This window comes from Acetatifactor muris (genome assembly GCF_024623325.1).
Taxonomy (GTDB): domain Bacteria; phylum Bacillota; class Clostridia; order Lachnospirales; family Lachnospiraceae; genus Acetatifactor; species Acetatifactor muris.
In genome coordinates, this window is record NZ_JANJZD010000033.1 from 1 (window position 1) to 49,775 (window position 49,775).

The window sequence follows — 49,775 nt, forward strand, 5'->3', positions numbered from 1 at the left end:
TTCGCAGAATTCAAGCCAGCATAAGCTGTCTTGCCGCCACTGCGCGGCGCATTATACCGGCACCCCATGGCTTGAAAATCAAATGTCTCCTTCGGAGCCGCTTGATTTTCTGCGCACATGGTATAATATGCACATACTCGTGGCAGAAAACGGCCGAATGGCCATCCATACCATGATTGAACTATAATCATGGTATAATGATTCTGCATTCGCAGAATTCAAGCCAGCATAAGCTGTCTTGCCGCCACTGTGTGGCGCATTATACCGGCACCCCATGGCTTGAAAATCAAATGTCTCCTTCGGAGCCGCTTGATTTTCTGCGCACATGGTATAATGATTCTGCCAAGCCATTAAATTCGTCGGCGGGAGTTTGAAAATGAAAAAATATAATAATTTTGATCTTCATTTTGTTTTTGATTTAAAAAATAAAAACATTCAATTTTTGCATGCGGAGTATATACACCCTCTGAAACAGGACCTGGTCCAGGAACTCCAGAAGGATTTTCTGAGAGATAAAAATGTAAAGGCGGCTATTGCGTTTGGCAGCGGCGTGGAATTTCGCTGTAACAGTTACAGCGATCTTGATTTATGCCTTGAACGGTATGATTCGGAGAAAGCGTTTCACTATGAAGCGGGAGGGGAAGATTCTGTCATAGATGTGCTCTATGCGGATCAAATCGGGGAGAGGCTGAAAAAAGAAATCGAGGAAAAGGGTATTGTAGTATATGACAGGGAGGGAAGGTATGTGTGATATCAGATTTTTCAGGCGGGCATATCTGGATTACCGGGCTGCTGTGAATTTATGGAATGTCCCTGAAAATGACGAAGCCTATATGAATGCGGTGGCGTATCATCTTCAACAGGCTGTGGAGAAGACTTTGAAAGCATTTCTGGAATGTATCGGTGAGACGGTTCCCAATACGCATGATATAGATAAGCTGGTCCGCATGTCAAAAAACAATGGCTCTCAGGTATTTCTCACCGAATGGATAGAGGAGAAAGCGGATATGCTGACTCGCTGGGAGACGGATACTCGTTATGATGTAGACTATTGCGTGGAACGTGCAAAGGTACAGATCGGGATTTTGGAAGTAAAGCGTTTTCTGGAGATAAACGGACTGAAAGAGGATTTGCGGGAAGAATTGAAATCTGATGAGGTGAGAAGTAAGCTGCTTTCGTTTTTCCCGAAAAAATATCGGCCTGAAAATGATTTTGAATGGAACTGTCTGTATCAGATATATCACAGAAAATTGGCCAGTGACGGGGAAATCATTTAGAATAAAGGCCCCCATATAGCAGAACTTCAAGGACAGGACATAAAATAAATATGAGGAGGATGAAAGAAAATGAAATGTGCAGCATGTGGAACAGAACTGCCGGCAGGGGCATCCATGTGTCCTCAGTGTGGCAGACCAGTGGAGGCAGTGAAACTGAGATGTATGTCATGTGGCGCGGAATTGCCGGAAGGGGCTTTGCTTTGTCCTCAGTGCGGCAGAGTAGTGGAGACAGCGGATGTAGTCAGGCAGCAGGCGGCGTCCAGACAGCTGACCAAAAAGGAGTTCTATGAACTTCCCGGTATGAAGGCCTGCAGGAACAATATCAAGTCCTGCGCGGTTATTCTTTATGTGTGTGCTGCCATTACCACATTAGCGGCATTGTTCTGGGATGAGATTCCGCTGCTTTCGGTTGTGGACGGAGTTTCGTTGTTGCTGCTGGGATTGTGGCTGCAGCTGGGAAAGAGCAGGGTGGCCGCAATTTTGATAACGGTTTACGGGGGATACAATATGTTCGTGAGTTCGCTGAGTACGGGCACTCTCCGGGGCTGGTGGATTCCGCTGGCGGGTGTATGGGCCATTACCTATACGTTTAAATTTTATAAGCTGTGGAACAAGTATCGGAAGAGCGGAGCGCTTCCCCGGGATGCCATTTCCGAGTAAAGGCTGACGGAATCTATGTTTTGGGATAGGGTAACGTAAATCAGTATGTTTTTTCTGAATTATGAATACCTGGAACACTGGGTGAACGATGAGAGAATTCATGTGCTGTGGTGCGCCGGGCTGCTTCCCTGGCCGCTGACTCGGGAAGCGCTGGATGCATTCCTGGAGCGGGATGCGCGGGAATGGGGCGGCTTTGCCTATGTGGCCACGGAGGACGACGGAAAGCCGATAGGATTCTTCCTCTATTCCGCCAATGTGAAAGAGAATTCCGGTTTTCTGAAATTTATAGTGCTGGATCCGGAACTGCGGGGCAGAGGATACGGCGTGCGGATGATAAAGCTGGCCCTGAAATATGCCTTTGAGATTACGGGGGTGACGTCCGTGCAGCTGAATGTGTTCCAGGTCAATGCGGCAGCTATGCGATGTTATGAAAAGGCAGGGTTGAAGGTGCGTGCCGTGGAGGAAAATGCTTTTCGGTACCGGGAGGAGATATGGGCCAGATGTAATATGGTGATTGTGCGGTCATAGACAGTATGTTTAATTATATATTTGAAGGTCAGACTTTTGAAGGTCTGGCCTTTTTATTTGCACAAGGGCATCCAAATGAAGAAAGTCAGCGGATAAAGGACAGGCGTTATATTTGACAGAAAAGTTATTTTGTGACAGTTTACGCGGCAATTCCGGTTTGCTATGATGATGGGAATATCAGCGGTCAGAATCGGCTTACACATTGGACATGCCGGAATGCGCGGTAAGCTTTCTACGGGTGCTGGAAAGGAGATTCCTATGACTTTTGAAGATATGGACAGGATTGTCTTTGCAGGGGATTCTGTGACAGACATGGGGAGTGACCAACCGGTGGGAGAGGGATTATTTGACAGTCTGGGCACAGTTTAACTGTCCGGCCATACCGAAATTCCAGGTGCTGCCTGAGGAATACGAGGAGAATGTAAAGGGTATTTTTCTACTGTCGCCCTATTTTATAGAGCCAAACCGTCAGGAAAAAATGCGTGCCAGGATGGATGAATATGTAGATATTTGCAGGAGGCATTGCGGCAGAATTGTAGCTGAAAGTGAAGATAAAGTATCAGCAGAAGCTGAAAATACGTAAAAATGCACAAGTGATATCTGACGGAAAGCAGGATTTGTGACAGTTTACACACAGATTTCCCTTTGCTATGATGTGTGTATAAACAGCGCGACAGTCAGCGTGTGATGCAAAGCTTTAAAGGGGAGTGCGAAAGGAGGAGAACAGGTGAGAGCAAAGAAGGAAAGGAAGGTTTCCATTTGGAAACTGATATGGAAGCAGAGGCAGATTCAGGCATTTGTCTGGGCAGGTCTGCTGTTTCTTCTGATTTTCAATTATATTCCCGTGTTTAACTTGAAAAGAGCCTCCTCTGCCGTCTCTTTGCTTTAAACTTGCCTTGCTGCCGTAACTTGGACATTATTGGCAGGCACCACCCGGTAAGTCCTTGCAGGAATCCGGCTTTTGGCCTGCAAATCAGATAATATTGCGAGGAGATATGAGGTATACTTGATTTTGAGATAGCACAATAATATAAGCAGGAATTATGCGATATATAATATTTATTGATTTTACTTATGAGATACAATATAGTATAATAAACAGGCTGAGAAAGGCAGCATTTATGCTGCTTCTGAAATCGGCACATGTTCAGAGGGAATTCCAGGAGAAGTCCTGGCACTGTCCGGGCATGTATGGAATTAAAAAAAGCTCTGTCGCAGACCGGCAGAGGAATGGAGGAAATAATGGTAAAAGCAATCGTAGGGGCCAACTGGGGTGACGAGGGAAAAGGTAAGATTACCGACATGATGGCACAGGAAGCAGATATTGTCGTAAGGTTTCAGGGAGGCGCAAACGCCGGACATACTATTGTAAATGATTATGGAAAATTTGCACTGCACACACTTCCTTCCGGTGTGTTTTACAGTCATATTACGAATATCATCGGTAATGGAGTGGCATTGAATATTCCGCTGCTGTTCGGGGAGATTCAGTCCATTGTGGACAGAAATGTGCCGGCACCGAAGCTTCTGGTGTCGGACCGGGCACAGATTGTCATGCCCTATCATATTCTGTTTGATCAGTATGAGGAGGAGAGACTGGGCGGAAAGTCCTTTGGCTCCACAAAGTCTGGCATCGCGCCCTTTTATTCCGATAAATACGCGAAGATCGGCTTCCAGGTCAGCGAGCTTTTTGACGAGGAGCTGCTGGAAGAGAAGACGGTGCGTATCTGTGAGATGAAGAATGTGCTGCTGGAGCATCTTTATCATAAACCTGTGATTGACCCGAAGGAGCTGCTGAACACGCTGCATGAGTATAGAGATATGGTGGCGCCCTATGTATGCGATGTGTCGGCTTTCCTGGCCAGGGCGTTAAAGGAGGGACAGACAGTACTGCTGGAAGGACAGCTGGGGACTTTGAAGGACCCGGACCACGGTATATATCCCATGGTGACTTCGTCTTCCACACTGGCCGCATTCGGCGCCATAGGCGCGGGGCTGCCGCCCTATGAGATCAGAGAGATTGTGACAGTCTGCAAGGCATATTCTTCCGCGGTGGGGGCAGGTGCCTTTGTGTCCGAGCTGTTCGGAGACGCGGCGGAGGAGCTGCGCCGTCGGGGCGGTGACGGCGGAGAGTACGGCGCGACCACAGGACGTCCCAGACGTGTGGGTTGGTTTGACTGTGTGGCATCGAAATACGGCTGCCGCCTGCAGGGAGCCACGGATGTGGCCTTTACTGTTCTGGATGTATTGGGATATCTGGATGAGATTCCGGTGTGCGTGGGCTATGAAATCGACGGCGAAGTCACCACAGATTTTCCGGTGACCAGCAGACTGGAGAGGGCAAAACCGGTGCTGAAGACACTGCCGGGATGGAAGTGTGATATCAGAGGTATTAGAAAATACGAGGATTTGCCGGAAAACTGTCGGAATTATATCGAGTTTATTGAGAGTCAGATTGAATATCCCATTACAATGGTCAGCAATGGACCCGGGCGGGATGATATCATTTACAGAGAGTCTGCTCTGAAGAATTAACATGATTGGAAATCTGGAATATTTTAAAGTATTTTATTATACTGCCAGGCTGGGAAGCGTTACGGGAGCCGCAGGCGTGCTGTCGCTGTCCCAGCCTGCGGTGAGCCAGTCGCTGAAGGCGCTGGAGAGGAATCTGGGGGTGTCTTTGTTTCAGCGGGAAGCCAGAGGAGTCAGGCTGACCGCGGAGGGGCAGCTTCTGTATTCTTATGTGGAAAAAGGATATGAACAGATCGAGTGTGGAGTGGAGAAAGTGACTGCCATGCTGAATCTGGAGCTGGGAGAGGTGCATATCGGCGCCAGCGATATGACGCTGCGCTTCTATCTGCTGCCTTTTCTGGAGAAATTTCATGAACGTTTCCCGGGCATCAAGGTGATTGTGGCCAACGCGCCCACACCGGAGACACTGAGGCTTCTGCGGGCGGGGAAAATCGATTTCGGCGTGGTGAGCACTCCTTTTGAGCAGGGAACGGACATTCAGGGAGACCCGGTGCGGGAGATTGAAGATATCTTTGTGGCGGGAAGGCGCTTTATTTCTTATAAGAATAAAATGCTGGACCTGCAGGAACTGGAAGACCTGCCCATGATTTTCCTGGAGGGAAATACCAGTACACGAAGCTATATGAACACCTATTTATCAGGGAATGGTATTGTGCTGCAGCCGGAATTTGAACTGTCCACCAGCGATATGATTGTCCAGTTTGCACTGCGGAATCTGGGAATCGGCTGTGTGGTGAGAGATTTCGCACAGGAGGCATTGGAAGCGGGACTGCTTTTTGAGCTTCGCTTTAATAAAATGATACCCAAAAGGGAATTCTGCGTAGTGACAGGCCGCAGAACGCCGCTTTCCGCGGCGGCGGGGAAGCTGCTTCAGATAATGAGAGAGGATGAGAAGAATGATTCGTAATATTATATTTGATATCGGTAATGTACTGACGGATTTTCGTTGGAAGGAATTTCTGGAGGATAAAGGATTTGACGAAGAAATGGTGGGGCGTATTGCCCGGGCATCTGTGCTGAATCCACTCTGGAACGAGATTGACAGAGGGGTGTGGGAGGAAGAAAAGTTATTGCGGGAATTCGTCAAAATGGATCCGGAGATTGAAGCGGAGATTCGCAGGGCTTACGGCAATGTCAACGGTATGGTGACAAAGAGAGAGTATGCTGTTCCATGGATAAAGGAACTGAAGGCCAAAGGGTACAGAGTCTATTATTTGTCCAACTTTTCTTACAAGGCTTATGTGGAGTGCCGGGATGCTTTGGATTTTCTGCCATATACGGACGGAGGGATTCTGTCTTATCAGGAGAAAGTGGTTAAGCCGGATCCGGAGATTTACAGGCGTCTGCTTTACAGATATTCTCTGAAGGCGGAAGAGAGTGTATTTATTGACGATACGAAGGTGAATGTGGAAGCGGCCGAAGGGCTGGGACTGCATGGCATCTGTTTTCAGACCAGAGAGCAGGCACTGAAAGAGCTGCAGGCGCTGGGAGTGCAGAGCTGAATGGATACCTGGCAGGTGCCTTATCAATTCCGGCCATTGGTCCGGATGACAGTGAGCACAGAGGATACGATCAGGAAGAGCAGGAGGAATGGTTATGAATTCCCGGATTACGATTCGCGAAGCAATTACGGAATCTGAGACTGCCGTCTTCTGGAAGCGGCTTTACGATTATTTCACGGAAGATATTTTCAGGGATCCGGAGGATGAAGACAGAGAATACTTTTTCGGTGAAGAGTATCACAGGCAGATACAGAATCTTCATGACAGGCCGCGGAATCGGTGTCATTACCTGTTCTTTCATCGAGACGGACAGGACATCGGATTTGCCATGCCTGTCATTTATACCGAGGAGGATGGTAAGTGCTTCATCATGGAATTCTGTGTCTATCCGGAGTTTCGGGGCGATGGAACCGGCAGGAAATGCGTCACAGCGCTTCTGGAATGGGTGGAGGAAAATGGCGGGCTCTATGCGGAGCTGAACTATGGCGGCGACTGCCGTCGTCGTCATTTCTGGGAAGGTGTCGGTTTTCTGGAAAACGGTGTGGACGAGTGGGGAGAACCACTTATGCTTCTGCCTCCGAAAGCGGAGGTCCCCATAACAGTCGAGGTCCTTGCCGACCCGGAGGACTGGCAGCTCAAAAAGCTGGAAAATGGATTTTTGAGAGAAATCGGCGAACCGACATTGACAGAGGAGAGACAGTGGCAGCTGGCGCAGGCCATCCGGGAAGGGAAAATCACTTTTTTCGTGGCAAAGCGCGGCTGTCGCGCCGTGGGAATGTGCAGTGTGGCAAAATGCTTTTCCACATTCACCTGTTCCGAGGTGGCTGTGTTTGAGGATTTTTATATCGAGCCGGTGTTCCGCGGGAAAGGCGCGGCGCGGCAGCTGACCCGGTCCGCCCGGGAATGGTGCCGGGAGAACGGGATAGCGAGTATCACTGTCTGCTGCGCGCCCTGTGACGAGGAAATGTATCAAGCCCTTGGCTTTGACACCCCTCTGGGTATTACGCTGGCACATTTATGCTGATCCGCAGAAGTTCAGACAGTTCCGTCTCAGTTAAAATCCCCGTTCCATACAGGCATATTTGTGAGATATTCTGCCAAAACGGCGGGAACATAATAAGCGCCGTAATCCTTCAGACCGTCTTCCTGCTCCTGTTCGGGCAGCTCTACATAAAAGCGATAGTAAGGCATAAAGTATTCCTCATATTTTCCGCTTCGATATACAAGATCCACTCCGGCGATATATTCCTGACCGGGCATGCTGCAGGGAACCGTGGTGATGTAATTCCCGTTCAGCAGCAGGTCTGTCGCTTCTTCTGCGGAGATAATGGGGTAATCCCCCACTTTATCGGACAGATTGGGCCGGAAGACTCTGGCCATATAAAATTTCCCCTCATCATTACAATAAAAGGCCACCCGATTGAAATGATAGTTGAGAATCTGCTCTGTGAGACTTCCCTCCGTCTCGAAAAACGTAATGTGATACATTTGCTGACGGTAGATATTGTAATCGCCGCCGTAAATGTTCATCTGAGGCTTTTCCATGGCAATCAGATCAGGATACGTTTCCAGCAGATATCCGGCCACGGCCAGGATGTCATCATAGGAGGAGTCATGGGTAAAGCGGCAGCCTTCCGGCAGTGAGATGGCAGGTTCAAAGGTGATGGTGGCAGTCATGGATACATCCACTTCGATTTTGATACCGTTTTGTTCTGCGATAATTGCTGTGGGATTGAAATACCCCTCCGGCACCTTCCCCTCAAACTTCTCCGTGATAATGGCCTGCTCCCCGGCATCAGGAGTATTGTCTGTGATTTCCAGTGTGTCCGTATTCATGGAAAGCCGGGTGGCAATTTCCAGCAGAAAGCTTTCCATGGCGTCAAAATCTGTACCGGATACAAGAAAGTCTGTATCATGGGACAGGGCGTTCCGATAGACAGGAAGAGAGGACAATTCCGTGTCTTCATTCCAGGGATTGGCGTCAGTCAGATCGGATATATCATAGGCCATATAGCCTTCATAGCCCATGGATTCGCTGGTGCTCTCAGAGACAGTGAGCATGGGGAGGTCGGATGGAGTGTCAGTACCACTTTCCACAGGATGGATATACCGTATTCCGGCCCAAACAGCCAAAACGGCACATGCCGCCAATGCGCCCCATCTGAACCATGGAGTTCTGCCGCCAGCGCCTTTTGAAGGCGCGGCTTCTGCAATGTACTTTTCGTCGGCTTCTCCCAGCGCAAGTAAAATGCGTTCTTCTTTTAACATGCCTTTCTTTTTTGAAATCTGGTTTTCTTCTGAAATCTGCTTTTCTTTTAAAATCTGCTCTTCCTTCATAAGACAATACCTTCCTTCTCCAAAAGGGTTCTCAGCTCATTCCGCGTTCGAAACAGCGTCATCTTTACTTTGCTCTCACTGACATGGAGATCAGCCGCAATTTCTCTGACGGAACACAGATACCAGTAGCGCTGCATAAAGATTTTCCGCGTTTCTGACTTAAGAGAAGCAAGAAAGCGGTTGAGGATATCCGTCAGCACCAGACCATCCACAATCTGCTCCACAGAATCGGCAGCGGGAATGCAGTCCTGCAGTTCCTCCAGAGCAAGTATGGTCTGGCCGCGGCCTCTCTTCCTGGCAGTATGGTGCTGATACCTGCTCAGAGACAGATTGCGGGTGATTTTGCCGAGAAAGGCGGATAAGCGTTCCGGACGATGGGGCGGTATGCTGTTCCATGCCTTCAGCCAGGTTTCACTGACACATTCTTCGCTGTCTTCGGCGTTGCGCAGTATGTTGTATGCGATAAAATGACAGTATTTTCCATATTTTTTCGTGGTTTCCGAGATGGCACTTTCCGAGCGCGCCCAATATAAATCCAGAATCTGTTTATCGTCCATGGGTTTCTCCTTTCCGCAGGGCAGCAGGACTTTTACAGGAAATGAGGGGTTCTACTATAATACACGGCAAATGGCCTCTTCCGGTCACAGTTTTTCCTGATATCTGTGAAAAATTTCAACGGCCGGCCGAAGTGCTGCTCAACAGACAGATAAGTCATTTCATATAGGCAGCTTTGAATGCCTTTATAGTAATAATACCGCAGTGAGGCGGGAATTTCCAGGGCTGTGAAGGATGCCGTTAAGAATTGTTTAGATTTAACGGTATATTTTTTTAGAATCGGGCGTTATCTTTATAGGAAGCAAACTGTGAGAGGAGGTTTCTGAATGATATTACGGAAACGAGGTATTTTGCTGGCAGGCCTTCTGGCGTTGGGGATGACGGCCTGCGGCAGTAAAACAGAGGGAGAGGATCGTCTGGCGTCGGATAAGGTTTATATTCCTCAGTTTATTGATTTTAAACTGGATGCAGATTCTCTGGCGGCCGGGTGTGCGGACGGACAGAATCTGTATGTGGCAGCGGAAAAGAATGAGACTGTGCCTGTGGAGGGAGCAAGGAACAGAGATGAGAAGGTAATTCCGGACAAGGGCCTTTACCGTATTCCATTAAACGGCAAAGATGCGGTAAGACTGGAACAATATCAGCCGATTTCCCTTCCTGAAGGCATGGAGGGCTATATAAATATACAGGAGCTTTCCGCAGGAGAGAATGGTACTCTTTGGGTGACGGAAAATATGTACACATATACTTTTCAGCTTCCTGAGGGGTTCAATGAAGAGACAGATGACAAATGGCAATACCAGAGTGAAATTCAGGAAACCACAGTCCGGCGGCAGCTGGATTCTTCGGGAAAAGAACTGAAGCGGGTGGATATCAGTGGACTGGCACAGAAGCTGAATGTGGATTCCGTGAACAGTACAACATTTGACAGAGAGGGAAATATCTATGCTGTTACGGAAAAGCAGATATTTGCTTTGTCTCCGGAATTGCAGGTGCTCTTTACTGTGGAAGGTGAAAATCTGTATAACAGGCTGATCCTTCTGGGGGATGGAAATATGGGTTTGATCTCATCTTCCTATGATGAAACAACACAGACTTCCAATAATGTAATGCGAACCATTGATGGAAAGACTAAGAACTGGGGAAAGGAGTACCCGATGCCTCTTAATGTGTATGATGTCTGGTCAGGCAGCGGAGAATATCTGTTTTATTTTCAGAACGGAGACTCTGTATACGGTTATAAAGCCGGTAACGCAGAAGGTGAAAAACTGTTTTCCTGGGTGGATTCAGACATCGACAGAGATGAAATCAACTTCTGGTTTCCGATGGCGGATAGTCGGATAGCGGCAGTGAGTAGGAAATGGGATAATGATAAGGCAAAATATGAACTGATTCTGCTGACTGCCACAGACAGGACTACTCTGCCGGAGAAAACTATTCTTACCTATGCCACGATGGGACTGGACTGGAATATGAGAAAGAGAATTATTGCGTTTAACAAGTCCAGTGAAAAATATCGTATTGAAATCAGAGAATACGGCCAGATGAATACCGGAGCCGATAATTCTGCAGGACTTACAAAGCTGAATATGGATTTGTCCACAGGAAATGCGCCTGATCTGCTGGATATGGGAGCTTTGCCCATACGGCAGTACAGCGCGAAGGGACTTTTGGAAGATTTATGGCCCTATATTGAAAAGGACCGGGAAATTGGCAGAGAGCGGCTGATGGAAAAGGTGTTCCAGGCGGCGGAACAAGATGGAAAGCTATACCAGATATTTGAGACCTTTGCCATTCAGACCGTGGCAGGAGCGAAGGATGTTGTGGGAGATCGAAAAAGCTGGACGCTGGCGGAACTCCAGGCAGCAAAAGCTCAAATGCCGGAGGGCTGTGCGGTTTTCGGACAGTATGATACAAAAGAGAGTATGCTCCAGACGGTTCTGCTCCAGAATATGAATCATTTTGTGGACTGGAATAATGGAAAATGCAGTTTTGACAGTGACAGTTTTAAAGCATTGCTGGAATTCTGCAACAGTTTTCCCGGGAACAAGGAGATACAGCAGGTTCAGGATGAGGATTATGAAAGCGAAGCTTCTCGCATTATAAATAAGAAACAGATGCTGGCACAGTTTACTCTGTACGATTTAGGCTGGACATATCAGGAGTATAAAGCGGCATTTGGAGGAGATTTCTCTCTGGTGGGTTATCCAAGGGAGGATGGCAGTGTGGGCAGCAGCTTTATTCACAGCAGCGGTCTGGCTATGTCCTCCGGATGTAAGGATAAAGAGGGGGCGTGGTCCTTTATGCGTCAGTTGCTGCTGCCCGGACTGAATGATGAGAATAACTATGCCGGCATGTTCCGTACGAATAAAACGGATTTTGAGTACCAGATCAAAAACGCTATGACTCCTGAATATCAGGTGGATGAAAATGGGAACCAGGTTCTGGACGAGAACGGAAAGCCGATTCCTCTGCCATTGGGAAGTATGTGGATTTCGGATGATCAGGAAATTAAGCTTCCACGACCTTCGCAGGATGATTATGACAGATTTATGGAATTATATAATGCCATAGATTCTGAAAATTACAGCGATGAGAATATTACTAAAATAATTACGGAAGAGACCGCAGCTTATTTTGCGGGAGACAGGAGTCTGGATGATATTGTCAGGCAGATTCAGAGCAGAGTAAGCCTGTATGTGAGCGAGAACAGATAACGAGGCGAGGCAGTGCCGGTCTGTAAACAGGATGAAGCCGGTGAAAAAGAAAAGGAGAGGAACATGAATAGTATAGGGTTGGAATCTGTATCAGAGAACAGAGTGAATATGGACAGAACAGTAAATAAAATAAAACCTGGAAGCGGCTGGGAAAAGGCGGGAAAAACATATGTGTGTGAGGCAAAAAGTCAGGAAAAGCGAGAGAAATTTATGTCGAAAAACGGAGATACACTGGAGCTAAGTGCAGTCGGGAAAAAAATATCAGATTCTGTTTTAATGGGATATTCAAAAGTTAAGCTGAAACAGCTATATAGTAATCAGAAGATCTCAAAACAGCAGTATGATCGTATTATTAAAAGACAGGATATACAAGAATGAATAGCAGAGACGATTTTAGGTTTGTTTAAATGTTGTTCAGGATTCATTAAGGTTCCTCTGAGATAATGAATATATCAAAGGAAATTGCTTTGAATTCGAAGAGGAAGGAGGAAAAGAGGTTGGCAGGTGCCTTTATTACCTGTTCAGATACATGAAAAAATGGAAGGAGAAAAACATATGAAACAGAATAAAAAAATGAAAGCAATTGTAAAGAAGGGAACAATATTGTGCATAGCAGGTGCAATGGCCTTATCCATAACAGCCTGCGGAGGTGGAAGAAGAGCAACCTCTCAGAACAATAAGCCGGGAATAACTCAGTCCGTTGGAAAAGATGCAGAGGATAAAAAAGCTGGAAATCTGGGCGCCAACAGGAAGCCGGAGACAGGAAACGATCAGAAACAGCCGGAGACAGGCGCCAACAGGAAGCCGGAGACAGGAAACGATCAGAAACAGCCGGAGACAGGCGCCGACAGGAAGCCGGAGACAGGAAACGACCAGAAACAGCCGGAGACAGGAATCGATAAGGAACAGAATATCGAAGGAAAGGAAAAAGAAGAGAAGAAGGACGACAAGAGCGCATCAGGAAAGCGGGACAAAAAGGATAAGAAAAGCACTGCGAAAGATACGGCTGGAACTAGGTTGGCGGATAAGAAAGGCGCCACAGGAAAGAAAAACGGCTGATGTAAGGGGCGGACTGTTTTCCTGTGGACAGTCCGCTTTTTACCTGGACAGAAACGACCTTATTTGTTATGCTTTCAGTGTGGGGAACGGGGCTGTTGATCTTATTTAAAAATATTTGAACTGGGAACGGGGGACTGATATATGAGCAAAGAATGTGTATTGATTGTTGAAGATGATGTGGATATCCGGGAGGGGGTGCGTATTCTTCTGGAGAGTGAGGATTACGTAGTGGAAGAGGCAGAAAACGGGAAACAAGGGTTGGAACTGCTGAAGGAAGAGACGGATCTGGTGATTCTGGATGTGATGATGCCTGGAATGTCGGGACTCAGGACTTGTGAGGAGATCAGGAAGGTTTCCAATGTTCCTGTGCTTTTTCTGACGGCGAAGGCACAGGAGTCTGATAAGCTGATCGGACTGATGGCAGGAGGAGACGATTATCTGCCAAAGCCGTTTTCCTATGCGGAGCTTCTGGGAAGGGTAAAGGCGCTGCTTCGTCGGTATAATATATACATGGGCAGGAATCTTCCACAGAGTGAGAGCAGGGAAATGTACCTGGAAAAGAGCGGTATTCGGATACACGAAACATTTAATGAGGTTTTTGTCAATGGTGTGGAAAAAGAAGTATCAGATATCGAGTACCATATTTTGCTTCTGATGATGCAGCATCCCGGAAAAATATTCTCGGCGCAGAATCTGTATGAAAGTGTCTGGGAAGAACCGTATTTCTATTCCTGTAATGCCACGGTTATGGTTCACATCAGAAAGCTTCGGGTGAAGATAGAAAAAGATCCGCAAAACCCCAGATACATCAGGACAGTGTGGGGAAAGGGGTATAAATTTGAACCGGATACGAAGTAAAATAAATTCTATGTATTTTCTTCTGCTCAGACTGCTGACAGGAGCGGCAGCGGCAGCGTTTCTCTTTTTCTGGGGATTAAATAATATCGGGACATATATTGTTGACAGGTTTTATGATTCAAATTATGTCACTCGAAGAGAACTGGCCTATGTTGAAAAACTTCAGCGCTATATTGATGAGAAAGAACTGGATTCCAGAAATGCAGGAGCATTGAATTCCTGGGTTAAAAAGCAGAAAATGATTTCTGTCCAGATTTATAAAGACGACATTCTGATTTTTGATTCAGAATATCCGGAACAGGTATTATGGGACGAAGATATTGCCTTGAATGAGTATGTATGGGAAAATTATTATACTGTTACTTTTTCTGACGGGTCGGCGAGGGTAAGCATCTGGGGAACCTATGCCTATCAGCTTTATAACTATGTCTTACTGGCAGCGGTGGCAGTTTCCTTTTTGCTTTTTCTGGCGTTAGTGCTTTTGGGCATACGTACAAAAATGAATTATATACTGCTCTTAAATGACGAGATCAAGATATTGGAAAGCGGGAGTCTGGATTATAAAATTACGGTAAAAGGTAAGGATGAACTTGCAGCGTTGGCAGAAGGCCTGGATTGTATGCGTGAGTCATTCCGTAATCTGATTGACAGTGAAGCGAAGATCATGAATGAGAACCGGAAAATTATAACTGAAATGTCCCATGATCTGCGTACACCTGTGACCTCCATTATGCTGTATACGGAAATTCTGAAAAAGGGAAAGTACAAAAGCGAGGAGCAGCTGACGGAATATCTTGAGAAAATAGACAGGAAAGCCTGCCGAATGAAGCAGCTGACAGATCATCTTTTTGAGTATTCCCTGGTGACAGGAGAAACGGAGATTGTTCTGGAGGAAGCGGAAACCTTTGAGGTGCTGTTTTATGATCTGATTTCGGAGAGCTGCAGTTATCTGCAGCAGAAGGGTTTTCGGACGGAAGTGACGGTGGAATGGATCGGAAGGAAGACAATTGTCTGCACAGACTACATTATCAGGATGATGGACAATATTGTTTCTAATATTATAAAATATGCCGATATGGAAGTACCGGTAGTCGTCTGTTCTGTTTGCGAGGGAAACATGGCTGGTTTTGCATTTGAAAATGCTGTGCGGAAAGACGGTGATAAGGCAGAGAGCACCTGTGTGGGAATACAGAGTATAAAAAGTATGATGGTGAAAATGAACGGAAGCTGCAGGGTACGGCAGGGGCAGGAACAGTTTAGGATAGAACTTCTTTTTCCTCTGCTTTAAAAATATTGGATTACTTCTATCGGTGGGAGATTTACTGTTTCGTCGGCGATGGTGTATCGGACATGCCCTGTATGAGCGATGAATATCCTGCGGATGAAGTGAAAGCAGAACTTCAGTCTTCCTGCTGAGAAGCCGTTGTCTCACTCTTCGCCGGGTCTCCCGGTGCTGCTTTGCCGGTGAGCCTGCCATACACCCAGCTGTAAATCCAGATGAGCAGGGGAATGATAAAGGTACCTGCCAGACAGACGCGGAACCACTGTGCCGAAGCGGAGTTGTCCACAATGGCGGCGATCAGGGTAATGACATAGAGAAGGGCCAGCAAAACCACGCCCACAATGGCCACAAGCTGTCGGGAAGTCATTTTCTTTTTCACTGATTTTTCGGTCTGCTTCATAGGAAACCTCACTTTTATTCTGTATTTTGGATATGTCTGGCCAAAAGGCAGCACACTTTTTTAAAATTTTTCGTATCTATCATTGCATATTCTCCGGTGAAAGTCAATAACTATGCCGGGGATGCATTGCTAAAGAACAGAGATTTTAAAGGATATGCGGCGGGGGCGCTGGAACTGTTGCTGAAGCATGCGTTTGAGGATATGGGAGCGGAGGCGGTTCACAATTATTTTGAGGCGGAGCGCAGTGCCGCGGTCAGGGCACATCTGAAGGCCGGTTTTACCATTTACCAACGGGAGAACGGAATAATCAGGCTGTTGATTTCCAGAGAGCAGTACATCAAATGATTGCAGATGTTTTTCGAATTGTGATATAATAAAACCAGTATCTGGCGGCTGATTCAGGAAATCGGGATATCTTAATTGAATGGCCGGTGCCCCACTGCAGGTGGGGTGCTTTCGGAAATGATACATGGCATATTTTGAGAAAGAGAGCGAACATTTTCAGGATGAAAGGAGTAAGTCATGTCGGATAGAGAGCAAAAGGATTTTGAGGAAGATGACAGAGAGGTCACAGAAACGGATGTGTTTGCAGCAGAACTGATACTGAACGGGACGGACCGGATCAGGAAGATGGCGGAAGCCGGAGATGCACAGGCACAGGATAAGCTGGGCGACTGCTATAAGCGCGGCTATGGGGTGAAACAGGATTGGACGAAAGCTGTGGAATGGTACAAAAAGTCCGCCGCCCAGGGAAATGCCGCCGCGCAGCGAAGCCTGGGCTATTGCTATGATTACGGAGAAGGGATAGAGCAGGATAAGGAAAAAGCCTTTTACTGGTATGAGAAAGCCGCGGAGGGCGGCGATGTGGACGCTGTTCGGAACCTTGGAAATTGCTACTACTTTGCCCAGGGCGTGGAACAGGATTTTGACAAAGCTGCTTATTGGTACGAGAAGGCGGCGAAGGAGGGACACCCGGATGCGGAGAACAGCCTGGGATTCTGTTATCAGCTGGGAAGAGGTGTCCCGCAGGATTTCATGAAAGCTGTAGAGTGGTACCGGAAAGCCGCTGACCATGGAGATGCGGTGGCTTTGTATAACCTGGGGCTCTGCTATTCCGGCGGAAAGGGAGTGGAGCAAAGCTACGAGAAGTCGGTGGAATATTTCCGGAAGGCAGCGATAAAAGGCTGGGGCAATGCTCAGTACAATCTGGGTGTGTGCTATGAGCTCGGCGAGGGAATAGAGCAGGACTATGACCAGGCGATTTACTGGTACAAAGAGGCTGCCAGCCAGAACTATTCCAATGCTCAAAATGCAATCGGGAACTGTTATGCCGATGGCATGGGTGTCCAACAGGATTTCGTGAAAGCCGTGGAATGGTACCGGAAGGCTGCCAGCCAGGGCGATGCCGACGGTCAGTCCAATCTCGGGCTCTGCTATCATGAAGGCAAGGGTGTGAAGCAGGACTACGCTCAGGCCATAGAATGGTTTCGGAAGGCGGCAGAACAGGAGGATGCCAACGCCCAGTACAATCTGGGCTGTCACTATGAGAACGGCCTTGGGGTGGAGAAGGATGACGCAAAAGCCATAGCCTGGTATCTGAAGGCCGGTGAGCAGGGACACTGCCTGGCCCAGTATAGTCTGGGCTTTGCCTATGAACACGGTCAGGGTGTGAAAAAGAGTTTTGCAAAAGCGGCGGAATGGTATCTGAAAGCTGCGCAACAGGGAGATACAGATTCTCAGTACAGCCTGGGCTGGTGCTATGAAATGGGCAAGGGTGTGGAGCAGGATTATGCTCAGGCTGCAGAATGGTTCCGGAAGGCTGCGGAAAAGGAACAGAAGGATGCGTTATATCATCTGGGAAAATTTTATGAGAATGGCCAGGGTGTGGATAAGGACTATGATAAAACGGCGGAATATTTTGAGAGGGCTGCTCTGCAGGGGCATGCTACAGCGCAGTTCAGCCTGGGCTATTATTACGAGGCCGGCAGAGGTGTGGAACAGAGCTATGAAAAAGCCATGGAATGGTATCTGAAAGCAGCGGAACAGGGGGAAGTGGATGCACAGTATAACCTGGCTGTTTTATATAAAAACGGTACAGGAGTAAAGCAGGATTTCCGTATGGCAGCCATGTGGTACGGAAAGGCAGCGGAACAGGAGGATGATCAGGCGCAGTACATGCTGGGACTTCTTTATGAAAGGGGGCTTGGCGTAGAACAGGATGACGAAAAAGCGGCGGAATGGTACCGGAAATCTGCAGAGCAGGGCAATGCCAACGGACAGTACAATCTGGGCCGTTGTTACAGCGTAGGTATGGGGACAGATCAGGATTCCGGGCAGATGGCAGCGTGGTATCTGAAGGCGGCAGAGAACGGTCATGCGGACGCGCAGAATCTGATAGGCCGTTGTTACTTCAGGGGAGAAGTGCTGGAAAAGGATGGCACAAAAGCGGCAGAGTGGTTTCTGAAATCCGCGAAACAGGGTAACACAGAGGCCCAGACCAACCTTGGTCTCTGCTATGCTTACGGACTGGGTGTGGAGAAGGACGAGAAACAGGCGGTTAAATGGTACACAAAAGCGGCAGAACAGGGAGATATGGCAGCACAGTTTAATTTGGGTGTTTTCTGCGAGATGGGCTTCGGTGTGAGACAGAGCGCCAACAAGGCCGTCAGCTGGTACTCCAAAGCTGCCGCGCAGGGCCATGAGAAGGCGCAGGCCGCTCTGATGCGTCTGGGCTGTCAGTGAGCCTGTATTACAGGGATACATAGAGAAGCATAGAATTCCGGTGCAGATTTCTTCGGCTCGGATATAAAAACAGGAATAAAGGAGTGTGTACAAATGTTTCATTTATTTGGAAAAAAGGGAGGATCTTCGGAGGAGCAGCTGGCAGAATGCTGTCGGAAGAGAGACTGGGCAGGGCTGGTAAAGGTTTATTATCGAATGGGTGTGGAGGCTATGGAAGCCGGGAACCCATATCAGGCGCAGCTGTGGCTGAGCCGGGCGGATACCATTTACAGTGCTGATGATTCGATTTACAAGAAGGTCGGTGAGAAGCTGATGGACGACTGCTCCGACCGCATCGGGCAGCTGGAGGATATATCTACGCTGTACAATGATTTACCTGCGCAGATAGAAGGCATGGCAGCGAACCTGAACGATGTAAAGATTCGGATTTGGGGTCTGCTGTCCCTGGCCAGGCTTGTGAAGCTGGGAGAACGGCTGGCTTCTCTTCCCGGCTGTGAGGTTTTTGGAAAGCTGGGCTGGGCGGTGGATATGGTACTGAAGTCTTTTCAGGAACCGCTTTCGGAAGAAACATTCAGGGGATTGCAGGATTTGTGCGGAGAGCTTTATGAGTTGGGTGACAGCCCGGCGTTCTGGGGAGAAGGGAATGAGATTGCCGTCCCTGGCCAGGCACCATTCCAGGTTTTTGACTTTAATGGAATGATGGGAGTACATCTGGAGATTGATGCCTATCTGGACAGCCATCTGAAAATGATGAGTGCACTGGGACAGGGAGAGGAACCGGGTGCGCCTCAGACAGGAATCATCGTGGGAGCACTGCTGCCGGATTATTATGTGAGGACAGGGGCGGACATTCTGACAGATGTTCCCGGAATAAAAGCCGAGCTGGATCGCATTTGGGGCGATTATGAATTTATCGTAGGCGCAGACATTTCATGGGAACTGGTGAGCCGGAAGGTTGCGGAATATAAGGAAACAGAGGTTCCGGTATAAAAATACCAGGAAGATTCTGACGACGGAGAGGGGCCGGTTCCATCACGAGAGAAAGCTCTGCGGAACCCGTCAAATTACCTCCAGCTCATAAAGGGCCATGGACCTGCCGTTGGGATAATCTATAATGTCGACGATTTTAAAGCCTGTCTTCAGATAGATTTTCCTGACGGCCTGCTCATCCAATGCAGTATCCAGACGAATGTAACGAATTTCCCGCTCCCGGCATTTCGCTCTGACGGCATCCACCACAAGCCTGGTCATACCCATGCCTGCGAAAGCGCGGCGTACGCACAGCTTGTGCAGATAGGCTGCTTCGAATGCCGGCGCATCCGGCCAGTATTCCGAATCCTTCCACTGCAGAAGAAACGCACAGGCAGTTTCGCCTTCGACGGTACCAATGCAGAAGTTTTCCGGAAGAACATCTTCTGTCAGCAGCTCTTCCGGTGTCAGCCACTCTTCAGGCCACACACGGTAGCCTTTCCGACGTCCCCAGAGGGCTACTTCCCGCATGACAGAAATCGCTTCCGGCATTTTGTTAGTTTGAATTTCCAGCTTCATGGGTTGCTCCTTTGCTGCGTTACACTGTTTTGCTCAGAGGGGTATTGAGAGATACCTGGTCCTGACACTACAGGTTGATGGTGACTTTATATTCATCATCAATAAGAATATAATTTGCATTATTTTTCTGAGCAAGTTCCAGCACTCTTGCATTCTCTTCCAACACGCGGTCCAAAGTGCAGTACTCGTCATCTAAACGATCTTCAATGATACTCGCATATTTTTTAATCTCACTGAAATGCGTTTGAATATATCTCTCACTCATAACAAGACAATAATACCTGATATCAGCCAGATACGCTTTCTCAAAATCCTTTTCCCAGTCAAATGGAATATAGCATCCTTCCACAATAAGATTCTGTCTGTTCTCTATGGCAGTCTTAATCATTTCACGGACAACAGGCCATAAATACTCCGTTAAATCACTGTCTTCACTCAAAGGCGTAAGGTCTGTTCTTCCACTGCGAATCAGACCCATTTTCAAATGGTCTATTGATAAATACGGATATTTATACTTTTCGAGCAGCTTCTGAGCAAGAACTGTCTTGCCGGTATGTGATGCACCTGTTATTAAAACAATCATTTTGAAATCCTTTCCTTTCTCTGAAATGTGCGGGAGGGCGCCTGTCCTTCCTGCTGTGGCCTGTGGTTCCTTATTTTTGGGATTTGGGCCTGTGCCTGGCAAGAAGATCGAACTGTGGTGTGAAAGGCTTTGGGCAGCCTTTAGATTGAAAACAGATTTCTCTGGCTGAGAACAGGTTAACATAATTCTGGCAGGATTGCAACAGATTTTTGATGGAGGGGCCTGCCGCCAGAGTCCGGGATTTCTGCAAGGACGAACGAGGGCCCTTACCCTAAAGCAGAGGGACGGCGGAGAAGGGGTGGGAGGCTCTTTCCTCGGCAGGGGTAACGCGCCGATGAACTAACTGCCAACAGAAACTAAGGAGCGAAAGCACCGCTCCTAAGTTTCAGTAGGCAGTGGATTTCATCTCTGCTAAGGTCACCCCTTTGGCGCTGTCGAAAAGAGCCACCCACCCCTTCTCCGCCTGTCTTTCCGCATGGTTTCGTGGGGTAATAGCGCAGACCAACTTATGGCTGCAGAAGCCTGGAATTGGACGGCAGAGAAGGGGTGGGAGGTTCTTTCCTCGGCAGGGGTAACGCGCCGATGAACTAACTGCCAACAGAAACTAAGGAGCGAAAGCACCGCTCCCAAGTTTCAGTAGGCAGTGGATTTCATCTCTGCTAAGGTCACCCCTTTGGTGCTGTCGAAAAGAGCCACCCACCCCTTCTCCGCCTGTCTTTCCGCAGGTTTTAGGAGGAAGTACCGCAGATTGACTCATGTTGGCAGATGGCTGGAATTGGACGGCAGAGAAGGGGCGGGAGGCTCTTTCCTCGGCAGGGGTAACGCGCCGATGAACTAACTGCCAACAGAAACTAAGGAGCGAAAGCACCGCTCCTAAGTTTCAGTAGGCAGTGGATTTCATCTCTGCTAAGGTCACCCCTTTGGTGCTGTCGGAAAGAGCTACCCACCCCTTCTCCGCCTGTCTTTCCGCATGGTTTCGTGGGGTAATAGCGCAGACCAACTTATGGCTGCAGAAGCCTGGAACTTTACAAACCATGCCAGTCCAGAACGCTTACTCCATATCTGTCCCAGGCCAGTGTAACCTGCAGAGAAACAGGCAGAGGAGGCCGGGGGCTCTTTCCGAAAGCACCAAGGGGTGCCCTTAGCAGAGGTAAAATCCAGCCTCTACGCAGACTTAAGCGCGGTACTTTCGCGCTTTAGTCGAAGTTGAGGATTAGTTTACCGGCGCGTTACCCCGCCGAGGAAAGAGCCCCCGGCCTCCTCTGCCGTCCCTTTGCTTTAAACTTGCCTCGCCGCAGTAACCTGGACTTAGCGGCAGTCCCCTGTCAGTCCTTGCAGGAATCCCGGAAATCCAAAGCAGTCCCGGAAAATTCCTTGACTATATTCTACAAGTAGAATATAGTAAGTAATGCAGACAGCAAATAGAGAGGAGCCCCCCAAATGCTGAAACACGGAATTTTAGGTCTTTTAAATTATCAGAACATGACAGGCTATGAAATCAATACCGTTTTCCGGGATTCCCTGTGCTACTTCTGGAATGCCAGAACCAGCCAGATTTATCGTGAACTGCAGACTCTGGAGCAGAAGGAATGGGTCACGAAAACCTGTGTGCCACAGCAGGGAAAGCCGGATAAAAATATCTTCACCATTACAAAGGCAGGACGTGAGGAGCTGCTGAGATGGCTTTCGGAGGACAGTCCGGATATGGCACAGAGAATTCCGATACTGATGAAAGTATTTTTTATGGGAGAACGGAACAGAGAGGAAAATATCCGTTACTTTAAAAATCTGAAAGCCTGCTGTGAACTGTTTTTACACAGCCTTGAGGCCGTGCCGAAGCATATAGAAGATTACAGCAATTATTTGGATAACAGAGAAAAGGCACAGTACTGGCATATGACTGTGGACTATGGACGGCGAAATCTGCGGATGCATATGGAGTGGGCGGAGAGCTGTATTGAAAAGCTGGAAAGGGATGGGGAGAGATGAAGGTTCTGGTGATCAACGGAAGCCCGAAGGGGAGAAAGAGCAATACCTGGAAGCTGACGGAGCAGTTTCTGGAAGGAATGCGGGAGAGTGTGAAGGGGCGTACAGAAGCCCGGTTAACAAAGGCGCAGACGGGAGAGAAGGAGATTCCGGAGACGGCAGAGAGAGACGCAGGGGAAGCGTCATTTGAAATAGAAGAAATACAGGTAACCCAATTGGAGATACATCCCTGTCTGGGCTGTTTTTCCTGCTGGAACCGGACACCTGGAAGATGCTGCATCCAGGACGATATGCAGGAAGTCATTGGGAAGCTGCTCTGGGCAGACGTGATTATATGGAGCTTTCCGCTCTACTATTTTACAGTGCCGGGCGGCCTGAAGAATCTCATAGACCGTCAACTGCCCATGGTGCTTCCTTTTATGGAGGAAAATACAGGGAAAAGGGGCAACGGCAGTCATCCGTCCCGGTATGATATGAGCGACAAGAAGACGGTCCTCATCTCTACCTGCGGATTTTATACCGCGGAAGGAAATTATGACGGGGTGTACAGCCTGTTTGACCATATCTGCGCAGACAGGGCTTATACGACTGTTTTCTGTGGGCAGGGAGAACTGTTCCGAGTGCCGGAGCTGTCCCGGAGGACAGGAGAATACCTGGACTATGTGCGGAAAGCAGGGAGAGAATACATGCAGGGAGGGATTCAGCCGCAGACGGAGGAGGCGCTGAAGCAGCTATTGTATCCGAAGGAGATATTCGAGAATATGGCGGATGCCAGCTGGGGGATTGACAGACAGACCGGAGAACGGGAATCGGATGCCCTGGTTTTCACCAGGCAGATGGCAGGGCTTTATCGGAAAGAAAATTATCCCGGCAGAGAGCTGATTCTGGAAATGTACTATACGGATTTGGATGAATGCTATCAGGTGGTATTGGGAGAAAATGGAAGTCAGGTGGTCACGGACAGCTCCCGGACAGCCACTACGAGAATTGAGACGCCGATTACGGTGTGGCGTTCTATCGCAGCCGGAGAGATAAGAGGAGATGCGGCATTGATGCAGCATTTGTACCGGGTGACGGGAGATTTCTCCATGATGCTGAACTGGGATAAATATTTTGGCGGCAGCGGCGGCAAAGGAAAGAACGAAAAAAGCGGTGAAATAGAAAGTAGAAAAGGAAATGTGGCGGAAGCGGCAGACACAGGCCGGAAAAATGGTAAGAAGAATCCGGGAGGGAGCCGGGGACAGGACAGAGAGACGAATATGATGAATCTGCTGATTCCCTGGATTGTTTTCTGGGTGGCGGTGTCCTTTGACGGATATTGGGGCTGCTTTCCGCCTCTGGCAGCCTGTGTTCTGGTACCGTTTATCCTGCGGAGGAATCAGAAGACCATTTATGATTCTCTGTCAGGTGTGCTGGTGACAGCCTTTTCCATGGCCTCTCTGCTGCGTGTTCCGGGTCAGATTGTGCTTCCGCTGTCTTACTTTGCCTTTGGCGTTATGTGGACGGCAAGCTGCCTCTGCAGAATTCCGCTGACGGCATATTATTCCATGAATCAGTACAATGGGGAGGAGGCTCTGGCAAATCCCATTTTTATGCGGACGAACCGGATCCTGACGCTGCTCTGGGGAATATTATATCTGGTGACGCCTGTGTGGACATATTTTCTCATAGGAAGTGGGATGGGCGTATGGACGGGGGCGGTGAATTCTGCTTTGCCGGCGCTGATGGGGATTTTTACACAGTGGTTCCAGAAATGGTATCCGGCAAGGGTTGCCGCCATGAGGAAATGAGTCGGCTGCCCGGCGGCGGAACGAAACTGCTGCGGAATGACAGTTTACAACAAAAACCATCAGGTACCTTGACATTTGCGGAGAACTTCGCTACAATAGCAAGGTACCAAATATTTTGGAGGAAGTGTTATGAAACTGATTCTGCAATACATACGGAAACATTTGGGTATTTTTCTGCTGTCAACTTTTTTCCTGACAATGGAGGCAATGGCAGATTTGCTGCAGCCTACCTTTATGTCCTATATTGTGGACGAAGGCGTGAAAAATGCTGATGTCAGACGGATTCTTTTCTATGGACTGATTATGCTGGGCATTGCCGGGGCCGGCGCATTCTCTGCTGTCATGCGCAACCAGTTTGCCAGCCGGACTTCTCAGACAATCGGCAGAGAGCTCCGCAGGGATATGTATCATAATGTGCAGCGGCTTTCCATGGAAAATATAGACCGCCTGCAGCCGGCGTCCATCATTACGCGGATTACCAATGATGTGACGCAGATACAGGAATTTGTGAATGGAATCATGCGTATCATGGTAAAGGCGCCCATTACCTGTATCGGCGCCATTGTGCTGATTATGTTCCAGACGCCCGGACAGGCGCCGGTTATGGCCGTTATCATCTTCGTGGTCTCTCTGCTGGTCTGGGGGAATATGCGGATCGGTTATCCGCGGTTTGGCACAGTGCAGAAGAAACTGGATGGCCTCAACGGTGTGACAAGGGAATTCCTTTCTTCCGTTCGTGTGGTGAAAGCTTTTCACGCGGAGGAAGAGGAGACAGATAAATTTCAGGAGTCTTCTCAGGCGCTTGCGGCGGCCAATGTCTCAGCACTTCGGGCCATGGCGATTTTTTCGCCGCTGATTAACCTGACGGTCAATTTCGGTATTGTGCTGCTGCTGTGGCTTTCCAGGAATCAGAGAAGCGCCGAAATCGGCAGACTGATGGCTTCTGTCAACTATATGACCCAGGTTCTTTTCTCTGTGATGATGATTTCCAATGCACTGAATACCGCGGTTCGCGCCGCAGCCTCCGCCGGACGGATTCGGGAGGTGCTGGACGAGGAACCGGCCCAGCATTTGCCGGAGAATCCGCTGACACCTGAGATAAAAGGAGATATCCGCTTTGAACATGTTTCCTTTGCCTATGCGGGAGCGGGAAGGGAATCTCTGCTTAATATAAATCTTCATATCAATCCCGGAGAAACGGTGGGAATCATCGGCTCTACCGGTTCGGGGAAGACCACGCTTGTCAATCTGATTCCCAGATTCTATGATGCCGGGAAAGGAAAGGTCCTGCTGGACGGCTGCGATGTGACCCGGATGGATACGAAACAGCTGCGGAATGCCATCGCGGTAGTCCCTCAGAAGGCGTTGCTTTTCAGCGGAACAATCCGGGATAATCTGCGCTGGGGCCGTGCCGACGCCTCTGAGGAGGAGCTGAAAGCGGCGGCGGAAACCGCCTGTGCAGATGAATTTATCGGGCAGAGCAGTCAGGGATACGATACTCTGCTGGGGCAGGGGGGAGTGAATCTGTCCGGCGGGCAGAAGCAGCGGCTTTCCATAGCGAGAGCGCTTGTGCGCTGCCCCCGGGTCCTGATTCTTGACGACTGTACCAGCGCGCTGGATGCCCGGACGGAAGCGGCCGTGCTGAACGGTCTGAGGAAGACGGCCAGTCAGGTTACCGTACTGCTGATCAGCCAGCGCATTTCCACTGTCATGCGCGCGGACCATATTCTGTGCCTGGACAACGGGCAGGTGGAAGGCTACGGGACACATGAGGAGCTGATGGCTTCCTGCGGAATCTATCAGGCAATCTATGACTCTCAGATTGGAGGTGGGCTGAATGGCTGAGAATAAAGAGTATGTGCCGCCCAGAAATCCCGGCGGGATATCCCGTCCCGGACGGGGCGGTGTCGTGGTGAAGCCGAAAAATATGAAAGGGACTTTGGGGAGACTGTGGCAGCTGACCAAAGGCCACAGGAAAGGACTGGGGTGGATTTTCCTGCTGTCGGGACTGGCTTCCGGAGCCTCTGTTCTGTCACCCTATGTGACGGGAAAGGCTGTGACGGCTATCAGCGGAGGGGATGCGCTCACCTGGATTCTGGTCTGTCTGACGGGGCTGTATGTCTGTGACTGGCTGATTCGATTTCTGCAGGCCTTTTTTATGGCTTCCATCGGACAGAATGTGATTCATCACATCCGGAGGGTACTGTTCGATCAGATTAAGACGCTGCCTCTGGCCTTTTTCGACAGGCACAGGCACGGTGAGCTGATGAGCCGTCTGACCAACGACGTGGATAATATCAGCATCACCATTTCCAGTTCCCTGACGCTTCTTCTGACTTATGCGTTTACCATCGGCGGTGTCTTTGTGATGATGGTGACTTTGAGCCCGCTTCTGACACTGGTGGCGATTGTGGGGGTGGTATTGATTTTCACTCTGACGAAAATCGTGACAAAGCGGACCAGAAAGCTTTTCCTGGAGCGTCAGAAGGTGTTGGGTGCGCTGAACGGGCAGGTGGAGGAAAGTATCTCCGGACTTTCCATCGTCAGGGCATTCTGCCGGGAAGAGGAGATGGAGCGGGAATTTGAAGAGAAAAATACCAGACTCTGCCGGGTGTCCATTCGCGCTCTGATATGGTCCGGCTATCTGATGCCGCTGATGAATGTGATTAATAATCTCTGTTATGTGGCCATTGCAGTGTTCAGCGGGGTGTTGTTTGTGAATGGCAGTATCGGAGACATCGGCCTGATTACCAGTTTTCTGCTCTATGTGCGCCAGTTTACCCGGCCTTTTGTGGAAATCGCAAATATTTACAATAATTTTCAGACTGCCGTAGCCGGTGCGGAGCGTGTGTTTGAGATTCTGGACGAAGAGCCGGAGCCGGCGGACAAAGAGGGGGCCCTGCACCTGACGGCGCCCAGGGGAAATATCGAGCTTCGGCATGTAAGCTTCGGATATAATCCTGATAAGCCGGTGCTGAGAGATGTGTCCGTGAAGATCCCGGCGGGAACACAGACTGCCATTGTAGGCGCCACAGGATCCGGCAAGACCACGATAATCAATCTGCTTACAAGATTTTACGATGTATCGGGCGGAAGCATTCTGCTGGACGGACATGATCTGCGGGATTACAAAATGGATGACCTGCGGGCGGCTTTCGGTGTGGTGCTGCAGGATACGGCATTATTTGCCGAGAGCGTCAGAGACAATATCGCTTACGGACACCCGGAGGCTGCCATGGAGCAGATTCGGCAGGCGGCGCGGGTTGCGGGGGCGGACGGATTTATCCAGCGTCTGCCCAAAGGATACGATACTGTGCTGGAACAGGGTGGAATGGAGCTGTCTCAGGGGGAGAGACAGTTAATCACCATAGCCAGAGCGGTTCTTGCCAACGCGCCGATTCTGATTCTCGACGAGGCTACCAGCTCAGTGGACACTGTTACCGAGCAGAAAATACGGCGTGCCATGCTGAAAATCTGCGAGGACCGCACATCGGTCATCATTGCACACAGACTTTCCACCATCCGGGATTCTGATATGATTATTCTGCTGGAGAAGGGGGAGATTGCGGAGCAGGGAACCCATGAGGAGCTGATGGCGCTGGACGGGCGCTATGCGCTGATGTATAAGACCCAGACAGGGTGATGACGATAACGGTTTCGACCACCTGGCTTCAGGGGTGACTGAGAGGCACATAAAAATCCCGGGCCTGCACCAACGCGAAGCCCGGAATAAAGAAGTGGCCGTTGGCCCTTCTTAAAGAGGGGGCTTTCAGCCCCTCTTTGAGGTGGCCGTTGGCCCTTCTTAAAGAGGGGGCTTTCAGCCCCTCTTTGAGGTGGCCGTTGGCCCTTCTTAAAGAGGGTGGCTTATAGCCCCTCTTAAAGAGGTGGCTTTCAGCCCCTCTTAGGGGAGGATAAGTATTATCCTTATCTTTGGTGAAAAATTCTTATCAAAGGAGGGGGTTCCTTGACATTAACTATTGTTGCCTGAAAATCGGTATCTATACATGGCGATGTAAATTTTTTAAAAAATTTTTTATTGTCTTCGATGATAATCTGGTATATACTGTTAGAAGCGGAAAAAATCTCGGAATTCTCCGCGGAAGAATACATCCGGCTGCAGGCCGGAAAGATTTAAAAGGTGGTAGAATATGGCTTTATTGGAAAAATGGAGAGAAATTGCATACAACGAGTCGGCAGATAAGAACGAACTGCAGGCGCTCTGGCAGGATTATTTTCAGGAGGAGAAGGAGATTTACGCCGAACTTCTGAAGAATCCGGAGGATGTGGTAAAGGGCACGGTGAAGGAGCTGGCCGACAGATATGAGGTGTCTGTGATGACAATGACCGGTTTCCTGGACGGCATCAATGACAGTCTGAAGGAGGCCAATCCCATTGAGGAGATGGAGGAGGATACGGAGGTAAATTTAGGCTTCGACAAGGCTCTTCTCTATAAGAATATGGTGGCTGCCGAAGCTGACTGGCTGTATAATCTGGAAGAGTGGGAGGATATTTTTGACGAAGATACCAGGAAGGCTCTGTATAAGGAGCAGAAATCCTCCACCACGATTGTGAAGGGTGCCAAAATATATCCGAACGATCCATGTCCCTGCGGAAGCGGCAAAAAATATAAAAAATGCTGCGGCAAAAGGTAAGCGACCGGGAAGGCTGACAGCAGCCGTTCACAGGAGGAGAAAGGACTCTTTTCAGCGAAAAGAGTTCTTTTTGTAAAAAAATTTCTTCTATGAGGAGGAATGCGCGATGAAAGAACTGCTGAAAAAAGTCAAGTGGGATGCCATACTGAGTTCCCTGCTGTATGTGGTGCTGGGAATTGTGACCCTTATTATTCCGGAGACAATGATTAAGACGCTGGGCTATCTGATCGGGATACTGCTTATTCTGGTGGGGGCTGTGTCCATGATCTGCTATCTGCTGAGGGACAACAGCCTGAACTATTATCGCCATGATTTCGGGTATGGGCTTGTGGGGATAGCGGTGGGCATTCTTTTTCTATATAAGGTGGAATGGATTATCTCTCTGGTTCCCGTGATACTGGGGATTCTGGTGCTGGCCAGCGGCTGCGGCAAGCTGCAGAATGTAATCGACATGAAACGGGCCGGATATGGAAACTGGGCGGCGATGCTGATTTTGGCCGTTATCAATGTGATTTTCGGTGTGATACTGATCGTCAATCCCTTTGACACCGTGATTCTGCTGTTCCAGCTGGTGGGCGCGGGACTGATTTTCAGCGGTGTCACAGACTGCATAACGGCTGTCTATGTGGCGGGCAGGCTGAAAAAGTTTGTGGACCGCATGGAGGTTGTGGACAGCAGCTTCGTGGAAGAGATAGTGAAGGAAAATAATTCCCGCAGAGGGCAGGAAGAGAATGGCGCAGAAGAGGCGCGAAGGGAAGACGGGGCGGAGAAAAGTGACGAAGAGACGTCGGAAAAAGTCAGTGATGAAGGAGCGGAAATGTGAATATAGCATCTTTTTTATTGCCAAAGGCGGAGGTGGCTTATCTGCGGGACGATATGACTCTGCGGCAGGGACTTGAGAAGCTGCGCAGAAGCGGATTTTCAGCCATACCCGTCATTGACAGGGAGGACCGGTATGTGGGTGTGATCAGCGTGGCGGATTTTCTCTGGAATATACTTGCCTACAATCAGAATCTGGAGGATATCACGCTGAAGAATCTGGAGCATATGACTGTGCGGGATTTTCTGCAGAACGGAAAGGTAAAGCCGGCCTGCATTGACACGGCCATGGAGAATCTGCTGGAACGGGCGAAAAATCAGAATTTCGTACCGGTTATCGACGACAGAAGTGTCTTTATCGGCATTGTCACCCGAAGTGATATCATAAAATATTTTGTGGACCAGAACAGAGAATGACAGACGGCGGGAACGAAAATACATACAGGAAAAGAGGTAGTTAAGATGAAGAAACTGGAAGAATACGTAGTCAGTATCCCTGATTTTCCCGAGGAGGGGATTATTTTCCGGGATGTGACCAGTGTGCTGCAGGATGCAGAGGGACTGCAGCTGGCAGTGAATACCATGCAGGAGCTGGTAAAGGATCTGGATTACGATGTGGTGGCCGGACCTGAATCAAGGGGATTTATATTTGGAACGCCTATCGCTTATAATAATAAAAAGCCCTTTGTTCTGATTCGGAAGGCAGGGAAGCTTCCCAGAGAAACTGTCTCTGTCTCTTATGACCTGGAGTATGGCAGTGCCGTCATTGAGATGCATAAGGACAGCATTCAACCGGGTCAGAAAGTGTTGATAGTGGACGATCTCATCGCCACAGGCGGAACCACCGAAGCCATGGTGAAGCTGGTGGAAAGCCTGGGCGGAGAAGTTGTGGGAATCGTGGTGCTGATGGAGCTGGCAGGACTGAAAGGCAGAGAGAAGCTGGCGGGATACCGTCTGGATTCGGCGATCTGCTACCAGGGAAAGTAGAGACTGTCCGGGAGATAAGCTTCTTGTGGAAAGCAGGGGTTTTACCGGGAAAGAAGGCTCCGGGAGCACTGAATGGGCGTAGAAAGTGTGGATGAGTATGGCGGAAGAAAAGAACGAGGAATTTTTTGACGACGGAAAAATGAGTGAATATCATGAATTTGTCGATCCCGAAGAATTATATCGGGAGCTTATTGCCCGTGTGCGGAAATATCATCCCAGCGACGATATCTCCATGATTGAGAAGGCATATAAGACTGCTGAGAAAGCGCATAAAGATCAGTTCCGTAAGTCCGGAGAACCTTATATCATTCATCCTTTGAACGTAGCCATTGTCCTGGCCGATCTGGAGCTGGACAAGGAAACCATAGTGGCTGGTATTCTCCATGATGTGGTGGAGGATACCATTATGACAGAGGAGGATTTGAAGAAGGAATTCGGAGACGATGTGGCTCTGCTGGTGGACGGTGTCACGAAGCTGGAGAAGATTCCCCTGTCCACAGGGACTGACCAGCCGGATGAAAAGCTGGAGATGCAGGCGGAGAACCTCCGGAAGATGTTTCTGGCCATGGCGAAGGATATCCGGGTGATTCTGATCAAGCTGGCGGACAGACTCCATAATATGCGTACGCTGCAGTATAAAAAGCCGGAGAGCAGGCAGCGGATCGCGAAGGAGACACTGGAGATTTACTGTCCCATTGCGCAGAGGCTGGGAATCAGCAAGGTGAAGATTGAGCTGGATGATCTGTCGCTGAAATATCTGGAGCCGGATGTCTATTATGATCTGGTGGATAAGATTTCCGTGAGGAAAAGTGTCCGTGAGAAATATATTCAGAGCATAGTGGACGAGGTCAGCGAGCATATCAGAAAAGCGGGCATCAAGGCGAAAATTGACGGTCGGGTGAAGCATTTTTTCAGCATTTACAAAAAGATGCTGAATCAGGACAAGACGCTGGATCAGATTTATGATCTCTTCGCGGTGCGGATTATTGTGGACAGCGTGAGGGACTGCTATGCGGCGCTGGGGGTCATCCATGAGATGTACAAACCCATTCCCGGGCGTTTTAAGGACTATATCGCCATGCCGAAGGCGAATATGTATCAGTCGCTGCATACCACGCTGATCGGCAGCTCAGGGCAGCCATTTGAAATCCAGATTCGTACGTTTGAAATGCATAAGGCGGCGGAATACGGGATTGCTGCTCACTGGAAATACAAGGAGGCTTCCGACGGCAAAAGGGTGGAGGCCCAGGAGGAAGAGAAGCTGGTCTGGCTGCGGCAGATTCTGGAGTGGCAGCGGGATATGTCGGATAATCAGGAGTTTATGAAGCTTTTGAAGAACGACCTGGATCTGTTCTCCGACAATGTGTATTGCTTTACACCCACAGGTGAGGTGAAAAATCTGCCGGCGGGCTCCACAACCATTGACTTTGCCTACAGCATTCACTCCGCGGTTGGCAACAGAATGGTAGGCGCCAGGGTCAACGACAAGCTGGTGACCATCGATTATGAGATTAAGAACGGTGACAGAATTGAGATTATCACTTCCCAGAATTCCAAGGGACCCAGCCGGGACTGGCTGAATGTGGTTAAGAGCACCCAGGCGAAGAATAAAATCAATCAGTGGTTTAAGAATGAATTGAAGGAAGACAACATTGTCAAGGGAAAGGAATTGCTGGCAAATTACTGCAAGATGAAAGCGGTGAACCTTTCCGAATTGATGAAGACAGACTATATGAGTGCGGTGATGCGTAAGTACGGATTCAGAGACTGGGATTCCGTGCTTGCAGCTATCGGTCATGGGGCGCTGAAGGAAGGGCAGATTGTCAACAAGATGCAGGACCTTTATGACAGAGAACACAAAAAGGCCATGACCAACGAGGAAGTTCTGGCCAGTATCGCGGAAGCGGGGGCGGCTTCCATCAACAGAACCGCCGCAGCAAAATCGAAAAGCGGTATTGTGGTGCGCGGAATTGCAGACTTGTCTGTCCGCTTTTCAAAATGCTGTTCGCCGGTGCCCGGAGACGAGATTGTGGGCTTTGTCACCAGGGGAAGAGGGATTTCCATTCACCGGACCGACTGTGTGAATATGATGAATCTGCCTGAAATCGAGCGGGCCCGCATCATTGATGCGGAGTGGCAGGCGCCGGAGGATGCCACGGAGAAATACGTGGCGGAGATTGACATCTATGCAAATAACCGCAACGGGCTGCTGGCAGATATCACAAAAGCGCTGACGGAAAAAAATATCAGCATACTGTCTCTGAATACGAGGGTCAGCAGACAGGGGCTGGCCACGCTGCAGATGTCCTTTGAGGTGGAGAGCAGAGAGGAACTGAATCGGGTCATCGAGAAAATCCGGGGAATCGAAAGTGTGGTGGACATTGAGAGAGCTACCGGCTAAAACGGAATGAAGATTTTCTAAGGTCAGAAAGGACCTGACCTAAGAAAATCTAAGTCATTCCGGGAAGAATGCAAGTGCAGCATTCTTCCGGACTTGCACCGGTTCGTTAATTTTGTCTCAGTCCGTTTTATTGTATTCGATATAATGCATGTATAATTAAATTTTTTGTCTTTGATATATGTCGGGTGAAGGGAGTAATATCCTGTGAAAGAAAGCTTAAAAAACTTTTATAACTATATCGCATCAGACGAAGAATTATTCGTGTGTATTCGTATCAATGCCGGTAGATGGAATGAGAAATCATATCTTCAAATGAAGAAGCAGTATATTGTCCGGCTTTAAAAGATGTACAGAGGAAGAAATCTGTGAGTACCATTCGGAAGAAATGTATTTAAGTATGATTGCTGAACGGATAAAAGAATTGAAGAATCTTCAGCTTGAATTCATGCACTCTTTATGGAATATGGATACGCCGGGAAGATGAAAGCAAATTGGAAATTAATTTTTTAGAAAATTTCAGGGAGATAAATGGTATGGCTGAGATTAAGATAGGGCGCATGGTGCTGGGGGTGTGCCAGACGAACTGCTATTTTTTGTATCGAGAGGGAGCCCATGAGACAATTGTGGTGGACCCTGCGGACAAGGGCGCGAACATTTATTCCGCGCTGGCAAAAAACGGGTTTCAGGTGGCGGGGATTTTGCTGACCCACGGCCATTTTGACCATATCTGGGGACTGGACGGGCTGCGGGATGCGGCAAATGCCGCCGCAGAGGCCGAGGGCGGCGGGCCGGTGCAGGCCTATGCCTGTGAGGCGGAGCGGGAGCTTTTGAAGAGCGCCCGGATGAATGTGTCGGAGCAGGCGGGAAGAGCCTGTGAGACTTATGCGGATGTATATGTGAAGGACGGACAGGAGATTACTCTGGCAGGAATGACCTGCACAGTGATTGCCACACCGGGACATACGGCGGGAGGATGCTGTTACTACTTTGAGGAGGCCGGCATTCTGGTATCGGGGGATACTTTATTCGCGGAGTCTGTGGGGCGGACGGATTTCCCCACGGGAAGTATGGGGACACTGGTCCGTTCTGTTAAGGACAGGCTTTTTGTGCTGCCGGAGGACACCAGGGTATATCCGGGCCATGGAGAGAGCACTACCATCGGATATGAGAAGAGGAACAACCCTTTCTGCGTCTGAGATGGGTTCGGTTCGCAGGTGGCGGCTTCTCACGGGAACCGACTGCTGAGATCTGGCTGCAAAGGGCAACCGGTGATGAACAGGAAGCTGCCGCCTGCGGAGGAGGAAAGGAAATAGGGTTTGGAAGAGAGATATCAAAAGGCCCACCTGGTGATGGACGAGGTAAGGAAGTCCATTGTGGGAAAAGACGACTGTATCGAGAAAGTAATGGCTGCTATACTGGCCGGGGGAAATGTGCTTCTGGAGGACGTGCCGGGAGTGGGCAAGACGGAGATGGCCATTGCTTTTTCCAGAGCCTGCGGGCTGAAATCCAACCGGGTGCAGTTTACGCCGGATGTAATGCCGGCGGATATTACAGGATTTTCCATGTATCGGAAGGAGACAGAGAGCTTTGTGTACCGGCCGGGAGCGGTGATGTGTAATCTGCTGCTGGCAGATGAAATCAACAGAACTTCGCCGAAGACCCAGTCTGCGCTTCTGGAAGTCATGGAGGAGGGAAATGTGACCATAGACGGTGTCACCAGACCGGTGCCCCGTCCTTTTATTGTGCTGGCAACCCAGAATCCGGTAGGGTCTTTCGGCACGCAGAGACTGCCGGAGGCCCAGATGGACAGATTTCTAATCTGCATTACCATGGGATATCCGGAGCTGGAGGACGAGATTGCGATGCTGAAAAGCCGTCACAGGGGCAGACCTCTGGACCGGATTGTGCCCGTAATCAACGGGGAAGAGCTGCTGATGATGCAGGCGGAGACGGAGAACATTTTTATCCATGATGCACTCTATAAATATATGACTCTGCTCTCCAGAGCCACCAGGGAAAATGAGTGTACCGATCTGGGCTTAAGTCCCAGGGGAACGCTGGCGCTGGGGAAAATGGCCAGAGCTTATGCATACATACGGGGAAGAAATTATTGTGTGCCGAAGGATATCAAGGCGGCGCTTTATGATGTGGGGATGCACCGGATCCGCCTGAATCAGAGAGCCAGAATAAACGGCAGAAAGGTTACGGATATCCTGGACGAGACACTGTCTCAGGTGCGGGAACCCAGACTTGGCGAAAGAGTATGACGAGAAGAATTTGTTATCTGCTCCTTTTGGCGGCAGGCTTTTTTCAGATGATGCTCTATGATTATCAGGGACTGCGCTTTCTGCTCTGCTGCGCGGTCTGTATTCCGGCCCTGTGTTTTATTCTGCTGCTTTTCCAGTTTCATTCCTGTAAAGTTACCCTGTTGACTGACCGGATATTTGTATCCCGGGGGGATACGGTGAAGGTTCGCGTGAGAGTGCGGGCCAGAGCCAGAGGAATTCTGCCCATATCGGGGATATGGGTGTGGATGAGATGGCATCTGCCCGGTGAACAGGGGGAAAAGCAGCTGCTGAGAATTCGGGGAATCCGGAGGAATTCCATCAGAGAGATACCTGTGGAGCTGACGGCAAAGCACTGCGGCAGGGTGCGGATTGAGATGAAAAAAGCAGTAATTTATGACTGTCTGGGACTTTTTTCTCTGCCGGTAAAAAAGGGAGAGGGCGTGGAAATCTGCATTACACCGGTGATCGGGCCTGTCTCTGCGCAGGTGCTGGAGACTGCTTTGGGGAATCCTGTAAGCCGGATGGGCGAGCAGGAGGGAGACTTGCTGCTGAGAGATTTCCTGCCGGGCGACAGCCTGCATCGCATCTACTGGAAGCTGATGGCGAAGGATGGGGAAATGCAGGTAAGAGATATGGAAAAAAGCAATTCGTTTCGTTTCTTTTTCTCCTTTTCGGATGCCTTTCGATCACAGTCGGAAAACTGGGACCGGTATCTTGACAGGGCCTGTTCGCTGTTGTATTTTTTTGCGGAGAACCAGCCAACGCAGACCAGAATGGAAGCGGTGTGGAAGAGCGGAGAGAGCTTTTTCCGACAGGAGATTACAGATGTGGAGTCACTGCAGACATGGATTTATCTGCTGTTGATGCAGGAGGCGGCAGGAATGCCGTTTCCGGAGGCTGAAATTCCTCTTCTGGAACAGGAATTTCATCTGGAAGAGGACTGCCGGCTGTATGTTGGAGAGCAGTGTGTATATGAAGAGTGAGAAAAAGCAATTCTTAAGACTGGGGCATCTGGCGGATCTGCTGCTTCTGTTTATCAACAGCATCGGCATTGCAGGGGCCCTGGTGCAGGTACTGCAGATTCCCTGGGCGGTTCCCGCCGGGGAGATTGCCGCGGAAGGGGCCGGGGGCGGTGCTGCTACAGGTGAAAATGTACTGACAGTGATTGGACTTGACCGCACCCTGTTCTGGGGCGGTCTGTTTCTCATCTGTATGTCAGTGCTGCTGCTTCAAAAGGGCGGAGATAAAAAAAGAGTGCTTTGGCGCATGGGAATATGTGCGGCGCTGTATCTTCTGACAGCAGTGATTTTCAGGGAAAAGCTTTTGACAGGATGGTCTCTTGGGATGCAGAATACGGTGAAGCATCTCAATGAAAGATATCTGTTTCATATTACCTGGCCGGCTGACGCCGCGGTGCTGGCAAAGCTTCGGCACAGCGCCGACACCGGGGCAGGACTGGTCACGGGGAGTGTTCTTTTTTTCCTTTTTCCGCTGGAACTTGCGGCGGGCTTTTTCTGGAACCGCGGCAGAGGTGTCTGTCTGCTTCTGGGCAATATGCTCTGGCTTCTGCTTGCCTTTACCTGTAATGTATTTCCGGATTATTTTTTTCTGATCTTCTGTGTGCTGGGTATGGTGGGTGCGCTGGTGCAGAAGGAATTTGCGGATACACCCGGGACAGGTGTGTGGGCGGCTGCCTGTGTGGCAGCCCTGGCGGGCCTGTGTATGGGGCTTGTGTACCGCTTCCTTCTGCCGGAGATGGACAGGCAGTATGATGCGCTGCAGGAGGACAGAGAGGCATTTTACAGAGCGGTAAATGAGGAGTGGATTCCCGCGCTGCAGAATGCCCTGCCCGGTTCGGGCTATGGATTCGGGGGAGGACCGGATGTGACGGGAGAATTGTACCGCCGGAATCTGTTCAGCTACACGGGGGCGGGAGTGTACAGTGTAACTGTGGACAGTATGCCGCCGGGAGCGCTGTATCTGAAAGGGTTTACAGGCGGGACTTACGGGGAAGAAGAATGGGAAGCCTGGCCGGATGCACATTTGGAAGACTACTATGGGGAACACGGCCTGGACCTGCCTTCCGACTACGCTGCCTGGCCCAATATCACCTATATGGCTGTGGGGGAGATCCAAAAGAATGCGGCTGACGGACATATGGCCATACGGGAGATAGGGGGCAGAGGGAGCTACAGCATCTATCCTTACGGCGCTCTGCTCACGGAAGAATTTCAGGTTCGCGGGGACGGCAGTGCGGCCCGCAGAGGGAAAGAATATGGATTTCAATACCGTTTTCCGGAAGGATATGTGGGCTGGGAGGTGCTTTCGGAAGACTGGGCTGAACTGGAAGCGGAATATCGTCAGTATGTGTATGATAATTTCCTGGAATATCCACGGGAAAGGCTGCCGCTGCTCACGAGACAGCTGGAACAGGATAGATTTCAGGGAGACAGTATCCATTCCTCGATTCTGGAAGTTATGAGCTTCCTGTCGGGTCAGGCTTCTTACAATCTGGATGTGGGCCGGAATCCTTCGGATACGGATTTCGTGGAATATTTTCTCTTTGACAGCCATGAAGGCTACTGTGTGCATTTCGCATCTGCGGCTGTGCTCGCCCTGCGCTATCTGGGAATCCCTGCGCGCTATGTGACGGGGTACGTGGTATCCCCCTCCGACTTTTCGGCGAATGATGAGAATACATATACTGCAGTGATTACGGGAAAGCAGGCGCATGCGTGGGCCGAAATTTATCTGGACGGTGTGGGATGGATTCCTGTGGAGATGACGCCGGGGGCGGTGGCCTTTGCACAGGACAATCGGCTGGAACAGGCGGCATATGTGGGGCAGCTTACAGGAGAAAGGTTCTGGATGGAGGAGAAGGATTTTCTGCCTGACGGCTGGGAAGAGGAGCCTTTTTCAGGGCAGGAAGCTTCCGGGGAACCGGAGAATCCTGTGCCGGAAGGGCCGGAGGCATCGTCTGAGGAATCGAAAGCAGAGACGGCAGATCCTCTGCAGGAGGAGAAGGGGGAGTCGGCTGACATCGAAGGACAGGAGGCCGTATCTCAGGGAGTGGCAGGCTCCGGGAATGGACAAAAGGGTGTTCCCGCAGCTGTGTGGAGAGCTGTATCCCTGATTCTGGCTGCTGTGGGCGGGACTTTGGCGGCAGTATGGACGAGAAGGCGGAAGAGAGCGCGCTGGCACAGGCGTCTGGAAGCAGCGGGAGCCCGGGAGGAAATATTCCTCTTATACCGGGAACTGCGCAGGGTGTTCCGGGCGGCAGGCTGTCCGGGAAGGCTGGCTGCGGACGGCAGAGGATTCCAGCAGTTCCTTCGTCAGACCTGTCCCCGGGTGACTGGAGAAGAGTATGAAGCTTTCTGCGGCATTCTGGAGAAAAATACTTTCGGAGACAGGGAGCCCTCCGGGGAAGAGCTTCAGGAAATGCGGTTTCTGTATGAGAAAATGCGCGAAGAGGTATATGGCAAAATGCCTTTTTATAAAAGGGTGCTGCTGGGATAATTTGGAGTGAGAAGGAAAAGAGGAGCGGAAATGCTGGTTGTGGATGTGAACAGAGAGAATTTTGAATATGATGTGCATGCGATTGTACAGGCGTTTTATCCGGAGGAACAGGTAAAGGTTCTGACGCCGGAAACCGGGGAGGAAAAACGGTCGCTTCTGCAGGAAAAAATTCGTTTCCGCATTCGGGAGGAAGGAGACAGCGTGCTGTGTACGCTGGATGACAGAGAATATTGCTGGAAGGCAGAGGGGGAGAAGGAGGGCTTTAAACGCTTTCTGTATCTGACTCTGAGTCAGATGACAGGCAGAACCCTTCCCTGGGGGAATCTCACGGGAATTCGTCCCACGAAAATCGCCTATGGTATGCTGGACCAGGGGAAAAGTGAAGAAGAGATTGTGGACTTTTACAGGCAGAAATATTTTGTCAGTAAAGAGAAGGCAAGACTTTCTGTGGACATTGCCAGGCGGGAAAGAACGCTTCTGGCAGGTATTCGCCATGGGGAAAAAACGCCGACGGATTCCGGCTCGGAATGCAGCGATCCTGTGGAAGGTTACAGTCTCTATATCGGGATTCCCTTCTGTCCCACTACCTGCCTGTACTGCTCTTTCACTTCTTTTCCCGTGAGCGGATACCGGAAGAAGGTGGATAGTTACATTGACTGTCTGATTCGGGAGATGGAGTATGCAGCCGAGGCGTACAGGGATAAAATACTGGACTGCGTTTATATCGGCGGCGGTACGCCTACCACACTGGAAGTGGAGCAACTGGACAGGCTGCTGACCAATCTGAAACGGTTATTCGACTTTTCCACCGTGAAGGAGTTTACAGTGGAGGCGGGCCGGGCAGACTCCATCACGGAGGAGAAGCTCAGGACGCTGTACCGGCATGGCGTAGACAGAATATCGGTAAATCCCCAGACCATGAAGCAGGAGACGCTGGACCTGATAGGAAGAAAGGCTTCCGTGGCACAGGTGGAGGAGGCTTACGCCCGGGCCCGCCGGATTGGCTTCGACAATATCAACATGGATTTGATTCTGGGGCTTCCGGGAGAAAGCGCCGAAGATGTGCGGCGTACCGTTGACAGGATTGTGGAGCTGGGGCCGGACAGTCTCACAGTGCATTCCCTTGCCGTCAAGCGCGCCTCCCGGCTGAGCCAGTGGGTTCAGGAGAACGGTGTATCCATGCTGTGCAACACGGATGAGACCATGGAAATTGCGGCCCGGGGAGCGGAAAGGCTGGGACTGGTTCCTTATTATCTGTACCGGCAGAAGAATATGTCCGGCAATTTCGAGAATGTGGGATATGCCAGAGAGGGGAAGGCGGGACTGTATAATATTCTGATTATGGAGGAGAAACAGACCATTATCGCTGTCGGAGCCGGGAGCATCAGCAAAAGGGTGCATCCGGACGGACTGATCGAACGTTGCGAAAATGTCAAGGATGTGGATTCTTTCATAGAGAGAATCGACGAGATGATTGAGAGGAAACGGAAACTTCTTGAGGATTAAAGAGAGGTTATCCAGTGTGCAGATCCAAAAGGTTGGATTGTATTTTTGGCATGGCAGCCGGACATTGAAAAGGGACAGAAATGGCGTATAAGATATTGATTATTGATGATGATACCGAACTGCTCAAAATGCTGAAAAAGTATTTTGAAATAAAGAAGTATGAAGTCATTACGGCAGAGAATGGGGTGGAGGGGTTACAGAAAATAAAACTGCAGCCGGATATCATATTACTGGATGTCAATATGCCGAATTTGGACGGGATAGAGGTGTGCAGGAGGGTGCGGGATAAAGTAGACTGCCCGATTTTGTTTCTGACCGCGCGGGTAGAGGAACAGGACGTGGTAAACGGGTTTTCTTCCGGGGGTGACGACTATATTTTAAAGCCTTTTCGTCTGAAAGAGCTTGATGCAAGGATTACGGCGCATCTGAAACGGGAGACACGGCGCAAAGAAAAGACAGAAGTGTGCTTCCAGGGGGAGCTGTGCATTGACTATCAGGCGAAGACCGTGCAGATTCACGCAGATTATCTGGAGCTGACAAAATCAGAATATGGAATTATTGAATTTTTGACCATGAATCCGGGGATGGTCTTTGATAAAGAAAGAATTTATGAGAGGGTCTGCGGTTATGATGCGGAAGGGGACAGCAGGGTGGTTACAGAGCTGATCCGCCGAATCAGAAAGAAGATTCAGCAATATACGGAAAACAAATATATTGAAACCGTATGGGGGATGGGATATCGATGGATAAAATAAGAAATCTTTCCGTGAGAAAAACCATTCTTTTGTATATGGCGGTTGCCTTATTTTTCAGTTTTCTGCTCTCGGCTGTCATTGTCAGAATTGCCGAACAGACACAAAGGCGTATCTGGTGGAATTATATAGATAAAGAAGCATTGATCGAAGCGGAACAGAAAGCTCACGGTTATATAGTGGAGATTCCAAGACCCAGTTCTTATGAGATGACACAGTCGGAATTTTTTGTGTCAGAACTTTGCGATTTTTTAGGGACTTATGCTGTGGTGATCTTGTCTATGGCAGGAAGCTGCGGGGCAGTTTTCCTCTTTTACCGGAACAAGTTAAGGCGGCCCATGGAAGAACTGGCGGAAGGCTCCAAAAAGATTGCAGAGAATCAGTTGGATTTTTCCCTTTCCTATGAGAATGAGGACGAGATGGGCCAGCTTTGCAGGGAGTTTGAGCGGATGCGGGAACAGCTTGCCAGAAATAATCAGGCCTTATGGCAGACCGTGGAGGAGGAAAAGATGCTGCGGGCGGCCATTGCCCACGATATACGCGCGCCCTTGTCCGTTTTGAAAGGGTATCAGGAAATGCTGATGGAATATCTGCCGGGCGAAGACATTGATCTGGGACAGGCAATGGAAATGCTGTCAGAAAGCGGACGCCAGATTGAACGTATGGATGCCTTTGTAGAAGCAATGCGGAAATTGAGCAGTTTGGAAAACCGGCAGCTGAACCCGGAGAGTATCTGCGCCGGACAATTGGAGAAGGATATTCAGGGTGAACTTGCCGTTTTGGAAAAAGAGTATGGGAAACAATGTGTGTTGCAGGTGTCAGAATCAAAGGAAGAATTTTACGGGGATAGGGAAGTGGTTTTGGAGGTAACGGAAAATCTCCTGTCAAATGCCCTGCGTTACGGGAAACAGCAGATTACAATTGCGGTAAATATCGGATATGCAAAGTTAAGCATCTGTGTCATGGATGACGGGGATGGTTTTCGGGAAGAGGCAGAAAAAATTACGGAAGCGTTCTATGGGCAGAATGCAAAAGACAGCCTGAAACATGCGGGGCTTGGAATGTATATCAGCAGGCTGTATTGTGAAAAGCATGGGGGAAAACTGGTTTTGGGAAATGATGAGCAGGGAGGGGCTGTGGTGACAGCAATATTTCGTCGGATTGCGTAAGTAATCCGGCGTTTTTCATTGTCTTTCTGTTGTTATTTTTCTTTTATAATGTCTCTTTGATAATAGAATCATCCTTTAGATTCTATTATAGAACCTGGATAATAGAATCATGTTTTAGATTCTATTATAGAACCTGGATAATAGCATTTAGATAATAGTATTTTGATTATAGAATCACTGGAATTAAGGAGGCATGGCTATGTGGTCAATTTTGAAAAGAGAGGTGAAAAATGATATGAAAAACCCTCTGTTCTGGTTTGGCGTTGCGATTGGTGTTTTGATCATATTTCTAAATGTAAGCCCCTATCTGAAGATCCACTATTTTGAGGAAGGGGAAACCATTGTGGACACGGAACCGGAAACCTATGGGGATAGAGATGTTATTCACGGATATGTGCCCACGGAGGAAGGGCTGCGGCGGGAAATGTGGGAAGAACGGATACGGGAAACATTGATTTCCGTATTCCGGATGGACAATGAGGAAGCGCAGTCCGTAATCGATGAAATGAAGGGAATGGATATTACGGCAGCCTGCGCCCATCTGGAAAAGTATGGTTTTAATAGTGCATATTATGACTATAATGATACGGCCATCCGTAAAGGAAGTCCTGAAGAAATCAATTCTTATATAGCGGGAAAATTGGAAAACAATGCATTTTCGTACTATTTTTCCAGAAAATTTGCCGATTTCGCGGGGGTGTTTATGGGATTTTTCGCAACTATTTTATTATCCGCTTTATTTATGCAGGATACCAGGAAAAATACCTATGAGCTTCTTCATACAAAGTCTGTCAGCGCAGGAAGCTATCTGTGGGGAAAAGCAGGGGGTGGTTTTGCAGTCTGCCTGATAACGCTCGCTGTCTTAAACCTGATCTTTTTTGGGATTTGCCTTATTGCGACGAGAAGCAGCGGATTTGAGATGGAGGTTCATTTGACGGACTTTTTATTGGCAAGCGTTCTCTATATCCTGCCGAACATGCTGATGATTGTCAGCGTTTACAGCCTGATTTCACTGGTGTTTAAAAGTCCGCTTCCGGCTGTGCCGCTGTTATTTCTCTATATCATATATTCCAATATGGGAAGCAGAAATAGGGAAGGCATTTATGGATATTACGGCAGACCCCTGGCGATTATGGTGCGGTTCCCGGGAAGATTTTTTGATACCGCCCCTCCGCCGATGATCTTGCTGAATCAGAGTTTCCTTATCCTGGCCGCTGTGTGCATCCTCTTTCTCTCAATGCAGATTTGGAAAAGGAGGCGGGTATAATGACGCGTGATATAAAAATTTCCCTGACCTTTCCAAAACAGGCTTACGCAGTATTCTTTGCCCTGGTCTTAAGCCTTGTCAGAGGGGTGGCCTATTCCAACGAAATAGGGATTGCGTTGGAAGCGCCCATGGCAATCCTTGCGTTCACATTCTGCGCAGATACCTATACGCAGGAAATTGTCAGCAGGCGGTCAGAAATCTGGCGTTTATGCCCTATGAAAAAGAGAATTCATTGTATTTACAGACGGATTGCGATACAGGAGCTATTCTTACTGACTATTGCAGCCGTCTCCTATGGCCTGTTTTTTCTGTTCCAAAATCCAATCACATACATTATGGAGAACGGCTCGGAAAGCGAAATGTGTCGGTTTTTCGTCTGTTTAGCGGCCATGGCTGTCACGCTTGGCTTCTGGGGGATTTTATCCAATCTGATTTCCTGCCTGTTTCGGAATATGTGGGTGGGGATCGGAGGCTGCCTGGTGCTTTGGACGATTACCAATTCCGTCCTCGGTGACAGAATCTTTGGCGCATGGAACCTGTTTTCTTATTCGTTCAGAAATTTAGAGGACAGCAGTGATTTTAACTGGATATATGGGAAAGTTGTCTGTATTTGTATCGGAATCCTGGCAATGGCTGCATTGCCTGCAATCATCAGGAAAAGAGGGTAAGGCTATGGGAATGAAGATAGAGGATTTAACGGTAACATTCAGGAATAAGGTAACGGCAGTCAATCACGCTGACCTGGAAATCCCAAAGGGAGTCTTTGGGCTGCTCGGGGAAAACGGGGCGGGAAAAACAACGCTTATGCGTGTGCTTACAACCGTGTTATCGCCAACCAGTGGCAGGGTAACCTTAGACGGAATACTTTACACAGAGAAAAATTATGAAAAAATACGTCGGAAAATAGGATATCTGCCCCAGGAAATAGATCTCTATCCTGGCCTGTCAGTACAGGAATGCCTGGAATATATGGGGGATTTATCCTGTATACCCAGGCAGGTCTGTAAAGAACGCATCAGTTATTATCTGGAAAAGACAAACCTGTCAGAGCAGCGCAGAAAGAAGATGAAGCAGTTGTCAGGCGGCATGAAGCGGCGGGTTGGGCTGATTCAGGCGCTTTTAAATGACCCGGAATTTTTAATTGTGGATGAGCCTACAACCGGGTTAGACCCGGAAGAGCGTATCCGCATCAGAAATCTGTTGGTTGATTTTTCAGAAGGGCGTACCGTTTTATTTTCCACCCATGTGGTGGAAGACCTGGCGGCAACCTGCAATCAGCTTGCAGTGATGAAACATGGGAAATTTCTTTATGCAGGAAACATGAAGGAATTATTGGAACAGGCAAGAGGCCATGTCTGGATTTGTAAGACAAAAGAGGGAGGGACGGTAAGGGAACTGGAAAAGAAATATCATGTTTCATCGAAACAGTATACGGGGGAGGAATTACAGATGAAATTAATCAGTGAAACGCAGCCCCAGGTGGAATGCAGTCCCTGTGAGGCAACACTTGAGGATGCTTATATTTATATTGCGAATAAAGAGAGGTAAAAAAGGTTTTTGCACCTTTTGGCGTCGCCAGATACAGGCTGATAATCGAAATTTTAATTCTATTTTATCATAATACCGAATATATGAAGCCGGGGCCGAGGGACTTTTCATCAAGGACGGCTGCAGGTGACTACGTTTGCAGCCGTCTTTGATAACATATTAAAAGTTTCAGGCTGTTTTGTACTGGAACTGTTTTCAGTGTCTGCAGGCTTGGACAATAATTCTGTTCATAATAGCTGACTGCATCCTCTGTCTCAGCTAATCGTATTATAAAACCGTCTTTCTCACCAATAATACCCATACTCATATTACTATTTTCTCCTTCACAAATTCCGATTGTGATTTGATGATTTTTAAGGGAAACATTAGCTGTTATATTTTATTAATAAATTCTCTGCTAACCCTTGAAAATACTAAATTTATTGCAGGTGAGCTTTCCCTTATTGTTTCCCTTGTATTATATCTTCCCATGGGGCATTATGAACCCTGATAAGGGAAAAATGAGGGAAACAAAATCACATAAAACATTATAACACAAAATATATGGGAATTGGTAAACTGATTGAAATGCTTTCAAAAAATGAAAAGAGGGACAGATAAATAATGAATATGATTTATGCAACATACAATATCCACCATAACAGCATTGACGTATACACCCACGCAGGTTATTTCTTACGGATAGACTGCAATAAAGCAGAAGAATTGAAAACTACTCCCTGCTCTGAATGTGCCTTAAATGCTTTGGCGATAGACGAACCGCTTGAATATGCCCGATTCTATCTTGAAGGAAATATGCAGATGTGGGTGGATGCAGAGGATTCGTTGGAACTATGGCAGATAATTCTTAAGTCAAAACAAGCACCAAATGATTTATAGTGCCATTTGGCGCTTGTTTTATAGATTTCGTCCTTGATACTGTATTGTTACTACATAGCCTGTTTTACATGGTTCATCAATGCGGAAAATGGCGATATAATTATCAATCAGTAACTGACGGTAGCCTTTTCCGGCATATCTGCCTTCATTACGCTCTTGATGGGACTGTGGAAATGTGTCCAGGCTTAAAATAGACTTCTTAATTCTGTCGATCTGTCCTTTGGCATTTTCAGGAGCTGATTTCTCATTTGCGATATATTCGTAAATGTGGTCTAATTCATGGATTGCTCTGGGGTTGACTTTTACCTTGTATTTATCCAAAATGTTTTTTCTCCAATTCTGCAAAAACTATCTCTGCGTCAACTGCTTCTGCTCCGTTAGCAATTTCCTGCTCAGACTCAAATATGGCTTGGTCAATGCGGTTCATTCTTGCAAATTTATCATATAATTCACTACTCATTACAACCAAATCGCTATATCCGTTCTTAGTAATAAAAATAGGCTCCTGTTCCTTGTGTGCGATATTAGAAATCTCGGTTGTATTGCGTAAATCCTTAATAGGTATAATAAGTGGCATAATGCTTCACTCCTTTCTTTGGCATAATTATAGCATAATTATGTCCAGACGACAACAAAAATGTAACATGATAAAAATTTTAATATTTCATGATTGCAACTGGGATATCCTGATCATTGAAGGTATTTTCGCTTTTTGGGATGAAAGATTTTCCAATTTATCCGATTTGAAGATTTTTGTTGATTGTGAACCAGACGAAAGATTTAAAAGACGGATATTAAGAAACTTATCTTTTGGTCAGGATTTAGAAGAAATATTAAGCAGGTATGTTCAGGCTGTACAGCCAAGACAAAGAGAATACGTTGAACCTACAAAATGGAAAGCGGATATTATAATAAATGGTTTCTCATCTTCCCAAATAGGGCTTGAGATTATCGGGAACTGGATAAAAGAGAATTTCGTAAGCGTCAAATAAGAACGTGTAGTGAAATATTCAGCTTTCTTCTACGTTTTTACGAAGTTCCTTTAAATTTTTGCCAATAGAAATATCCTGTTTTATCTTATATGACATAAAATCTTCTTTTAAAGAAATCCAGGCTCACAAAGCAGGTCAAAGTCATAAGAGAAACCATTTACGCTGTCAATTTCCCCTTCCCCGGTGTCCGCCTCCAGAGTCGCCGCGCCAGCCGTTTCCGTGTCTTCCGCCACCTGTCTGCCCCTGTCCGTTACCAGGCTGTCCTGCGCCCTGTCCATTACCGCCGCCGCTACCAGGCTGTTCTGTGCCCTGTCCATTACCGCTGCCGTTACCAGGCTGTCCTGCGCCCCGTCCATTACCGCCGTGGTTACCGGGCTGTTCTGCGCTCTGTCCGTTACCGCTGCCAGCTTCAGGCTGATCGGTTCCGGAATTGCTTTCGTTGTCTGCAGGCTGTTCCGCCCTGGGGGAACCGGTTCCCAGTGCATCCGCAACGGCGTTCAGTATGCTGTTACTGGAAAATGTGGCACCGCTGACCGTTGGCACATCCAGGGACTGGGTGCTGATAATTTCACTGATAATCGTATCCTTCGCACGGGTGAAAAACGCAGTGTTAAACGGATACCTCCCCGATAAACTCAATTTCTTCTCAAAAGGAATTTCCCCTGCAGTCCGGGGGTGATTCTGATTTCCCCCTCGTTGTCTATAAAAACGGCCTCTATTCCCCGTTTTTCCAAAAGGGGCAAACCGGCGTTTCTTCCCAATACGCATAGGCCCGTGGCCAGGGCATCCAGTTCCATGGCGCTCTGGCCCACCAGGGTTACGGACAGCAGCCCTGAATCCGCCGGACAGCCTGTGCGGGGATTCAGGATATGATGGTATCGCCTGCCCTGGGAAAAGAACCCTCGCTCATAAGTACCACTGGTTACAACGGCCTTGTTTTTCACCGAAACTTCGGCTATGGACTGGCCGTTTTTCTGATACGGGTGCTGAATGCCGATTTTTTGTTCCCTGCCCAGGGCAATCACGGTTTCGCCGAAATTCAGAAGGGCGTGACGCACCTTGTTTTTCTTCAAAATCTGTAAAGCCTGGTCAGCCGCATACCCTTTTGCAATTCCGCCCAGATCAATCTGCATTCCCTTCCTGCGCAGAAATGCGGTGCTTTCTGTCTCGTCCAATACCAGATCGGAAAGCCCGTTTCGGCCGCAGCCTTCTGCCAGAGCCGAATCTGACGGCATTTTGGCGCAGCGGATCGCATCCCGCCAGAGCCGGTTCGCAGCACCTGTTGTTATGTCAAATGCGCCCCGGGTTTCCGCGCCGTAAGCCAGAGCATGGAAAAGGACAAATAAAGTATCCGGATGAACCGTCACCGGTTTGATGCCCGCCTGCTCATTGATTCTGAAAATGTCGCTTTCCGCTTCAAAAAAAGAGAAGCGTGCATGGAGTTCCAGAACACGTTTTTTCACCTGTTCCGCGGTTTCCGGAGCATAATTGCCGTAGAGCGCAATCGTGTTCACTGTGCCAGGGCCCGGGAAAATTTTTTGCAGTCTTTTTTGGTTCATATTGTGTTTGTATTGTGTTCTTATATTGGCTCTTATATGGTGCTTTCATAGTGGTTTCGGCAGCTGTTCACACAGTCCCTGCCGATTTGCTCCAAAGCCCAATTCTGCATTTCCAGAAACATCCTGCCCCTAAGGCTGTCATAATCCATCCATATAAGTTTATGGTCAGATTCAACGGGAGCTTGTTTCTGTTCGAGCAGCTCTCCCAAATAGTAGGTTTGGATCGATTTTGTGCATTTTAATTATCTCCTTAAACATGCTGATTTGTATATCTTCTTAAGAAATGGTTTACAGATATCCCCGTTTTTTGGCTTCCTGCAGCAGCTGCGGCTGAATATGGGAGTATGTCCAGTTCTCCGGCAAGTCCTCCATCAGCACGATTTCCTCAATTTCGCTGTGGAGATCTGCCTCAAAACGGGTGATTTGGGCAAAAAACAGCATTCCGAAGGATTCCTCCCCATTATTCAAATTGTCCGGCGCCGTAACGGAATAGACACAGACAGGGGTTATGGTAAATTCCAAGGCTCCCGTTTCCTCATACAGCTCCCGCTTTGCCGTATCCAGGATGTTTTCTCCGGCTTCCCGATGCCCTCCCGGGCATTCCCAGGTATCTCTGCTTCTGTGTTTACAAAATACATATTTGTTCTGTGCCCTGGATATAATTACGGCAAATTGAAGTAATTCATCATCAGCTTCCTTGTAAAACCGAACCTCTGTCATTTGGTCATTCCTCCATTCTTATGTTTCATTTGTCTCATTTCTTACAATGCCTGTGGTCATGGCAGCGGAGGCATTCCTCTTTTCGGTGATTATACTACAGTTTCTTTTTTCATGAAACAGATTCCTGCAAAAGTTTCCGTAAAAGCTTTCTAATAGTTTTCCAATAAGTTTTGCTAAAAATCCGGGCTTTTCCAGAACTTCACCGGGGAAAATATGGTAGAAAACAGGGAAGGAAAGTAGTGTATTGACATGACGATATTTAACCTTACTACCGCCTTTTAAGAGGCGGCAGTAAAGCTGGGGTATAAAGACTTGAGCTTTATTCTGGCATCACCTGTCCTAAAATGCCAGTCAACCTTTGCTG

General features: G+C 48.7%; 50 protein-coding genes. 40 read left to right on the top strand and 10 right to left on the bottom strand.

Annotated features, from left to right (window positions below):
* The 11 genes from NSB25_RS22865 to NSB25_RS22915 form a co-directional block, all read left to right on the top strand.
* The coding region (locus NSB25_RS22865; protein WP_257479318.1) for a hypothetical protein at positions 1-187 on the top strand (187 nt) is incomplete at its 5' end.
* 189 nt (positions 188-376) lie between these two features.
* Complete coding sequence (locus NSB25_RS22870; RefSeq protein ID WP_103241735.1) at positions 377-751, top strand: porin family protein; 375 nt, start codon at positions 377-379, stop codon at positions 749-751.
* Positions 744-1,277, top strand: coding sequence for a HEPN domain-containing protein (locus NSB25_RS22875; RefSeq protein WP_103241736.1), 534 nt, complete (start codon positions 744-746; stop codon positions 1,275-1,277). The genes NSB25_RS22870 and NSB25_RS22875 overlap by 8 nt, the downstream gene beginning before the upstream one ends.
* Before the next feature lie 69 nt (positions 1,278-1,346).
* Entirely contained in the window at positions 1,347-1,937 is a 591-nt protein-coding gene (locus tag NSB25_RS22880; RefSeq protein ID WP_103241737.1) for a zinc ribbon domain-containing protein, read from the top strand.
* 45 nt (positions 1,938-1,982) lie between these two features.
* Positions 1,983-2,465, top strand: coding sequence for a GNAT family N-acetyltransferase (locus NSB25_RS22885; protein WP_103241738.1), 483 nt, complete (start codon positions 1,983-1,985; stop codon positions 2,463-2,465).
* A 346-nt stretch (positions 2,466-2,811) separates the two neighbouring features.
* The gene (locus tag NSB25_RS22890; protein WP_103241740.1) at positions 2,812-3,048 is read left to right on the top strand and encodes a hypothetical protein; all 237 of its coding nucleotides are present in this window, start codon (positions 2,812-2,814) and stop codon (positions 3,046-3,048) included.
* Positions 3,049-3,192: 144 nt separating this feature from the next.
* The gene (locus NSB25_RS22895) at positions 3,193-3,354 is read left to right on the top strand and encodes a hypothetical protein (RefSeq protein WP_172455244.1); all 162 of its coding nucleotides are present in this window, start codon (positions 3,193-3,195) and stop codon (positions 3,352-3,354) included.
* A 353-nt stretch (positions 3,355-3,707) separates the two neighbouring features.
* Positions 3,708-5,000 (top strand): adenylosuccinate synthase, encoded by a 1,293-nt coding sequence (locus NSB25_RS22900; protein WP_103241780.1) that lies wholly within the window; start codon positions 3,708-3,710, stop codon positions 4,998-5,000.
* A gap of 1 nt (position 5,001) precedes the next feature.
* Complete coding sequence (locus tag NSB25_RS22905) at positions 5,002-5,904, top strand: LysR family transcriptional regulator (protein ID WP_103241741.1); 903 nt, start codon at positions 5,002-5,004, stop codon at positions 5,902-5,904.
* The gene (locus NSB25_RS22910) at positions 5,894-6,499 is read left to right on the top strand and encodes an HAD family hydrolase (RefSeq protein ID WP_103241742.1); all 606 of its coding nucleotides are present in this window, start codon (positions 5,894-5,896) and stop codon (positions 6,497-6,499) included. Before NSB25_RS22905 ends, NSB25_RS22910 begins: the two co-directional genes overlap by 11 nt.
* 94 nt (positions 6,500-6,593) lie before the next feature.
* Entirely contained in the window at positions 6,594-7,523 is a 930-nt protein-coding gene (locus NSB25_RS22915) for a GNAT family N-acetyltransferase (RefSeq protein ID WP_172455245.1), read from the top strand.
* A gap of 26 nt (positions 7,524-7,549) precedes the next feature.
* Here NSB25_RS22915 and NSB25_RS22920 read toward each other — a convergent pair whose 3' ends face one another.
* Both NSB25_RS22920 and NSB25_RS22925 read right to left on the bottom strand, forming a co-directional pair.
* On the bottom strand, positions 7,550-8,836 hold the full coding sequence (locus NSB25_RS22920) for a hypothetical protein (protein WP_103241744.1): 1,287 nt from the start codon (positions 8,834-8,836) through the stop codon (positions 7,550-7,552).
* Positions 8,833-9,393, bottom strand: coding sequence for an RNA polymerase sigma factor (locus NSB25_RS22925; RefSeq protein ID WP_103241745.1), 561 nt, complete (start codon positions 9,391-9,393; stop codon positions 8,833-8,835). Before NSB25_RS22925 ends, NSB25_RS22920 begins: the two co-directional genes overlap by 4 nt.
* Positions 9,394-9,717: 324 nt before the next feature.
* Between NSB25_RS22925 and NSB25_RS22930 the strand changes: the two genes are divergently transcribed.
* From NSB25_RS22930 to NSB25_RS22950, 5 genes are all read left to right on the top strand, one after another.
* A complete protein-coding gene (locus tag NSB25_RS22930; RefSeq protein WP_103241746.1) occupies positions 9,718-12,108 on the top strand; it encodes an ABC transporter substrate-binding protein in 2,391 nt (796 codons plus the stop codon).
* A 12-nt stretch (positions 12,109-12,120) separates the two neighbouring features.
* Positions 12,121-12,486, top strand: coding sequence for a hypothetical protein (locus NSB25_RS22935; protein WP_103241747.1), 366 nt, complete (start codon positions 12,121-12,123; stop codon positions 12,484-12,486).
* Between the two features lie 177 nt (positions 12,487-12,663).
* The gene (locus NSB25_RS22940; RefSeq protein ID WP_146040164.1) at positions 12,664-13,167 is read left to right on the top strand and encodes a hypothetical protein; all 504 of its coding nucleotides are present in this window, start codon (positions 12,664-12,666) and stop codon (positions 13,165-13,167) included.
* Between the two features lie 141 nt (positions 13,168-13,308).
* Complete coding sequence (locus NSB25_RS22945; RefSeq protein WP_103241749.1) at positions 13,309-14,025, top strand: response regulator transcription factor; 717 nt, start codon at positions 13,309-13,311, stop codon at positions 14,023-14,025.
* Positions 14,006-15,313, top strand: coding sequence for a sensor histidine kinase (locus tag NSB25_RS22950; protein ID WP_242982578.1), 1,308 nt, complete (start codon positions 14,006-14,008; stop codon positions 15,311-15,313). The genes NSB25_RS22945 and NSB25_RS22950 overlap by 20 nt, the downstream gene beginning before the upstream one ends.
* Positions 15,314-15,425: 112 nt before the next feature.
* Here the strand turns inward: NSB25_RS22950 and NSB25_RS22955 are convergent, their stop codons facing one another.
* Entirely contained in the window at positions 15,426-15,707 is a 282-nt protein-coding gene (locus NSB25_RS22955; RefSeq protein WP_103241751.1) for a hypothetical protein, read from the bottom strand.
* A 96-nt stretch (positions 15,708-15,803) separates the two neighbouring features.
* Between NSB25_RS22955 and NSB25_RS22960 the strand changes: the two genes are divergently transcribed.
* The 3 genes from NSB25_RS22960 to NSB25_RS22970 all read left to right on the top strand — a co-directional run bounded on the left by NSB25_RS22960 (position 15,804) and on the right by NSB25_RS22970 (position 19,439).
* The gene (locus NSB25_RS22960) at positions 15,804-16,052 is read left to right on the top strand and encodes a GNAT family protein (RefSeq protein WP_146040165.1); all 249 of its coding nucleotides are present in this window, start codon (positions 15,804-15,806) and stop codon (positions 16,050-16,052) included.
* A gap of 177 nt (positions 16,053-16,229) precedes the next feature.
* Complete coding sequence (locus tag NSB25_RS22965) at positions 16,230-18,449, top strand: tetratricopeptide repeat protein (RefSeq protein ID WP_103241753.1); 2,220 nt, start codon at positions 16,230-16,232, stop codon at positions 18,447-18,449.
* Between the two features lie 93 nt (positions 18,450-18,542).
* Positions 18,543-19,439, top strand: a complete 897-nt coding sequence (locus NSB25_RS22970; protein WP_103241754.1) for a hypothetical protein — start codon at positions 18,543-18,545, stop codon at positions 19,437-19,439.
* Between the two features lie 69 nt (positions 19,440-19,508).
* Here the strand turns inward: NSB25_RS22970 and NSB25_RS22975 are convergent, their stop codons facing one another.
* Both NSB25_RS22975 and NSB25_RS22980 read right to left on the bottom strand, forming a co-directional pair.
* Positions 19,509-19,997: a GNAT family N-acetyltransferase gene (locus tag NSB25_RS22975; RefSeq protein ID WP_103241755.1), complete on the bottom strand. Its 489-nt coding sequence runs from the start codon at positions 19,995-19,997 to the stop codon at positions 19,509-19,511.
* A 67-nt stretch (positions 19,998-20,064) separates the two neighbouring features.
* Complete coding sequence (locus NSB25_RS22980) at positions 20,065-20,580, bottom strand: ATP-binding protein (protein ID WP_103241756.1); 516 nt, start codon at positions 20,578-20,580, stop codon at positions 20,065-20,067.
* Between the two features lie 1,440 nt (positions 20,581-22,020).
* Between NSB25_RS22980 and NSB25_RS22985 the strand changes: the two genes are divergently transcribed.
* The 20 genes from NSB25_RS22985 (at position 22,021) to NSB25_RS23080 (ending at position 46,140) form a co-directional block, all read left to right on the top strand.
* Complete coding sequence (locus NSB25_RS22985) at positions 22,021-22,569, top strand: PadR family transcriptional regulator (protein ID WP_103241757.1); 549 nt, start codon at positions 22,021-22,023, stop codon at positions 22,567-22,569.
* A complete protein-coding gene (locus tag NSB25_RS22990; RefSeq protein WP_103241758.1) occupies positions 22,566-24,356 on the top strand; it encodes a flavodoxin family protein in 1,791 nt (596 codons plus the stop codon). The genes NSB25_RS22985 and NSB25_RS22990 overlap by 4 nt, the downstream gene beginning before the upstream one ends.
* 129 nt (positions 24,357-24,485) lie before the next feature.
* Complete coding sequence (locus NSB25_RS22995) at positions 24,486-26,201, top strand: ABC transporter ATP-binding protein (RefSeq protein WP_103241759.1); 1,716 nt, start codon at positions 24,486-24,488, stop codon at positions 26,199-26,201.
* Positions 26,194-27,999: an ABC transporter ATP-binding protein gene (locus NSB25_RS23000; protein WP_103241760.1), complete on the top strand. Its 1,806-nt coding sequence runs from the start codon at positions 26,194-26,196 to the stop codon at positions 27,997-27,999. The genes NSB25_RS22995 and NSB25_RS23000 overlap by 8 nt, the downstream gene beginning before the upstream one ends.
* Positions 28,000-28,504: 505 nt before the next feature.
* Positions 28,505-29,008: an SEC-C metal-binding domain-containing protein gene (locus NSB25_RS23005; protein WP_103241761.1), complete on the top strand. Its 504-nt coding sequence runs from the start codon at positions 28,505-28,507 to the stop codon at positions 29,006-29,008.
* Between the two features lie 106 nt (positions 29,009-29,114).
* A complete protein-coding gene (locus tag NSB25_RS23010) occupies positions 29,115-29,831 on the top strand; it encodes an HdeD family acid-resistance protein (protein ID WP_103241762.1) in 717 nt (238 codons plus the stop codon).
* The gene (locus NSB25_RS23015; RefSeq protein WP_103241763.1) at positions 29,828-30,244 is read left to right on the top strand and encodes a CBS domain-containing protein; all 417 of its coding nucleotides are present in this window, start codon (positions 29,828-29,830) and stop codon (positions 30,242-30,244) included. The genes NSB25_RS23010 and NSB25_RS23015 overlap by 4 nt, the downstream gene beginning before the upstream one ends.
* Before the next feature lie 45 nt (positions 30,245-30,289).
* Positions 30,290-30,814 (top strand): adenine phosphoribosyltransferase, encoded by a 525-nt coding sequence (locus tag NSB25_RS23020; RefSeq protein ID WP_103241764.1) that lies wholly within the window; start codon positions 30,290-30,292, stop codon positions 30,812-30,814.
* Between the two features lie 97 nt (positions 30,815-30,911).
* On the top strand, positions 30,912-33,215 hold the full coding sequence (locus NSB25_RS23025) for a RelA/SpoT family protein (protein WP_242982581.1): 2,304 nt from the start codon (positions 30,912-30,914) through the stop codon (positions 33,213-33,215).
* A gap of 533 nt (positions 33,216-33,748) precedes the next feature.
* Positions 33,749-34,411 carry an MBL fold metallo-hydrolase gene (locus NSB25_RS23030; protein ID WP_172455246.1) on the top strand — a complete coding sequence of 221 codons (663 nt, stop codon included), beginning with the start codon at positions 33,749-33,751 and terminating at the stop codon, positions 34,409-34,411.
* 120 nt (positions 34,412-34,531) lie between these two features.
* Positions 34,532-35,482 carry an AAA family ATPase gene (locus tag NSB25_RS23035; protein ID WP_242982579.1) on the top strand — a complete coding sequence of 317 codons (951 nt, stop codon included), beginning with the start codon at positions 34,532-34,534 and terminating at the stop codon, positions 35,480-35,482.
* Positions 35,479-36,486 (top strand): DUF58 domain-containing protein, encoded by a 1,008-nt coding sequence (locus NSB25_RS23040; protein WP_103241766.1) that lies wholly within the window; start codon positions 35,479-35,481, stop codon positions 36,484-36,486. Before NSB25_RS23035 ends, NSB25_RS23040 begins: the two co-directional genes overlap by 4 nt.
* Positions 36,476-39,019, top strand: coding sequence for a transglutaminase-like domain-containing protein (locus NSB25_RS23045; protein ID WP_172455247.1), 2,544 nt, complete (start codon positions 36,476-36,478; stop codon positions 39,017-39,019). The genes NSB25_RS23040 and NSB25_RS23045 overlap by 11 nt, the downstream gene beginning before the upstream one ends.
* 6 nt (positions 39,020-39,025) lie before the next feature.
* Positions 39,026-40,525: a coproporphyrinogen dehydrogenase HemZ gene (gene hemZ, locus NSB25_RS23050; protein ID WP_330406195.1), complete on the top strand. Its 1,500-nt coding sequence runs from the start codon at positions 39,026-39,028 to the stop codon at positions 40,523-40,525.
* Positions 40,526-40,605: 80 nt separating this feature from the next.
* A complete protein-coding gene (locus NSB25_RS23055; RefSeq protein ID WP_103241769.1) occupies positions 40,606-41,280 on the top strand; it encodes a response regulator transcription factor in 675 nt (224 codons plus the stop codon).
* On the top strand, positions 41,268-42,446 hold the full coding sequence (locus NSB25_RS23060) for a HAMP domain-containing sensor histidine kinase (RefSeq protein WP_103241770.1): 1,179 nt from the start codon (positions 41,268-41,270) through the stop codon (positions 42,444-42,446). Before NSB25_RS23055 ends, NSB25_RS23060 begins: the two co-directional genes overlap by 13 nt.
* Positions 42,447-42,645: 199 nt before the next feature.
* On the top strand, positions 42,646-43,713 hold the full coding sequence (locus tag NSB25_RS23065) for an ABC transporter permease (protein WP_103241771.1): 1,068 nt from the start codon (positions 42,646-42,648) through the stop codon (positions 43,711-43,713).
* Positions 43,713-44,381 carry a hypothetical protein gene (locus tag NSB25_RS23070; protein WP_103241772.1) on the top strand — a complete coding sequence of 223 codons (669 nt, stop codon included), beginning with the start codon at positions 43,713-43,715 and terminating at the stop codon, positions 44,379-44,381. The genes NSB25_RS23065 and NSB25_RS23070 overlap by 1 nt, the downstream gene beginning before the upstream one ends.
* Positions 44,382-44,385: 4 nt before the next feature.
* Positions 44,386-45,261, top strand: a complete 876-nt coding sequence (locus tag NSB25_RS23075; RefSeq protein WP_103241773.1) for an ABC transporter ATP-binding protein — start codon at positions 44,386-44,388, stop codon at positions 45,259-45,261.
* A 603-nt stretch (positions 45,262-45,864) separates the two neighbouring features.
* A complete protein-coding gene (locus NSB25_RS23080; RefSeq protein ID WP_103241774.1) occupies positions 45,865-46,140 on the top strand; it encodes a DUF6061 family protein in 276 nt (91 codons plus the stop codon).
* A gap of 18 nt (positions 46,141-46,158) precedes the next feature.
* Here NSB25_RS23080 and NSB25_RS23085 read toward each other — a convergent pair whose 3' ends face one another.
* On the bottom strand, positions 46,159-46,461 hold the full coding sequence (locus tag NSB25_RS23085) for a type II toxin-antitoxin system RelE/ParE family toxin (protein WP_103241775.1): 303 nt from the start codon (positions 46,459-46,461) through the stop codon (positions 46,159-46,161).
* Positions 46,454-46,717 (bottom strand): type II toxin-antitoxin system prevent-host-death family antitoxin, encoded by a 264-nt coding sequence (locus NSB25_RS23090; RefSeq protein ID WP_103241776.1) that lies wholly within the window; start codon positions 46,715-46,717, stop codon positions 46,454-46,456. Before NSB25_RS23090 ends, NSB25_RS23085 begins: the two co-directional genes overlap by 8 nt.
* 67 nt (positions 46,718-46,784) lie before the next feature.
* On the opposite strand from NSB25_RS23090, the gene NSB25_RS23095 reads away from it, so the two are divergent.
* On the top strand, positions 46,785-47,132 hold the full coding sequence (locus NSB25_RS23095; protein ID WP_172455248.1) for a uridine kinase family protein: 348 nt from the start codon (positions 46,785-46,787) through the stop codon (positions 47,130-47,132).
* Between the two features lie 107 nt (positions 47,133-47,239).
* Here the strand turns inward: NSB25_RS23095 and NSB25_RS23100 are convergent, their stop codons facing one another.
* From NSB25_RS23100 to NSB25_RS23110, 3 genes are all read right to left on the bottom strand, one after another.
* Positions 47,240-47,617, bottom strand: coding sequence for a hypothetical protein (locus NSB25_RS23100; protein WP_242982580.1), 378 nt, complete (start codon positions 47,615-47,617; stop codon positions 47,240-47,242).
* Between the two features lie 150 nt (positions 47,618-47,767).
* Positions 47,768-48,646 (bottom strand): FAD:protein FMN transferase, encoded by an 879-nt coding sequence (locus NSB25_RS23105; protein ID WP_172455250.1) that lies wholly within the window; start codon positions 48,644-48,646, stop codon positions 47,768-47,770.
* 333 nt (positions 48,647-48,979) lie between these two features.
* The gene (locus NSB25_RS23110; RefSeq protein ID WP_103241779.1) at positions 48,980-49,411 is read right to left on the bottom strand and encodes an NUDIX hydrolase; all 432 of its coding nucleotides are present in this window, start codon (positions 49,409-49,411) and stop codon (positions 48,980-48,982) included.
* Positions 49,412-49,775 lie beyond the last annotated feature (364 nt).

Coding starts and splice junctions, on each gene's coding strand:
- NSB25_RS22975 (WP_103241755.1), bottom strand. CDS start 19,997: ATGAAGCTGGAAATTCAAACTAACAAAATGCCGGAAGCGATTTCTGTC.
- NSB25_RS23080 (WP_103241774.1), top strand. CDS start 45,865: ATGAATATGATTTATGCAACATACAATATCCACCATAACAGCATTGAC.
- NSB25_RS22875 (WP_103241736.1), top strand. CDS start 744: ATGTGTGATATCAGATTTTTCAGGCGGGCATATCTGGATTACCGGGCT.
- NSB25_RS23045 (WP_172455247.1), top strand. CDS start 36,476: ATGAAGAGTGAGAAAAAGCAATTCTTAAGACTGGGGCATCTGGCGGAT.
- NSB25_RS22995 (WP_103241759.1), top strand. CDS start 24,486: ATGAAACTGATTCTGCAATACATACGGAAACATTTGGGTATTTTTCTG.
- NSB25_RS22955 (WP_103241751.1), bottom strand. CDS start 15,707: ATGAAGCAGACCGAAAAATCAGTGAAAAAGAAAATGACTTCCCGACAG.
- NSB25_RS23020 (WP_103241764.1), top strand. CDS start 30,290: ATGAAGAAACTGGAAGAATACGTAGTCAGTATCCCTGATTTTCCCGAG.
- NSB25_RS22905 (WP_103241741.1), top strand. CDS start 5,002: ATGATTGGAAATCTGGAATATTTTAAAGTATTTTATTATACTGCCAGG.
- NSB25_RS23040 (WP_103241766.1), top strand. CDS start 35,479: ATGACGAGAAGAATTTGTTATCTGCTCCTTTTGGCGGCAGGCTTTTTT.
- NSB25_RS23100 (WP_242982580.1), bottom strand. CDS start 47,617: ATGCACTGGGAACCGGTTCCCCCAGGGCGGAACAGCCTGCAGACAACG.
- NSB25_RS22980 (WP_103241756.1), bottom strand. CDS start 20,580: ATGATTGTTTTAATAACAGGTGCATCACATACCGGCAAGACAGTTCTT.
- NSB25_RS22970 (WP_103241754.1), top strand. CDS start 18,543: ATGTTTCATTTATTTGGAAAAAAGGGAGGATCTTCGGAGGAGCAGCTG.
- NSB25_RS23095 (WP_172455248.1), top strand. CDS start 46,785: ATGATAAAAATTTTAATATTTCATGATTGCAACTGGGATATCCTGATC.
- NSB25_RS22915 (WP_172455245.1), top strand. CDS start 6,594: ATGAATTCCCGGATTACGATTCGCGAAGCAATTACGGAATCTGAGACT.
- NSB25_RS23055 (WP_103241769.1), top strand. CDS start 40,606: ATGGCGTATAAGATATTGATTATTGATGATGATACCGAACTGCTCAAA.
- NSB25_RS22925 (WP_103241745.1), bottom strand. CDS start 9,393: ATGGACGATAAACAGATTCTGGATTTATATTGGGCGCGCTCGGAAAGT.
- NSB25_RS22965 (WP_103241753.1), top strand. CDS start 16,230: ATGTCGGATAGAGAGCAAAAGGATTTTGAGGAAGATGACAGAGAGGTC.
- NSB25_RS23075 (WP_103241773.1), top strand. CDS start 44,386: ATGGGAATGAAGATAGAGGATTTAACGGTAACATTCAGGAATAAGGTA.
- NSB25_RS22930 (WP_103241746.1), top strand. CDS start 9,718: ATGATATTACGGAAACGAGGTATTTTGCTGGCAGGCCTTCTGGCGTTG.
- NSB25_RS22870 (WP_103241735.1), top strand. CDS start 377: ATGAAAAAATATAATAATTTTGATCTTCATTTTGTTTTTGATTTAAAA.
- NSB25_RS22920 (WP_103241744.1), bottom strand. CDS start 8,836: ATGAAGGAAGAGCAGATTTTAAAAGAAAAGCAGATTTCAGAAGAAAAC.
- NSB25_RS22945 (WP_103241749.1), top strand. CDS start 13,309: ATGAGCAAAGAATGTGTATTGATTGTTGAAGATGATGTGGATATCCGG.
- NSB25_RS22880 (WP_103241737.1), top strand. CDS start 1,347: ATGAAATGTGCAGCATGTGGAACAGAACTGCCGGCAGGGGCATCCATG.
- NSB25_RS23010 (WP_103241762.1), top strand. CDS start 29,115: ATGAAAGAACTGCTGAAAAAAGTCAAGTGGGATGCCATACTGAGTTCC.
- NSB25_RS22900 (WP_103241780.1), top strand. CDS start 3,708: ATGGTAAAAGCAATCGTAGGGGCCAACTGGGGTGACGAGGGAAAAGGT.
- NSB25_RS22940 (WP_146040164.1), top strand. CDS start 12,664: ATGAAACAGAATAAAAAAATGAAAGCAATTGTAAAGAAGGGAACAATA.
- NSB25_RS23090 (WP_103241776.1), bottom strand. CDS start 46,717: ATGCCACTTATTATACCTATTAAGGATTTACGCAATACAACCGAGATT.
- NSB25_RS23000 (WP_103241760.1), top strand. CDS start 26,194: ATGGCTGAGAATAAAGAGTATGTGCCGCCCAGAAATCCCGGCGGGATA.
- NSB25_RS23110 (WP_103241779.1), bottom strand. CDS start 49,411: ATGACAGAGGTTCGGTTTTACAAGGAAGCTGATGATGAATTACTTCAA.
- NSB25_RS23070 (WP_103241772.1), top strand. CDS start 43,713: ATGACGCGTGATATAAAAATTTCCCTGACCTTTCCAAAACAGGCTTAC.
- NSB25_RS23005 (WP_103241761.1), top strand. CDS start 28,505: ATGGCTTTATTGGAAAAATGGAGAGAAATTGCATACAACGAGTCGGCA.
- NSB25_RS22910 (WP_103241742.1), top strand. CDS start 5,894: ATGATTCGTAATATTATATTTGATATCGGTAATGTACTGACGGATTTT.
- NSB25_RS22885 (WP_103241738.1), top strand. CDS start 1,983: ATGTTTTTTCTGAATTATGAATACCTGGAACACTGGGTGAACGATGAG.
- NSB25_RS23065 (WP_103241771.1), top strand. CDS start 42,646: ATGTGGTCAATTTTGAAAAGAGAGGTGAAAAATGATATGAAAAACCCT.
- NSB25_RS23060 (WP_103241770.1), top strand. CDS start 41,268: ATGGATAAAATAAGAAATCTTTCCGTGAGAAAAACCATTCTTTTGTAT.
- NSB25_RS23025 (WP_242982581.1), top strand. CDS start 30,912: ATGGCGGAAGAAAAGAACGAGGAATTTTTTGACGACGGAAAAATGAGT.
- NSB25_RS23030 (WP_172455246.1), top strand. CDS start 33,749: ATGGCTGAGATTAAGATAGGGCGCATGGTGCTGGGGGTGTGCCAGACG.
- NSB25_RS22985 (WP_103241757.1), top strand. CDS start 22,021: ATGCTGAAACACGGAATTTTAGGTCTTTTAAATTATCAGAACATGACA.
- NSB25_RS22990 (WP_103241758.1), top strand. CDS start 22,566: ATGAAGGTTCTGGTGATCAACGGAAGCCCGAAGGGGAGAAAGAGCAAT.